We start from the raw sequence: 57,671 nt of genomic DNA, 5'->3' as shown, positions 1-57,671 counted from the left end.
CCGCCGCCAACTGCCTGTCGGCGAGCTTGCTGTTTTCTCTGAAAAAATACGGACAGGATGCCGGTGGCATTACTACCAGGGCAACGTGCACGATCGATCGGAACGCCAACAACCGCTTGCGCATCGTCGGGATGGACGTTGCAATCAAATTTGCGCAGGAGGGCGCCAATATCAAGCACCTTGATCGCGTGCTGGGGCAATTCGAGGAATTTTGCACCGTTTCACAAAGTATTCAGGCAGGAATTCCGATCAAGGTCAGCGTTGCCGATGGCGCGGGGGTTCGCTTGAAGTAAGCGGTTGTGCGGGCTAAGGGGGAGGCCGGTAAGGGTGAAATTGAACTGCGAAATTAATCCATGATAAGAATTCCATGTTGATATATATCATGTTTTTTATCGCCTCTAAAGCCGATAATGCGCGTGCAGTAATCCGCATTACAGGTAAATACCAGGTAGGCAAAGGGTTTGCCCAGCCTGAAGTTCAATCGATTTAATAGCCAGCACAAAGGAAGAAGCGCAGATGGATAACGTCAAGAAGAAGATCGTGGTTGAGGATGCACCGAAGCTCGGAAATCGGCGCAACTTTCTGGGGCGCAGCGCATTGCTGGGATTGGCTGGCGCGGGCGTGTCGCTGGGGTTGAGCGGCTGCAAGGATGAAAGCTCCGGCAAAAAAAACGCGGCAGCTCCGGCTGCTGCGGCCAAAGCGGTTGCCAGCGGCGGTCACGAAATAGCCCCTGGTCAGCTGGATGAATACTATGCCTTCACCAGCGCCGGACACGGCGGCGAGATGCGGATTTTGGGCCTTCCTTCCGGCCGTACCTTGAAACGGATTCCGGTATTCAATACCGACTGCATGGTGGGCTGGGGCATCACCAACGAATCCAAGGCAATCATCGGCACCAAGCCCGATGGCAGCCTGAAATACACCACCGGCGACACCCATCACGTCCATGGCAGTTACAAGGACGGCACTTACGATGGCCGCTGGCTGTTTGTCAATGACAAGATTCACTCACGTCTGGCGCGCATCCGCATGGACACGATGGAGTGCGACAAGATTACCCAGTTGCCTAACGTAATGGGCTTCCACGGTATGTTTCCCGATAAGCGCGACCCGGTCGATGAGAAAATCAATTACACCACCCGGGTGTTTTGTGGTCACGAATTCCATATCCCGCTGCCGAACGATGGTCGCGATCTGGAAGATCCAAGCAAATGGGGTTGCCTGTTTAGCTGCGTGGATGCCGCTACCATGGAAGTGCGCTGGCAGTGCCGCGTCGATGGCAATATGGATCTGGTTGCCACTTCCTACGACGGTAAACTGGCCGCTTCGAACCAGTACAACACGGAAAATGGCGCGCTCCTGGCCGACATGATGTCGGCTGAGCGCGATGCCTGCGTATTTTTCAATGTGGCGCGTATCGAACAGTTGGTCAAGGATGGCAAGTTTACGACGATCGGTTCCTCCAAGGTGCCGGTGGTCGATGGCCGCAAGGCCGCCAACCCAGACCCGAAGACTTCGGTAACCTGTTATGTCCCGGTCGGCAAAAATCCGCACGGCGTTAATGCCAGCCCGGATGGCAAATATTTCGTTTGCTCCGGAAAATTGTCGCCAACATGTACCGTAATCGATCTGTCACTGGTGCACAAATGGTTTGATGGCGGCCTGAAAACCGAGCGCGATGCCGTTGTGGCGGAGCCGGAAGTTGGTCTCGGCCCATTGCATACCTGTTTCGATGGCAGAGGCAATGCATATACTTCTCTGTTCCTCGATAGCCAGACTACGAAGTGGAATGTGGAAAAAGCGATTGCCCAGTTCAAAGGGGATAAAACCGCCAATCCGATCATTCAAAAGATGGACGTGCATTACCAACCGGGTCATATCTATTCTTCGATGGGCGAGACCAAGGAATGCGATGGCAAATACCTGAATTCAGGCAATAAATTCTCCAAGGATCGTTTCTTGCCTGTCGGCCCTTTACATGCGGAAACAGAGCAATTAGTCGACATCAGCGGCGACAAGATGCAGTTGATCGCGGACCATACCGCGTATTCGGAACCGCACGACGGCATCATCGTGCGTCGCGACGTGGTCAAGACGCGTCAGATCTATAACATGGATGACTTTCCGAATGCGGTCAAGCCGGAGAATGCAGGCATCGAGCGCAAGGGCAACAAGGTCCATGTGCGTCTGATGTCGCAAGCGCCGAACTACAGCATGCCTATCATCAAGGTCAAGAAGGGCGACGAAGTCACGCTGACGTTGACCAACCATGACAAGGTCGAGGATTTGACCCACGGTTGCGCGATTCCAACCTACAACATCAACTTTATCGTGAACCCGCAGGAGACCCATTCGGTCACTTTCAAGGCCGATAGAGTTGGTGCGTACTGGATTTATTGCACCCACTTCTGCCACGCATTGCATCTCGAAATGCGTAGCCGATTCCTGGTAGAAGCGTAAAATAGCAGGGCCGCGCACCGCTTGCGGTGCGCGGTATTTCTGTTCTGCGGGGTCGGATTGTTTGTGGTTTTATACGTGTTGTATGTGATTTTCGTACAAGTTTTTAGTGAGAATACGGCGGTGCCGCCTATAAGTTTTACCTCAGTTATACTTTCATTTCCTTCAACTCCCTGTCGATCAGAGCGGCTGCAGTTTGAAACAGCGCGGACTGGTCTCACATCGTGTTTTCGGCATTACTATATTGGGTATACGTCAAAATACCGATGTTTTCGCCTGTAATCATTGCGAGTATTGAAAATACCCCATTGTTTTTAATGTACACACCGAAAATTTCAAGGGTCTTGAAGTCCGCCGCCACCGCATTGTGGCGTAGCTCGCAGAATGACGTGTGCCAAAGCGTGCGCCGCTCTCAATTGATAAAAGTTCAGTAGGTTTTATGAAACACATTTTTGCTCGTGGCCGTTTGTTGCACTTCATCCTGTCAATCTGCGCCGGATTCGCCGGCTTGCTGCTTGCAGGCTTCGCCCATGCCTCGGTATACGACGCCGAGTTGTCGGCGGAACTGATGAACGGGCCGGATCTGTGTGCTTCTGCTCCATGCCGCGATGTGATGCCGGCCGCTACGGAATTTTCCCATCGCATGGGGCGGCCGAGCTATGTGGAGGCTTACGCGGAAAGCAAGGACGGCCACGAGGATAAAGGCAAGCGCGAGAGCAAAGATGGCGACAACGAGCATAAGCGCCTGGTCGGCTACGTGTTTCTGTCAACCGATGTGGTGGATATTCCGGCTTACTCCGGCAAGCCGGTCGTTACCCTGATCGGTATGGATACCAATGGCCTCATTACCGGCGTGCGCGTGTTGAAGCATTCGGAGCCGATTCTGCTGGCGGGCATTCCCGAGTCCGAACTTCTCAAGTTTATTCATCAATACATCGGTAAATCAGCCGATGCAAAACTGGTTATCGGTCAGGGCCAGAATGACAATGGCGCACTCAGCCTGGATGCCATCAGCGGCGCTACTGTTACCGCGATTGCCGAAAACCAGGTGATTTCCCGCAGCGCCTATGAAATTGGCAGGCAGGTAGGTATCATCAAGAGTACGCCGCGGCCGCCGGCTCGCTTTACCGCAATCAATCCGAAGCTGAACTGGGACGAGTTGGTTAAGGAAGGCAGCGTCCAGCATATCCTGGTGTCGGCCAAGGATGTGGGCGCCACCAATCCCGATCAACCCTATATCGATTTGTATTTCGGCTACCTGAACGTGCCGGCGATCGGCACCAGTTTGCTGGGCGAACACGCCTATCGCCGCCTGATGGACGACTTGAAGCCGGATGAGCATGCCATTTTCATCATTGCCAACGGCCAAAGTTCCTTCAAGGGATCGGGCTATGTGCGCGGCGGGATCTATGACCGGATTCAGGTGCGCCAGGATCCGGAAACTTTTACCTTCCGCGATACCGATTACCTGAATCTCTACCATTTGCAGCCAGCCGATGTACCGGGTTTCAAGGAATCCGGCATCTTCATTGTGCGTTCCGCCGACTTCAACCCAGCCTGGCCGTGGCAGTTGACATTCCTGGCTAACAGGACCGATGCCAAGAGCGGCGTCAAGACCTTCGTCCATTTCGACCAGGAGTTGTGGTTGCCGGCGCGCTATCTGGAGGGCGGCCGTCCCGCAGTGGATCGCCCGCAAGAGGCATGGAAGGCAATCTGGCAGGGCCGTAAACTGGAAATCACGCTGTTCGTGCTGATTCTGGGATTTGCTGCGTTGATGTATTCGCAACGCGACATGCTGGTGCGCATTTCCAGCCGCAAGCACAAGCCCTGGATTTCCTGGCCGCGCCATCTGATCTGGATCGCCAGTGTTGGTTTCCTGGGCTTTTATCTGAAGGCGCAACCCAGCATCACCCAAGTGCTGACCTGGTTCCATTCGATCATTCATCAGTGGAAGTGGGAGTTGTTCCTGTCCGACCCGTTTATCTTTATCTTCTGGTGGTTCATCATTATCACCGTGCTGCTGTGGGGGCGCGGAGTGTTTTGCGGCTGGTTATGTCCGTTTGGTGCGCTGCAGCAACTGGCTCATAGCGCCGGCAAGCTGCTGGGCCTGAAAAAATTCCAGCGCTTGCTGCCCAAGAACCTGCATGACAAGCTGAAATGGATCAAGTACGGCGTCTTTTTCGTGTTGTTGGGGGTGTCGTTCTATTCGATGGAAACGGCAGAGCATCTGGCTGAAATCGAGCCGTTCAAGACCACGTTTTTGGTTGGCGTCTGGAATCGCACCTGGCCATTCTGGTTGTTTATTGGCGGCATTCTCGGCTTCTCCTTCTTCAGCGAGCGGCCGTATTGCAAATACATTTGCCCGCTGGGCGCCGGCCTGGCGATCCCCAGCAAATTGCGCCTGTTCGGCTTGAAGCGCAAGACCGAATGCCAGACTTGCCACGCCTGCGCCACCGGCTGCGGTTCCAACGCGATTGACGTGCAAGGCAAGATCGATCAGACCGAATGCATGCAATGCCTCGATTGCATGGTGTTGTATTACGACGATCACGCCTGTCCGCCGCTGGCGAAGGAACGCAAAACCCGCGAGAAACTGAACTTGCCGCTGACCGCCATCGATGCCAGGGGCTACTTTATTCCGCTCGACAGCGTGCGTCGCAACCTGTCTGAAAAAACTGCGCAAATGGCTGCCAAGAACTCGTGATCCGATTACAAGCAGGTGGTTCTCCGGAACCGCTGCGCAGCGCGCGCAGAACAAAAATTCCGATATTGCACGGTTTGATCCGGATCGTAGCGCTGGCAACCTGGTTCGGCCTTGCCGGCAGCCCGGCTTGGGCTGCCGTGCTGCAGGTGCAGCCAGGTCAGTCGATCGCGGCGGTGATTGCCGCAGCTAAGCCGGGGGACACCGTGCAGGTTCCGTCCGGCACCTACAGCGAACGGCTGGTGATAGACAAGCCGCTGACCCTGCAGGGCATCGGCCGGCCGACCATCAGCGGCGGCAATAGCGGCGACGTGATCCGCGTGCGGGCCTCGGATGTGACAATCGAGGGCTTGATCGTGCGCGACAGCGGCATCGACCTGACTGCGCAGAACGCCGGTATCTACATCCAGCCCGGCTCGGACCGCGCCACGGTACAGGATTGCGACCTGGTTTATAACGCGTTCGGCATCTGGCTGGAAAAGTCGAATAATTCGCGCATTCTGCGCAACCTGATTACCGGCAGGCGCGATCTGCAGTCGGTGGAGCGGGGCAATGGCATCCAGGTGTACAACACCAACGGCGCCCAGATCATCGGCAACAATATCAGCTACACGCGGGATGGCCTGTATGTGGATGTATCCCAGAATGCGCTATTTCGCGGCAATAAAATGCATCATCTGCGCTATGGCACGCATTTTATGACGACCGATCACACCATCTGGGAAAATAACGAGTCCTATCTGAACCAGGGCGGGCTGGCGCTGATGGAAGTGCGCAGCCTGACGGTGCGCAACAATATTGCATGGGGCAATGTCGATCACGGCATCATGCTGCGCACGATTCAGGATTCAGTGATTGAAAATAACGTGGTGGCAGGGAATGGGCGCGGTTTTTTTATTTATGACGCCGAGTACAACACGCTGCAAAAAAACCTGGTGATCGGCAACCGGATCGGCGTCCACTTGTCGGCCGGTTCCGCCAACAACAAGGTCGATGGCAATGATTTCATCGATAACCAGTCGCAGATCAAATACGTTGCCGCCAGCGATGTTGTGTGGGGCCGCACCCAGGGCAATTACTGGAGCAATTACAGCGGCTGGGATCAAAATGGCGATGGCATCGGTGATATTGCCTATGAAGCCAATGACGTGGTGGACCGGCTCAACTGGCAATACCCATTGGTCAAGCTGCTGTTGTCGAGCCCGTCGATGCAGACCTTGCGCTTCGTGGCACGGCAGTTCCCGGTGCTGCGCGCGCCCAGCATCGTGGACAAGCATCCGCGTATGCGCCCCTTGAATCAGGATTGGAGACGGTGGAGTGACAAACAACCCCCTGCAGGTGACTAACGTCAGCAAATATTTTGGCGACGTGCAAGCTGTCAATGACGTCAGCCTGTCGGTTGCCAAAGGCGAAATGTTCGGACTGATCGGCCATAATGGCGCCGGCAAGAGTACGCTTTTCAAGTTGATGCTGGGATTGATTCCCGTTACCAGCGGTGAGATCAGGATTCACGATGCCGTGGTCGGCGGACGTGATTTTCGGCAGATGCGACGTCGCATCGGTTACTTGCCGGAGAGTTTCGTTACCTATGACAATCTGACCGGCCTGGAAGTGCTGCGCCTGTTCGCCGATTTGAAACAAGTGCCGCGTAATACCTGCGCGGCAATTCTGGAGCGGGTCGGACTGGCCGATGCGGCTACGCGGCGGGTGCGCGGTTACTCCAAGGGGATGCGGCAGCGGCTCGGTTTCGCCCAAGTGCTGCTGGGCAATCCGGATCTGATTTTTCTGGACGAGCCGACCAACGGACTCGACCCGGAAGGGATCCACGAGTTTTACCGCATTCTGCGCGATGTGCAGTCACAAGGAGCGACCATTATCATTACTTCGCACATACTGGCGGAGATTCAGGGCCGCGTCGACAGTCTGGTGATCCTGAGTTCCGGCAAGATCGCAGCGCAGGGAACGCTGACCCAGTTGCGCGCCAATATGGTTTTGCCATCGGTCATCGAGGTCGCGCTGCGTGCCGGACAAGAGCCGCGCATGCGCGTTGTACTGGATGATTTTGCCGGACTGGAGTGGCAGCTTGATGACGGTTGCGCCCGCATATCCTGCCCGGCCGCCAGCAAGGTGAGCGTACTGGCCCGGATCATGGCGGTGTCCGATGCCGTGCTCGATATCGTCGTGCATGAGCCGTCGCTGGAAGACCTGTTTCTCGGTTATGGAGGGCGTCATGTCCAAACGCATTGAATGGACCCAGGTACGCGTGATTGCCGCCAAGGAGTTTCGCGACCGTCTGCGCAATTTGTGGGTAGTTGCGGTTGCCGTGATTTTTTCATTGTTCGCGCTGGCGATTGCCTATTTGGGTTCGGCGCAGCAGGGGGCAGTCGGCTTTCGCAGCATCGACGTCACGATTGCCAGTCTGGTCAGTCTGGTGATTTACCTGGTGCCGCTGATTGCATTGATTCTGGGCTATGACGCCATCGTTGGCGAGAAGGAGCGCGGTTCGCTGGAGCTGCTCCTGTCGATGCCGATTACCCGGTTTGAGATCCTGATGGGGAAATACCTGGGACTGTCAGGTGCTCTGGCCAGTGCCACAGTGATTGGCTTCGGTGCCGGCTTGCTGCCGCTGGCTTCGCAATTGGGCGCCAACGATCTGTACCACTATACCGGCTTTGTACTGAGCGCGATTTTGATGGGCATGGCTTTCCTGAGCTTGTCGCTGCTGGTGTCCGTGATAGCCCAGGATCGGATACGGGCCAGCGGTGTGGCGATCATGCTGTGGTTTTTTTTTCGTATTGATTTTTGATCTGCTGCTGATGGGAGCATTGGTCGTCAGCCAGGGCAAACTCGGCAGTACGCTGTTTGCCGGGTTGCTGATGCTGAATCCTGCCGACGTTTTTCGCTTGTTGAATATTTTCAGTTCCGATCAAGTGCAGAGCATGTATGGCTTGGCGACAGTGATGCCGGAGAGTCTGACCAATCCGGCAATTCTGGTCAGCATCATGTTGGGCTGGATCGTGCTGCCGTTCGTGTTTACCCAGTGGAGATTCAAATGAAATCGACTATGATCGGCTGGCATAAATTGCTGCCGGTGAGGCATAAATTGGCCGCTAGTTTGCTGTTATGTATTTTGCTCACTGCCTGCAATCAGGCTATTCCCAAGGTGACGGCGCTGGAGCCGACCAGCGACACCGCCTGTGAACTCGACGGCATGATACTCAAGGATTATCCGGGCCCCAAGGCGCAGATCCACTACGCGGAAGGCAAGCCTGAATTTTTCTGCGATCTGATGGAGCTGTTCATGATGGTGCTGGCGCCCGAACAAAAGCGCCCGATGGCTGCCGTATTTGTGCAGGATATGGGGAAAACGTCATGGGAGCATCCGGCGGGCAACTGGATCGATGCCAAGAGCGCCGTTTACGTGGTGGGAAGCAAGAAGCTGGGTTCGATGGGACCTACCTTCGGGTCATTTTCCCGCATGCAGGATGCCGAAGCTTTTGCGCAGAAAGAGGGCGGCAAGGTGCTCCGCTTTGATCAGATTACGCAGGATATGCTGAATCGCGGCGGCAATGCCGCGCACGATACAACGATGTCGCATTAGGGATAAACGATGGAACAGGACGCATTGGTTGATTCTATGAGCACGGAGGCGCTGCAGGCGCTGTATGCAAAAACAGTGTATTTGCTGCGTGAATCACGCAAGGAAGTATTGCGGCTCTATGCGGTCGACAGCGAGGTGGCCTTGCTGGAAAAAATCAAGAATGGCGAAATCGGCGAGCATCCTGCTTACGATCATTATCTGAGCGTCTTGATCCTCGATCAGACCCGCATGCAGATGCGAGCCGAGATGATGGAGCAGTTTGGCGATGCTCCTGCTGCGCCCGACGTGTGCATGCATTTGATATTCAAGGCAAAGCTGGAGCAGTACTATGCGAACCGGATGACCGAACCGGTGCGCCTGGCGCAGGATGCCCTGACGTTGTCTTTCGATACCGGCCTGATGATGGAAGTGCGTTATGCCAGCAGCGAGGAATTTTCCATCAACTGGAGCTGGGGCGACGCCGAGCTGCGCATGGATACGGCACCCTTGCATGCGAGCTGCGCCACTTTTCCTGTGCATCTGCACGATGACAGTGGTACGGTAAAAGCCGGCCGGATGGCTAACTCCGGCCTGGATGACTGGCGCAATTTTTCCGGGATGTTGAATACTTTGCTGCTGGATCCGCTGCTGGAGCAGGTTGCATCTTTGTAGCAGGAATTGCTGCACTGCCAGAGATACATTGGTATGATTATAAGTGCGGTGCAACGCATTGCACTACGTGGAAAAATTATTAATTCAAATAGGAAATAAAGACATGAAAGCGCTTAAATTTTTGCCGCTCGCAATTGCCCTCGTTATAACGGGTTGTGGGCAAAAAACACCACCGGCAGCGGAGGCGGTACCAGCAGCCCCAGCACAGGCCGCCGCGCCTGCCGCAGCCCCGGCCGCAGCCCCGGCCGTAAGTGCGGCAGGTACTGGCGACTTGGTCAAGGGCGAGCAAGTCTACACATCCACTTGCCTGGCATGCCACGGCGCCGGAGTGCTGGGTGCGCCAAAATTTGGCGACAAGGCATTGTGGGGTCCACGCATTGCGCAGGGAATCGACACATTGCATACCAATGCGCTGAACGGCATCCGAATGATGCCGCCTAAAGGCGGCAACGCAGCTCTGAAGGATGAGGATGTCAAGGCTGCAGTTGACTATATGGTCAGCAAGGCCAGCTGATTATTCGAGGGTGTCGAACGATTGCACAATGCCTCGTTCGTGCCTTTGCGTGAATAGTCGCGTACCGCACTGATGCAGGGTATTACCTGAAATCTACTGAAGCTGAAGTTAGTGATCATGATCAAGCGTAATTCCTGCATGCGGCTGCTATTCGTATTGTTATTGGTGTTGCTGAACGGCTGCACCAATAAGACCATTTATCACACCCGGGGCCATGTATTCGGCACGGTGGTCGAGGTAAGCATTTACGGCGAGTCGGAAGCCCGCGCCCAGCAGCTTGGCGCGCAGGTTTTGCGCGAATTCGACCGGCTGCACCACAAATTCCACGCCTGGGAGCCGAGTGCGCTGACTGCTCTCAATGACAGCATTGCCCGTGGTGAACCGTATCAGGCTGATGCTGAAATGGTGGATATGCTCAAGGCAGCAACCAGCCTGGCTGAGCATTCGGATAATCTTTTCAATCCTGCGATTGGCGGCCTGATTCGGCTCTGGGGATTTCAGAGCAGCGATATAACGCCGCACGATCCATCACCGGCCGAAATCAAACGTTGGGTCGATGCCAACCCGCGCATGTCCGATCTGAGTTATGACGGCAACATTGTTTCCAGTCGCAACAAGGCCGTAATGCTGGACTTTGGTGGCTATGCGAAGGGCTATGCGCTTGACCAGGCGGCCAGAATTTTGCGCGCCGAGCATGTCAAGGCGGCGTTAATTAATGTGGGTGGCAATATCCTGGCAGTGGGACAACCCGGGCCGCATCCATGGAGAGTCGGGATCCAGAATCCGCGTGGAGAAGGTACGGTGGCAACCATCGATTTGCATGACAATGAAGCGATCGGCACCAGCGGCGATTATCAGCGGTATTTCATGCAGAGCGGCAAGCGCCGTCCCCATATCATCGATCCGAGGACCGGGGAAACCACGGACCTGGTAGCGTCGGTGACGATCATCATGTCTGGCGGCGATGATGCCGGTACCCGTTCTGACGGAAATTCCAAGCCGCTGTTTGTTGCTGGCCCGCGCCACTGGAGAGCCATGGCGGAACGATTGGGCTTGAAGGAAGTCATGCTGATCGACACCGACAAAAATGTGGAAATGACGCCGGCAATGCGCAAGCGCGTCATGCGCTAGAAGGCGGCGGCGCCAGGATTTCCATTTCGATCGAGCATGTGCGCACCGATCGCGGGGATAGTTTGAAGTTACCCACAATTTCTGTGGATAACTCTGTGGAAAGACGTCATTTTATTGATTAAGCCATTGATGTAAAATGGTTTTTTTCCAATGCCGCATCGGGTTGCATGCGAGAAAAAATACGTTGCGCACCTGCACATTGTACTTTGCAGCATTCAGAAAAATGGCAAATAAATAACGATTGCATGCAGGGCAAGGCCGATCAGGCCGCCGACCACAGTGCCGTTGATACGGATGAATTGCAGGTCGCTGCCGACGCTCAGTTCCAGTTCGCGCACCAGTTCGCTGTCTTCCCATTGCTTGACGGTGCTGGCGATATGCAGCGCGATGGTGTCGCGCAAATCGCCTGCCAGACCGCGTGCTGCATCGGCCATGTGGTCGTTGATCGAATCGCGCAACGCCGGATTGTCCGCCAGCCACTGGCCCATGTGGCGGGCGCCGTCGGCGATTTTTACGCGCAGTAAAGAATCGTCTGTTGCCAGATCGTCGCGCAACCAGGTCTTGAGCTGGCCCCACAGGCCGTCGATGTAGTGCGCGGCCTCTGGCGAGGCCAGCAATTGCTGCTTCCAGTGGTCGATTTTCTGATGGAACGCAGGATCGGTTTTCATGCGCTCCAGGAATTCCGCCACCACGTCGTCGAACTGCCGGCGGCGCGGATGGGCCGGATCGTCGCCGATGTCATGCAGCCAGCGGTTGATGCTGTTGACCAGCGAGGTGGAAATTTTCAGGCTGAACTCATCGGGGTCGGCCACCATGCCCAGCATCTGCATCAGGCTCGGATATTCGCGCCCCGCTACTTCGATGATCATCCCCGCCAGCGTTTTTTGGGTGGCAGGGTCATCCAGCGCCGCCGCCAGTTTGCGCAATGCTGCATTCAGCAGCATCTGATGCCGGTTGTCTTCGGTCAGGATGCCCAGCAAATTACCAATCGTCTTGCCCAGATCCAGTTGCTGCAAATTCTGCTGTATGGCATTGCGCAATGCGTTCTGCACGCGTACGTCGTCGATGAAATCGAGGCCGTTGGCCACCATCGCCAGCACCTTGCCTGCAAACACATCGGCGTTATTGCCCGCGCTCAGCCAGCCGGCAATCTTCTGCGCCGGATCAAAAGCGCGGATCTTGTCCACCAGCGTGTCGGTCGCCAGAAACTTGTCGCGCACAAAAATCGCCAGATTGTCGGCGATCCGCACCTTGTTGCGCGGGATGATCGCGGTATGCGGAATCGGCAAGCCCAGCGGGCGCTTGAACAAGGCCACCACCGCGAACCAATCGGCCAGCGCGCCGATCATAGCCGCCTCCGCAAACGCCGCAATCCAACTCCACAGCCCCATGCCTTGCTGCGACCGCGCCAGTATGAATAGCATGCTTACGCCAGCCAGCAGCGCCGTCGCGAAGCGCTTCATGTTGATCAATTGTTGTTGTTTTTCGAGCGGGTTGGTTGACTTCATTTGGTATGCGTGAATTATGGTGCCGGCAGGCATTTTACTGCATCGTGCAGGCGGCTGGCAGGCTTGTGTATGAGGGCTGCTTGCTGCCTCGTCCGATGAAGATCGGTAAAGCATACCGTCGCCATGCAGTGCCTGGGCATTACGCCTTGCTGCTTTGCCTGCCGATTGCGCGCCTTGACAAAACCGCCATGCGTCCCCGATGATCGCTGCCTTCAGGTGCCCGCCGCCAGGCGCTGGGAGAATCGGGAAGGCGGTGTAATTCCGCCACGTGCCCAACGCTGTAAGGAGGATGATCCAGGCACAATGCCACTGGCGGATGCCGGGAAGGCGTCTGGGTCAGATGAATCCGAGTCAGAAGACCGGCCTGAAAAATAAGCAAGCTGCACGGCCAGGCAGCCCCATTATTTTGACGCAAGGGGAATACATGAATGCAGCACAGGCGCAGTCCGTCCAGGATATCCACGCTTTTACCGAGCAAGCCCGCGAGGCGATCTATCAGGCCATTTTTTCGCGCCGCGACGTGCGCGGCCAGTTCCTGCCGACGCCGGTTCCCGATGCGGTGTTAAGCCGCATCCTGACCGCAGCCCACTACGCGCCATCGGTCGGCTTCATGCAGCCATGGAACTTTGTGGTGGTCCAGTCCGGCGCGGTCAAGCAGCGGATCCACGATGCGTTTGCAGTGGCGCACGCGGAAGCTGCGGACATGTTCGAAGGCGACAGGCGCAACACTTACCGGCAGCTGAAGCTGGAAGGCATACTGGAATCGCCGCTCGGGATTTGCATCACCTGCGATCGCGAGCGTACCGGCCCGGTAGTGGTCGGCCGCACCCACATGAAGACGATGGATTTGTACAGCAGCGTGTGCGCGGTGCAGAATCTGTGGCTGGCGGCCCGGGCCGAAGGGCTGGGAGTCGGCTGGGTCAGCATTTTCAATCAACCCGCGCTGCAGCAAGCGCTCGGGATTCCGAAGCGCATTACGCCGGTCGCTTACTTGTGCGTCGGCTACGTCAGCCACTTCTATGCCAAGCCTGAACTGGAAACGGCCGGCTGGCTGCCGCGCCTGCCGATCGAAGAACTGGTGTATTTCGACCAGTGGGGCCAGCACGACGACCAGCAAGCGCTGATCGGGCACCTGCGGCGTGACCAGGCCGAAGCACAGGAAACGGCAAATCGGGCCTTGATGCACAGCCGATAGCCGCACCTGCTGCGCGGTAGATTTTACGGCGCTGGCGCATCGCCAGCGCCGAACGCATCACGCCGACATCAGCGCGTAAGTTCTACTCTTCAAAATACCAATAGCCGTCATTCACCCATTGCGTGAGCGCATGCACAAACTCCGGCTGCTGCAACCAACGCTGCAGCAAGGCATGATCGAGGCTTTCGTGGTCGCACAGCGCCAGTACCGCGCCATGACAGTCGGGGCCGAAATCAAAGCGCTCGCCGGCGACATGGCAAATCCCTTGCGCCACCGTTTGATCCAGATAAAAGCAGCGCAGGCCGCCGGTGCGGATCAGTGCCTGTTGCCGCAAATTGGCAAGCAGCGCGCTGTCATCGAGCGGCTCATCCAGAGTTTGCAAATCCAGCTGGCATTTGGATCGGGATAAAAAGCTGCCGGCAAAATCGGCAACCAGCTTGTCATCGTCAAGAATGTCTTGCAGCTGCGCCCTGATGCGGGCGAAGTCGCTGGCGTCGATTTGCCCCTGATTCTGGTGCAGCGGCCGCCCGGGGTCGCTGATGAGTGCATTGCCCAGTTCCTTGTCGATCACATAATCCGCCAGGCCGCTCAGCATGTCGCGGCCGGACTTGCTTCTGAAACCGGCCGAGAAGCTCATCGAATGCTCCAGCGAGACGCCATCGTGCGGGAATCCGGGCGGGATGTACAGAATATCGCCGGGCAGCAATTCGACATCGATGATGGCTTCAAACGGATCGGTGTGCAGCAGCGCCGCATGCGCGGCGAATTGGCGGTGATTGCCGAGATCGCCGACGCGCCAGCGGCGCCGCCCGGAGCCCTGGCAGATGAAGACGTCGTACAAATCGATGTGCGGCCCGACGCCGCCGCCGGGCGTGGCGTAGCTGATCATCACATCGTCGAAGCGCCATTTGGGAATGAAGGAAAACGGCGCAACCAGCTGCGCCACCGCGGGCGACCAGTGATCGACCGCCTGCACGATCAAGGTCCAATCCCGCTCGCCCAGATGCTGGTACGATGCAAACGGCCCGACCTCGGCCTGCCATTGCCCGTCTTTTTTATACACCAGACGCGACTCGACCTCCGCTTCACATGCCAAGCCAGCCAGTTCATCAGGGCTGATCAAATCGACGAAATGCTCGAATCCCTGGCGGATCACGACCGGTTTTTGCTGCCAGTAATGCGCAAGAAAGTGTTCAAGGGAGAAATCAGCGAGATTCAGTGTCAACATGGCAGCCAGGCGAAAAATGGAAGCCCACGTTGTAACACTACTGGGTGCGCCTTGATATCGGCCAGATCAAGAAATGCAAAATACTTGCCATGATTTTGCCGGCAGGCGGAGGCACGCGCTGCAAGGGCATTGATTGCGATTCTGCTGCGGACTTGCGGCAATCCATATACCAGCCGCTGTATTTTTGAAATGCCAATCAAATACAGCGGCAACCGGCATGTTATTGTTAATACTCCTGTTTATTTAGATTTTTCAAGGCCCAATATCGCCGCCAGCAAAGGCGCGCTGGCGTCGGCGATGCGGTCCAGGCTGTGTTCGCGCAACTGGCCCAGATCGACGGTTTTATCGCTTTCGAGGCCGGCCCAGCGCAGCAGCGCGGCGCAGGCGGCGGGGTGGTCGAACAGGCCGTGCAGGTAGCTGCCGAGTATCTGGTCGTCGTTTGAACGTGCGCCTTCCGGCCGCGCCTGCGCGCCGTCTTCGAGGATGAAGGCCGGGCGCGCCAGCGCTGCGCCGTGCGAGACGCCCATGTGGATTTCGTAGCCGGCGACAGCAGCTGCGGCATGTGCGTCGACGAATGCGCAGCGGCCGCTGGCCTGCGCCAACCGCTTGTCCTGGGTAAGCGTGGTGTCGATGTCGAGCAGGCCGAGCGCCGGGGCGACGCCGGGCGCGCCTTCGACCCCGTGCGGGTCGGCCACGCTTTTGCCCAGCATCTGGTAGCCGCCGCAGATGCCGATCAGCTTGCCGCCGTAGCGCAGGTGCTTGCGCAATGCCTCTTCCCAGCCTTGCGCCTTGAGCCAGTCGAGATCGGCGCGGGTGTTCTTGCTGCCGGGCAGGATGATCAGATCGGCGCCCGGGATCGCCTGGCCGGGGCCGACGAAGACCAGGTCGACATCGGGATGGGCGCGCAGGGCGTCGAAATCGGTGTGGTTGGAAATGCGCGGGAATACCGGCACCGCGATGCGGAATTTTCCACTGCCGCTCTGGCCGATCTGGATCGCGTCTTCGGCGTCCAGATGCAGGCCGTGCAGGTAGGGCAGCACCGCCAGCACCGGCTTGCCGGTCTGCTGCTCCAGCCAGTCCAGGCCCGGTTCCAGCAGGCTGATGTCGCCGCGGAAACGGTTGATCACGAAGCCGATGATGCGCGCCCGTTCGCTGTCCGACAGGCAGGCCAGGGTGCCGACGAAATGCGCGAACACGCCGCCGCGGTCGATGTCGGCCACCAGGATCACCGGGCAGTCGACCGCTTCGGCAAAGCCCATGTTGGCGATGTCGCGCGCGCGCAGGTTGATCTCGGCCGGGCTGCCGGCGCCTTCGACCAGCACCACTTCGTACTGGGCCAGCAGCCGCTGGTGCGATTCCAGCACCGCCGCCATCGCGACCGTCTTGTACTGGTGGTAATCGCGCGCATTCATGTCGGCGCGCACCTGGCCGTGGATGATGACCTGGGCGCCGGTGTCGCTCGACGGCTTCAGCAGCACCGGATTCATGTCGGTATGCGGCTCCAGTCCGGCGGCGCGCGCCTGCAAGGCCTGGGCGCGGCCGATCTCGCCGCCGTCGGCGGTGACTGCGCTGTTCAGGGCCATGTTCTGCGGCTTGAACGGCGCCACCCGCACGCCTTCGCGCGCCAGCAGGCGGCATAGCGCGGCCACCACGGTGGATTTGCCGGCGTCGGAGGTGGTGCCCTGCACCATCAGGGTGCGGTACGGAAAATTCATGCTCATTTACTCTTTCGGTGTTGACGCGCCAGTTCGAGTTTGGCGCACAGGGCGGCCGCGCCTTCGACCATGCGCGGGCCGGAGCGGCTGAGCAGGTCGCCGTTGAGCGAGAACAGGTTGCCGCGGCGCACCGCGGTCATGGTGGTGTACGGCTTCCAGATGTTGATGCCGCCGCCGCTCTGGTTGCGCTGGTCGCCGCTGATGATGGCTTCCGGGTCTTGCTGCAGCACCGCTTCGATGCCGACATTCGGCGCGGTGACTGCCATGCCGGCGAAGATGTTCTCGCCGCCGCACAGGCGCATTGCGTCGCTGACGATATGCTGGCCGTTAAGCGTGTAGAGCGGCTTGTCCCAGACCTGGTAAAACAGCCGCACCGGCGGCCGGTTCTGGTAGCGCAACTTGAGATCGTTTAGTTTCTGGCGCAGCTCGGCGGCTGCGGCCTGTGCGGTCTGGTCGGCCCCCAGCAGCCGGCCGATGCGCAGCACACTGCTGGCGATGTCGTCGAGCTTGCGCGGTTCGCTGTAGAACAGCGGGATGCCGAGCTGGCGCAGTTGTTCGATCTGGCGCTGGGCATTGCCGTACTGCCAGGCGATGATCAGATCCGGCTTCAGCGCGATCATCCGCTCGATATCGATCTGGCGGTTGTCGCCGATCTGCGGAATGCTTTTGGCAGCAGGCGGGAAATCGCTATAGCTGACGGTGCCGACGATGCGCGCGCCGCCGCCGGCGGCGAATACCAGTTCGGTCGCGTGCGGCGCCAGTGTCACCACCCGCTGCGCCGGTTTTGCCAGCGTCACGGTCTTGCCGGCGTCGTCCTGCACGCTGATCGCCGCCATCGACGGACCAGCGCACAGGCAGAGCGCCGCTAATGCCAATCTCCATTTTTTTCTCATTGCTTTTCCTTGCGCCAGTCGGCCAATGCCTGCTGCAGCCGCTGCCAGCCGGCTGCGTGCGGCGGCAGGCCGAGCCGGATGCCGTGTGCCGCATGTGTGAAGAGTCGGACCCAGATGCCGCGCTGGGCCATGTGCTGCCAGAATGCCTCGGCCTGTGGCTCTGGCCACCACTGGTACAGGTCGCTGCCGCTGCTGGCAATGCCGTGGCTGGCCAGCAGTTGCCGCAGCCGCGCGCCGGCCGCCTGCAAGCCGGCCCGCATTGCGCTTTGCCAGTCGCGGTCGTCCAGCGCGGCACAGCCGATCTGCTGCGCGGGGCCGCTGACTGCCCACGGGCCGAGCAGGTCGGCCAGCGCCTTCAACAATTCCTGCTGAGCGGCGACGAAGCCCAGCCGCAGCCCGGCCAGCCCGAAGAATTTGCCGACCGAGCGCAGCACGATCAGGCCGGGCCGGTCGCTCCATTGCGCGACGCTGCTCTCCGGCGTCATGTCGCCGAACGCTTCATCGACCACCAGCCAGCCGCCGCGCGCTGCCAGTTGTCCGGCCCAGGCCAGCAGGCGCTGCGGCGCTATTGTGGCGCCGGTCGGGTTGTTCGGATTGCAGATCACTATTACGTCGGAACCATCGATTGCCGCATCCAGTTCGGCGTAAGGTACTTGCCGCATCTGATGGCCGTGCTGCGCCCAGTGGTGCGCATGCTCCGCATACGAAGGCGCGGCTACCGTCACTCTTGACGGCCGATTCGACCATGCGCGCAAGCGCGGCAGGGCCTGAATCGCGGCCTGCGTGCCGGCCACCGGCAGCATCCGCGGCGCGTTGTAATAGGCGCAGGCGGCCAGCGCCAGCGCCGGGTCGTGTTCCGGCAAGCGGTGCCAGACGTCCTGCGCCAGCGCCGGTACCGGATACGGTTGCGGGTTGATGCCGGTGGACAGGTCGAGCCAGTCCGGCAACGGCCGGCCGAAGCGCAGCGCCGCGTCGCGCAGATTGCCTCCGTGTTCAAGCATCGATCCTCATTTCGGTTGTAAATCTAGGAGTATATGAATAAATCATGGTATTTACACATGTTTTGTTGCGATAATTAGAAATACATTAGGCAGTATATTTTAAGGTCGTGGCAGTCCGGCCAGACCCAGAACGGTGATCCAGAGCACTGCGGTCGCCGCCACCAGCCGCCATGCGCGGCCGATATCTGCCGCCGCCGCAACGCGCCCCAGACCCAGCGGTGGGCGCTGCTCAAGCGCGCCGTCGTAGATTGCAGCGCCGCCCAGCGCCAGGCCCAGCGCGCCGGCGCCGCTGGCCATCACCGGCCCGGCGTTCGGGCTGGGCCAGTCTGGCGCCTGGGTGCGCCAGCAATGCCAGGCGCGGCGCTTGTCGGCGACAGTGCCAGCCAGCAGCACGTAGGAGAGGGCGGTCAGACGCGCCGGAATCCAGTTCAGCACGTCATCCACGCGCGCCGCACAGCGGCCGAACTCCAGAAAGCGCGCGCTGCGGTAGCCCCACATTGCATCCAGCGTATTCGCCAGCCGGAACAGCAGCGCGCCCGGCCCGCCGGCGAGCACGAACCAGAACAGCGTGCCGAATACCGCGTCGTTGCCGTTTTCCAGCAGCGATTCGGCAGCAGCCTTGGACAGATCGGCTTCCTGCGCGGCTTGCGTGTCGCGGCTGACGATGTACGAAGTCAGGTGCCGCGCCTGCGCCAGATCGCCGCGCAGCAGCGCCTGCGCGATCGGCAGCGTGTGTTCGCGCAGGCTGCGCAGGCCGACGCAGAAGTACAGCAGCAGCGCATGCAGCGCCAGCCCCGTATTGCCGATACCGGTCAGCCAGAGCGTCAGCAGCGTAAGTGGCAGCACCGCCAGCAGCCACGCCAGCAGCCCACGCCGGAAACGGCAATCGCCAAGATTCAGACGGCGTTCGAGCAGATTCGCCCAGCGGCCGAAACCGACCAGCGGATGCCAGCGCCGCGCCTCGCCCAGCAGCGCATCGAGCGCCATGCCGGCCAGCGCCAGCAGCGCGACCATTGGCAGGCTCAAGCCGGTCAGCATGGGCCGCCTTTCAGCGCCAGCGGCAGACCGGCGGCGACCAGGGTCACCCGTTCGCAGCGCGCGGCGACCGCCTGGTTCAGCCGTCCGGCCTCGTCGGCGAACCAGCGCGTGACGGCACCGAACGGCACCACGCCCATCCCGACCTCGTTCGACACCAGCAGCACGTCGCCAGCCACCGTCTGCAGCGCCTGCAGGAACGATGCGCGTTGCACTTCAAAACAGGGCGGCGGCGTGATGCTGCCGACCTCGGGAAAATCCTGTCCTGCAGCAAACAGCAGGTTCGACAGCCACAGCGTCAGGCAATCGACCAGCAGCAGGCGCTCGGGCGTGCTCCAGCGCAACAGCGCGTCGCCCAGCGCCAGCGGCTCTTCCACCGTGGTCCAGCTTTTGGGTCGCTGCTGGCGGTGATGCGCGATGCGCAGCGCCATTTCGCCGTCGCCGGCCTGCCCGGTGGCGATATATACCACCTCGCGCCCGGAGGCGAGCGCGAGGTCCTCCGCATAGGCGCTCTTGCCAGAGCGCGCGCCGCCCAGGATCAGGGTGCGCGTCATGCGCCGATCCAGTCTTGGCCCAGAAACAGCGCCGCGACCGCTGCCGGGCAGGACGGGAAGTAGGCATGAAAATACGATGCGGTGAGCGCGCCGACGCGGTAGACCGCTTCGCCGGCATCCCCCGATGGATGCTTGAGCGCATGTGCTGTCGGCGCAACTGTGCTTTCCAGCTTTGAGTAATGGAAGGTATGGCCGCGCAACTGGCCGTGTACCGTTGCCACGCCTTGCGAGCCGAGCCCCGCCAGCCGCGTCTGCATCTGCACGTTCCCGGGCAACAATCCGGGCATCTGCCAGGTTTCGCCTTGCTGGTCGGTCAGCGCATCGGCCAGCGCCATCATGCCGCCGCATTCGGCCAATATCGGCATGCCGGCCGCATGGGCGGCGCGCAACGATGCTTGCCAGACATTGGCCTTGGACAGGATTTCTGCATGCAACTCCGGGTAGCCGCCAGGGAAATACAGCGCGTCGGCATTGCCCGGCACCGGCGCATTTTCCAATGGAGAAAAAAAGCTGAGCGTGGCGCCGAGCGCGCGCAGGCAATCGAGATTGGCCGGATACAGGAAGGCGAATGCAGCGTCGCGGGCGACGGCAATGGTTTTGCCTGCCAGTGCGGTAGCCGACGGCGCCGATACGGTCGGTGCTGCCGGCAGCTCCAGCCGGGCCGGCCGCAGCCTGCTCCAGACATCGTCATCTAGCATCAGTTGTTCGGCCAGTAAGTCGAGCAGCGTGTCGAGCGCCGTCACTTCGTCCGGCGGCACCAGCCCCAGATGCCGCTCCGGCAGCGATTGCGGCTGGCGCGGCAGCGTCCCTAGCAGCGGCACATCGCGCAGCGAAGCCGCCACCATCTGGGCGTGGCCGGGACTGCCGACCCGGTTGGCGATCACGCCGGCCAGATCGACCGGGCCGTAATCGCGCAGGCCCAGCACCAAGGCGCCGGACGTTTGCGCCATCGCGCCGGCGTCGATGACTGCCAGCACCGGCACCCCGAACGCACGCGCCAGATCGGCCGAAGAGGGTGCGCCATCGTACAAGCCCATCACGCCTTCGATCAGGATCACGTCGGCGTGTTCGGCTGCCTGCGCCAGCTGCCAGCGGCAGGCATCAAGACCGACGATCCATAAATCGAGCGTATGCACCGGTGCACCGCTGGCGCGCTCCAGCAGCATCGGATCGAGGAAGTCGGGGCCGGTCTTGAAGACCCGCACCCGCAAGCCCTGCCGTACCAGTTTGCGCGCCAGGGCGGCGGTGACCGTGGTTTTCCCCTGGCCGGACGCGACCGCCGATACCAGCAGAATCCGGGTCTCTTGCTGCTGCGGCATCACCATTCGACACCAGCCTGCGCTACGATGCCGTTCTTGTATGCATGCTTGACGACCTGCATGTCGGTGACGGTATCGGCAATCCCGATCAGTTCCGGCGGCGCGCCGCGGCCGGTGATCACCACATGCTGCATCTGCGGCCGTGACAGCAGATCGTCGATGACCTGCTGCAGGTCCAGATAGTGGTATTTCAACGCGATATTGAGTTCATCGAACAGCACTAGCCCGATGCTCGGATCGTTCAGGAAGCGCTTGCCCTGTTCCCAAGCAGCCTGGGCCTTTTCGATGTCGCGCGCGCGGTCCTGGGTTTCCCAGGTATAGCCTTCACCCATCGCATGGAAGCTGACTTCGTCGGGGAAGCGGCGCAGGAACTGCTCTTCGCCGGTCGACATCGCGCCTTTGATGAACTGCACCACGCCGACTTTCATCCCGTGCCCCATCGCGCGCATCACCATGCCGAAACCGCTGGAACTCTTGCCCTTGCCATTGCCGGTGTTGACGACGATCACGCCGGCGGTGCGCTGCGCCTGTTCGATATGTTCATCGATATGGGCTTTCTTGCGTGCCATGCGGGCGCGGTGGCGTTCATTGATGCCGTCATCGCTGGCAGTGTTTTCTGTTGTGCTCATGTGGTTTCTTCAAAAGGAATGAAAATGGTGCGCTTGCCGTGTTGCAGCGCTTCGATCGGATGCCCCAGGCAGCGGCTCAGGATCGGCGCTTGCATCACTTCGGCCACCGGTCCGGCCTGCCAGCCGCCGTCGCCCATCAGCAGCAGCGCATGGCTGGCCACCCCATGCGCCAGATTCAGGTCGTGGCCGACCATCACCGCGCTCTTGCCTTGTTCGCTGCACAGCCGTGCCAGCAAGCCCGTCACGCTGACCTGATGGGCCAGGTCGAGCGCATTGGCCGGCTCGTCCAGCAGCAGCAAGGGCGTGTCCTGCGCCAGCAGCGCGGCGATCGCGACCCGCTGCCGTTCGCCGCCGGACAGCGTGCGCACGTCGCGCTCGGCCAGTTGATCGACTTCCATCGCCTGCAGCGCCTGATGCGCGGCCTGATGGTCGTCGCTGCCTTCCCAGTAGCGCTCGGCGTGATAAGGATGGCGCGCGGTCAGCACGGTTTCGAGCGCGGTATAACCGAACGCATCGCTGCGCGACTGCGGCAGGAACGCGCGCTCACGCGCCAGTGCGGCCAAAGGCCAGTCCGATAGCGGCTTGCCGCCCAGTTCGACGCGGCCGCCGTCAGGCTGGCGCAAACCGGCCAGCGTGCGCAGCAAGGTGCTCTTGCCGACGCCGTTGCGGCCGATCACGCACCAGCATTCGCCGGGCTGGATCTGCCAGTCCAGGTCGGCAAGCAGCAGCCGTGGGCCGATGCTGAGTTTCAGGTTGGAGGTACGCATTATTTCCGCCGGATGTGGTGCAGTTGCAACAGGAATACCGGGACCCCGATCATCGCAGTCACCACGCCGACCGGCAATTGCTGCGGCGCCAGCACGGTGCGCGCCAGCGTATCGGCCAGCACCAGGAAAGCACCGCCGACCAGCACCGACGCCGGCATCAGCAGCCGGTGATCCGGCCCCAGCGCAAAGCGGCAGGCATGCGGCACGATCAGTCCGACGAAGCCGATGCTGCCGGCGCTGGTGACCGCGCTGGCGGTGAGCAGGGCGGAGCACAGGAACAGCCCCTGGCGCAGCGCGCCGACCCGCACCCCGAGCGTGGCGGCCGCTTCCGCGTGCAGCGCCATCACGTTGATCGAACGCGCGACCCGCTGTGCGAACAGCAGGGCCGCGATCAGGGCCAGCCACGGCATCCAGCGCAGCTGGGTGCCGGACAGATCGCCGATCATCCAGAAGATCATGCCGCGCAAGCGCCCCTCCGGCGCAATCGACAGCATCAGGGTTACCAGTGCGCCGCAGCCCGAGGCCAGAATCACGCCGGTCAGCAGCAACAGCGAGGCGCCGCCTTCGGCCGCCACGCCGCCGCGCAAATCGCGCCGCGCCAGTGCATACAGCAGCAGGGCGACGGTCACCGCGCCGGCAAACGCGGCCGCATCGATCATCCAGGCGGTCGCCATGAACAGCATCGCCGCCAGCGCGCCGACCGCCGCGCCGCCCGACACGCCCAGCACATACGGGTCGGCCAGCGGATTGCGCAGCAAGGCCTGCATCATCACCCCAGCCAGCGCCAGCGCGCCGCCGGTCACGAAGGCCGACAAGGCCCGGCCCAGCCGCAATTCGAGCAGCGTCGCCGTCAGGGTGGACGGCGCGCCCTGCAGCACTTGCGCCAGTGCAGCCGGCAGTTCGGACAGCGGCAGCGCGACCGAGCCGATCATGCAGGCCAGCAGAATGATTGTTGCCGCCACAAGCGTCAAAGCGCTGAGAATAAATAGGCTGCGATAGCGCCCATCGATTATGCCTGATGCAGGAAAACCACTAAGTGCAGAATGCACGAATAACCTCTTGGAGTGGAATGCAGAACGCTGCAACAATACAGCGCCCTGAAAAATAGGGTGATGTCGCCGGGCCGGCTTGCACCGGGCCCAGCTAAAATATCCGCTTATTTCATTGCGTAACGCACACCTACAAACAGGCTGGAGCCGGCAGTTGCATAGTTTTTGGCTAGCTCGTAATCCTTGTCCAGTACATTATTCCAGCGGCCGAAGAGCGACCAGTTGGGTGCCAATTCATAGCTGGCATACAGATTGAGCAAACCATAACCGCCCAATCGGTTCTTGTTTCGTGCGTCATCAAAGCGCTCTCCTGACACCAGCAGTTCGGCGCCGGTAGTGAACATGCCTGAATGATGTTCCAGAGCCATGCTGCCATGCCGTTTTGCGCGGCGCGCCAGGGTCTTGTCGTTGCTGTCATCGTGCGGATCAAGGAAATCCAGCGAACCCCTGATGGTGAACTGATTTATGCGGGTGCTGCCGCTTAGGGATAAGCCACGGATTGTGGCCTGATTGACGTTGTAAGTGCAGCCATAAGGATGCGTGCTCTGCTCGGTCGGGCAAGGGTCGGAAAATGCCAGCAGGTCCGTGATGCGATTGCGGTAATACACGGCGCTCAGTTGCGCTGTCCCATCATCGTAATGCAAGGCCATCTCGGCATTTTTCCCCTGTTCCGGTTTATTCGACATTATGCCGTAGCCGGGGTAAAACAAGTCATTGAAGGTCGGGGCGCGAAAGCTGGTGCCGTAACTGGCATTGGCGCGCAGCGCGCTGCTCAGGCGGTAACCGTAGCCGACGCTGCCGGTGACCTTGCTGCCGAATTGCGAGTTGTCGTCATTGCGAACTCCGATGCTGGCGAGGTGATTGCCGCGATTCAGCTGGTAAGAGGCGGCAATGGCATTGTTGGTGCGATCGCGATTGAGTCCTGCTTCGCTTGAATCCACTTCATCCTTGCGATGCTCGGCCAGCAGTTGCAACATATCCGGACCAAAGGCCAGGTCGTTTTGCCAGCTGACCCCGGTTTGCGTGCTGTCGAAATGACTCTTGCCATAGGAGGCATCGGTATATGACTTATCGGTCGATTGCGACAATTGCAATTGACTGTTCCACCAGGGCAGGATGCGATTATTCGAGTACAGCACTGCGCTGCCTATTTCCTGTTTGCTGCGGTCGTCATACCCAGGTCCGGCATCAAATTGCGCGTTCAGGCGGCTATGCAAAAAGCGCAAGCCAAGTTCATGCCCTTTGGCAAGATCAATGGAAAACTGGCCGCTGGCGCTGTCTTTCGTGTAGCCATCCTTGTCGGCATTGAAACTGTAAGGGCCGGCGGCCGGCTTGGTTGCGGAAAAACCATCCGATTCTTCGTGGGCCGCATTGATGGCATAGCGGAAAGTATGGTCGCCGTCGCTGGAGCCGGATACGCCAGCATCAAGCGTACGCGTACCATGGCTGCCGGCACCAGCGGAAGCATTCAGGCGCGGTGTGCCGTCGCCTTTCTTGGTGAAAATCTGGATTACGCCACCAACTGCATCGGCACCGTAAAGGCTGCTCAATGGGCCATAGACGATTTCTATACGGTCTATTTGCGACAGAGGCAGTGCTGACCAGGTGGCCCCGCCGGCAGTTAAGGAGCTGGTGCGCACGCCATCAATCAGCACGATGCTCTGTTTGTTGTCCGTGCCGCGGACGAAGACAGAAGTGCTGGAGCCGGGGCCGCCATTGGTGACGATCTGTATGTTTTTTTTCTGTTGCAGCAGGCCTGCCAACGAGGTTTGTCCTGAGCGTTGAATTTCTTCTGTCGTGATGACGATGTTGTCGCTCAGTACATCTTTGGCGTTCTGGGCAAAGCGCGAGGCGGTCACCACGACCGGTGCCAAGGTTTTGTCGTCAGTATTCTGGGCGAGCGCCGGGTCGAGGTAGCACAGGGTGATTGCAGAGGCCAGCGCGAGCGGCTTCCAGGCCGGAGTGCGGGCGCGGAGGGTAAAAAAAGTCATGATGTCGTTTCAAATGAGAGTCTCCCGACCTGCGTCCCCGCAAGCCGGAATCAACGGAAATGCGGATTTACGCATTTCCACCTATTCTGGCCGGTATCCGGGCTGACAAGTCGAACCGCTTCACCTTCCCGTGCGATTTGCACAGTGGTCCTGAGAAGCGATTTGTCACCGAAACTTTCCGATGACGCTTGATTTACCGTTGCGGGGGCAGCACACGTTGGCTGATGAGGGTGTCATCTGCGCCGTGTTTCCCGTTTAACTGCAGACATGAGGATGTCCGCGGGCACCAAAACGTGCATATTGTATGCTCACAGCACAGCTTGCGGCAACCGTGCTTTGGAAAACTTGCGCAGGGATTTTGTCGCTTCGCATGGTTTGGCACGCTGAATCGGGTATTTTATAGTTTGCTTTTGCCGGTGTCTGACGTTACGCCCTTGTCCACGAAAACACGAAAAACACGGGTCGGGACCGGAGTCCGATGATTTTCATGAAAATAAGGAGTATCGTAGTTTAATGGCATTTATTGCATATATCTACTGCGAAAATTAAATATACTGCCAGTCTTGCTTGTTCGTGCCTTTGGTGTATTTCGCAGACATGGTTTTCAACCCTAATGCACAGGCATAACATCAAGCTTATATATTAATTGTAAGGATGCAATGAAACAGCCGAAAATACGCTGGTTCGGTTGTTTCTGTTGTGATCGGGCGTCAAAAATCGCTAATTGAATGCCCGTAATGGGCGAGAAAGGTAAGCAATGAAAATCGCAAACGATGTCACCGCGCTGGTCGGCAATACGCCGTTGGTTCGCATCAATCGCATGGCGCAGGGGGCCGTTGCTACCGTGCTGGCCAAGCTTGAATTCTACAGCCCGGCGCATAGTGTCAAGGATCGGATCGGCGTGGCCATGATCGACGCGGCAGAGCAGGCCGGCCTGATCAAGCCGGATACGATTATTGTCGAACCAACCAGTGGCAATACCGGCATCGCGCTGGCAATGGTGTGCGCGGCGCGCGGTTATCGTTGCACGCTGATCATGCCCGACACCATGAGCCGCGAGCGGCGCATGCTGCTGCGCGCCTACGGTGCGGAGCTGGTGCTGACGCCGGGCAGCGAGGGCATGTCCGGCGCCATCAAGAAGGCCGAGGAACTGGTGGCGTCCGATTCCCGCTATTTTCTGCCGCAACAATTCAAGAATGCAGCCAATCCGGAAGTGCATCGCCGCACCACGGCCGAAGAAATCTGGAACGATACCGACGGCCAGGCCGATATCCTGGTGGCTGGGGTCGGCACCGGCGGCACCATCACCGGCGTGGGCGAAGTATTGAAGGCGCGCAAGCCCGGATTTCAGGTGGTTGCAGTGGAGCCGGATGGTTCGCCGATGTTGTCCTGCGGCACCAAAGGCCCGCACCTGATTCAGGGGCTTGGCGCCGGTTTTGTGCCGGACATTCTGAATACCCAGGTGTACGACGAAGTGATTCGGGTCAAGAACGAGGATGCATTTGCTTTCGCCCGCCGTGCCGCGCGCGAAGAAGGCTTGCTGGTCGGGATTTCATCCGGGGCCGCGCTCTGGGCTGCGCTGGAAGTGGCGCGTCGCCCGGAGAACGCCGGCAAATTGATCGTCACCATCATTCCATCCTTTGGCGAGCGCTATCTGAGTACCGCGCTGTATGCCGATCTGGTGGATTGACGATGACGATGGGCTCGATAATCAATCGAGCCGCAATTTACAGCAACAAGCGTCCGATTGCTGACGTGCGTCATTAACAAGGCAATTCAAGGCAATCGTGGGCGCCATGCGCAGCCGCTCAAGAGGCTTGACGGCTGGGCGCGGCGGCTATCCGGGGCTTGCCTCAGATTTCGAGGTTGTCGATCAAGCGGGTGACGCCCAGCTTGGCCGCGCATAGCGCCACCAGCGGCACGCCTTCGGCCAGATCGCCGGCGGATGGCGGTTGCAGGTCGATGCGCTTGCGTACGGCAACGTAATCCGGTTTCCAGCCGCGCTTGTCCAGTTGCGCCATCGCATCCCGCTCCAGTTCGAACATGTTGAGATGGCCGCTGCGGACTTCCTGTGCCACCGCATTCAGGGTTTGGAATAGTTGCGGCGCCTCGGCGCGTTCGTCGCTGGATAAATAACGGTTGCGCGACGACAGCGCCAGACCGTCGTCGGCCCGATAGGTTTCGGCGGCGATGATTTCAGTTGGCAGAGCGAACTGCCGTGACATGTTGCGCACTATCATCAGTTGCTGGTAATCCTTCTTGCCGAATACCGCCACCTTGGGCTGCACGCAGGAGAACAGCTTCAATACTACCGTGGTGACACCAGTGAAAAAGCCGGGACGGAACTCGCCTTCCAGGATATTGCCCAGATCGTTTGGCGGCTGCACGCGGTATTCCTGCGGCTCGGGGTAAAGGTCTTTTTCGGTCGGTGCGAACAGTACGTAGACGCCTTCCTTTTCCAGTTTTTCGACGTCGGCCTGGAAGGTGCGCGGATACTTGTCGAAATCTTCATTAGGACCGAATTGCAGGCGGTTGACGAAGATCGATGCCACCACAGGGTCGCCGTGCCGGCGCGCCAGGCGCATCAGCGACAGATGCCCCTCGTGCAGGTTGCCCATGGTGGGAACGAATGCGGTACGCAACTGGCCGCGCAACTGATCGCGCAATTCTTCAATCGTGGTGACTATTTTCATCGGATTCTTTCAGTGCGCCGGCGTAACGGCAGGCGAATGGATTTGGATTTGTCAGGTTGGTGCGTAAGCCAGTCGCACGTAAATTGGAGCAAATGGTTCTGCCTGGGTAATTTCGATCAGGGTTTCCTTGGCCAGTTCGAGCAAGGCGACAAAGTTCACCACCAGGACCGGTATGCCGCGCGTGCTGTCGAACAAATCCGAAAACTCGACAAATTTGCTGCCTTGCAATGCGCGCAGGATGCCCGACATGTGCTCGCGCACCGAGAGTTCTTCGCGGCTGATCTGGTGATGCTGGATCAGCGTCGCCCGTCGCAGCAGGTCGGCCCAGGCCGATTCCAGCTCGATTACGCTGACATCGGCCCAGCGCACTACCACGCTTTGATCGATATGCACCTGCGGCAGCAGGAAATCGCGCCCCAGTTGCGGCAGTGCGTTGATCTGCAGCGCGGCCAGCTTCATCTGTTCGTATTCCAGCAGGCGACGCACCAGTTCAGCGCGCGGATCCGCGACTTCCTCGCCGCTATCGGCTTTCCTGACCGGCAGCAGCATGCGCGACTTGATCTCGATTAGCATCGCCGCCATCAGCAGGTATTCTGCCGCCAGTTCGAGATTATGGATGCGCACCTGCTCGACGTATTGCAGGTATTGTCGGGTTACCTGAGCCATCGGGATGTCGAGGATATTGAAATTTTGCCGGCGAATCAGGTACAGCAAGAGATCCAGCGGCCCCTCGAACGCTTCCAGGAAGATTTCCAGTGCATCCGGCGGGATGTACAGGTCGGTCGGCATCCGCAACAGCGGCTCGCCGTATAGTCTGGCCAGCGCCGTGTTTTCAATCGGAATGTCGCCGGCGCTTGCCGCCGACTCGACAGTCGCGGCGGCGTGTGCCTGCTGCTGCATGGGCTGCGACGGTTGTGCTTAAACTTTGCTTTGGTACACGTAAGCCTGTTGCTTCACACGCGAAGCCTTGTTGCGTTCCTGCGTATCGAGGTCAAGCGGCTCCTTGTCCCACAACAGGGCGCGGCCTTCGCGCTGGCTTTGCTCGAGGTTCGGATTCTGTTCCTTAAGGCTCTTGAGGAACAGGGTTGCTTCGGATTCGTAGCGCTGGAATTGTTTGCTGAATTTCATGGTGTGTTTGATCGCCTTGTAAGTTCAGGCATTATTCTACCTTGTCTTACGACGGTTTTAGCCAAAGGAGCAAGTATGAACCGATGGATACGCGCCATTCTTGCGCTGGGCAGTGCGGTTTTGGCTGTCGCCTGCGATCAGCAGGGCAATTTTGTCGAGGAAAGCGGATTGTCCAGGCTGGCCAAGGGGATCTCGGGTGAGTCCGACGTCAGGATGGCAATGGGGCAGCCCGATACCGTGTGGGAAGAGGAGGATGGCGCGCGCACGCTGGAATATCCGAAAGGCCCGATGGGGCATCGCACCTGGATGTTTGCCATAGACAAAAATGGCAAGCTGCAGGATTACCGGCAGGTGCTGACCGAGGCTAATTTTGCCAATGTCAGGGTCGGCATGAGCAAGGAAGAAGTACGCCGGTTGCTTGGCAGGCCGAGGACTATCGTTCAGTTCAAGCTGAAAAATGAAGAAGTCTGGGACTGGCGGTATCTGAAATTACACTCAGAATCCCGGTTTTTCAATGTGCATTTCGATATTGATAGCCGCCAAGTCATCGGAACTTCAACTTCGGACGACCAGCCGCAAGGTCGTTAGCGTATTTTCTAAACGCGGGTAGAGATCGCGGTCAATATGCCACGGAGAATGTCGATCGGTTTTGGCGGGCATCCCGGTACGGTCACATCGACCGGGATCACATTCGAGACGCGGCCACAACTGGCATAACTCTCGCCGAACATGCCGCCAGTGCAAGCGCATTCTCCAATGGCGACCACCAGCTTCGGATCAGGCGTGGCGTCATACGCATGCTTCAATGCGGCTGCCATGTTTTTGGTCACCGGGCCGGTGACCAGCAGCATGTCGGCATGGCGCGGACTGGCAACGAACTTGATGCCCAGTCCCTCAATATTGTAGTAGGGGTTGCTCAGCGCCTGTATCTCCAGCTCGCAGGCATTGCATGAGCCGGCATCCACTTCGCGAATACAGAGTGCGCGCCCAAGAATATGCAGGATATCCGTTTGAATTTGCGCACGCTCGGTGTGCCAGGCATCGTGTGGTTCTGGCGCCGCTTCGGTTGGAATCCCAGCATGGACGATTTGTTTGAGGAGGTGCCACATCAGAGGTCATGTCCCGAATAGCTGAGGTTGAAGGATTTGTTGATCAGCGGGAAGTCCGGGACAATATTGCCCATGATTGCGTGTTGCAGGATGGGCCAGTTCTGCCAGGATGGCTCATGGCAATGACAGCGCAGAATTTTTCCCTGCGCATCACTTTCCATCGCCACCAGCACCGGGCCGCGCCAGCCTTCTACCCAGCCTAGCCCCAGGCCCTCGGCATGGTGTTCGGATAAGGGCGCCGTTGTGGGCCCTGGCGGTAATTGATGCGCGATTTCCCGCAACAGACGCATTGATTCGAAAATTTCTTCGAACCGCACAAACACCCGTGCCGCGACATCACCATTGCTGTGCGTCGCCATGCGCACATTGAGCTGCGCATAGGGATTAATGGGCTGATCGGCCCGCGCATCCCATGCCTGCGCGCTGGCCCGCCCGGCCAATCCGCACAAGCCGAGTTCTGCCGCCAGTTTCGGCAATACGCGGCCGGCGGAGATAAAGCGATCCTGCAAGCCTGCATGTTCTTCATAGATGACACGAAGAGCCCGGACTTCCGTCTCAATCTGTGCACACTGCGCCACAAGCAAGCTTATGCCCGATGCGTCAAGATCGATAACGGTGCCGCCCGGGACAATGCGATCCATCATGAAACGGTGGCCGAACAATTGATCATTGAGCCGTACCCATTGTTCTTTCAGTAACGAAAACTGGGCCAGGCCCATAGCAAGGCCCGCATCGTTTCCGAGCGCGCCCAGATCGCCCAAGTGATTGGCGATACGTTCACGCTCCAGCAGCAGCGCACGCAACCATTGCGCGCGCGGCGGGATCTGCGATGCGGTTGCAGCCTCGACTGCCATGCAATAGGCCCAGGCAAAGGCGACCGTCGAATCGCCGGAAACACGGCCTGCAATCCGATACCCGTCCGCCATGTGATGCCGCGTAAAAAGTTTATCCGTGCCTTTGTGGGTATAGCCAAACCTTTGTTCCAGGCGCAGTACTTTCTCGCCCACTACCGAGAAACGGAAGTGCCCGGGCTCGATGGTGCCAGCATGAATCGGTCCGACGGCAATTTCGTGTACGCCGTCTCCCGCCACCGACACGAACGGATAGCTTTCCAGTGCGCTGTCGAATTGCTCCAGCCCTGAATGCTGTTGCCGCAACGGAAAATAGTCTTGGGGCCACTTGCCGTGATTGAGCCAGGGACGAACATCCTCCGCGCCGCTCGCGCGTATGCCCAACAAATCGAAAATGGCACGCTGCATCCGCACCGCTGCGGGGAATACCTCGGACAGGTCCGGATATCCTTCCTGTTCTGTTACCGGCAGTTGTAGCCAAAGCAGGCCCTCCGCCACGCAGTACGCTGCCGAGATGATGAATTGATCGGCCTCCGGTGTTCTGTCCGTACCCCAAACGGAAATCAGGCGACCTCCTTCGGTGCGGATTATGCGCGCAATGCGCCTCCAGTCCTGTGCCCCGGCCTCGGCCAGCCATGCCGGCGCGCCCCCTGGCAGAGGTCTGAGGGGGAGTGCATATCGTTCGAACAAGGCATCAGTTTTCATAGTTTATTCACGATGATATTGACCGCTTGCCGGAACCAGGTATTCAGGTAGGGCGGGATATACAAGCCGAGCATCAGCGCCAGTCCGAGATGGATGAATACCGGCAGCAGTGCAGGAGAGTGCGCGAGCGGCTTGGCCGTCGTTTCGCCGAATGCCATCGATTGCACGCGGCTGAAAATCGAGGCGAATGCCACACCCAGCGCCAGCAGCAGTATTGGTGTGGCCCACGGCAATTCGCGCATGGCTGTTGTCACGATCAGGAATTCGCTGGCGAAAACGCCAAACGGCGGCATGCCAAGGATCGCCAGCGATCCCAGCAGCATGCCCCAGCCAACCGTCGGGCTGACTTTTACCAAGCCTCGGATGTCCGCGATGACCTGGCTGCCAGCCTTCTGACAGGCATGGCCAACAGTGAAAAAAATTGCGGATTTCACCAGCGAGTGCACGGTCATGTGCAGCAAGCCTGCATACGTTGCGATCGGTCCGCCGATGCCGAACGCAAAAGTCATCAGTCCTACATGTTCGATCGACGAGTAGGAGAACATCCGCTTGACATCTTTCTGCCGCGACAGGGAGAAGGTCGCCACCAACACCGAGATCAAACCGAAGCCGACCAGCAACTTGCCGGGAATGCCATTGTGTAAAGCACCATCCGCCAGCACCTTGAAGCGCAGCACCGCATACAGCGCAACATTAAGCAACAGTCCCGACAGCACGGCAGAGATTGGCGTCGGTCCTTCGGCATGGGCATCGGGCAGCCAGTTATGCAGCGGCACCAGGCCCATCTTGGTGCCGTAGCCAACCAGCAGGAACACAAAGGCGAGCGACATGATGGCCGGCTCAAGATGGGTCTTGATGGCATTCAGATTAGTCCATAACAGCGCATCGCTGTCTCCGCCAAGCTGGCGGTCGGCGGCAAGATACAGCAGTATCGTCCCGAACAGCGCCAAGGCGATGCCGACCCCGCACAAGATGAAATATTTCCAGGCCGCCTCCAGGCTGGTCGCGGTGCGATACACGCTGACCAGCAGCACGGTGGCCAGCGTTGCACCTTCCATCGCCACCCACAGGATGCCCATATTGTTGGTCAACAGAGCCAGCAACATGGTGAACATGAACAGTTGAAACATGCTGTGATACAGCCGCATGCGGGCCGGAGTCATCTTGCCGTGATCGCGCTCGATGCGCATGTAGGGCCGCGAGAATAATGCGGTGGTGAGGCCGACAAAAGCGGTCAATGTGACGAGGAATACATTCAGGGGGTCGACGAAAAATAATTTCCCGAAAGCGAAGATGGGGCCGCTGGCGATGATCTTTGCGGTCAATAATGCCGCAGCGATGAAAGTGACCAGGCTGAAGCCGACGTTGATTTCAGGCGCCGCTTCATGTTGCCCGACCAGGCCCAGCACGATGCCGCCGAGTAGCGGCGTGATGAGAACCAGCAATAATGGATCCATGTCAGTCCTCTTTCAGGTTTTCCAGATTGTGGATATCCAGGTTATCGAACTGTTCGCGGATCTGGAACATGAACACGCCGAGTATCAAAATGCCGACCAGAACGTCAAGGGCAATGCCGAGTTCGATGATCATCGGCATGCCGTTGGTTGCCGCAGTCGCAGCGAAAAACAAGCCATTCTCCATCGCAAGGAATCCGATCACCTGCGGCACCGCCTTGGAACGCGTGATCATCATCAGGAAAGCAAGAAGGATGCAGGCCAGCGCAATGCCAAGGGTGCCGCGCGCGATCGAAGAGGATAGTTTTGCGACCGGCATCGCGAGATTGAAGGCGATGATCACCAGTACGATCCCGATCAGCATGGTGGCAGGGACATTGATCAAAGGTTCGACATCCCATTTGACATTCAGACGCAGGATCAGCTTGTGGAGTATCCAGGGAATCAACACCACTTTGAGCGCAAAGGTCAGACCGGCAGAAAAATACAGATGGTGGTCATTGGTGACATACGCGACCACCAGAGCGGAGGCAACCAGCGTCGCGCCATGCAAGGTGAACAAGTGAATCAGCGACAGAATCCGGCGTTGGCTGAGCATCGCAAACGTCAGCAGCAGCAGCGTGGCAGCCAGCAGATTCAGTATTTGTAGCGTGAAGTTTGGCATTGTTCTATGCCCCCAAAAGGAAGTGCACCAGCATGCCGATGACGGCCAGCAGAAACGCTGCGGTCAGAAATTCCGGGACCCGGAAGATGCGCATCTTGGCGCTGCTCATTTCGATCAGGGCCAGCAACGCGCCGCCGAGCGCCAGTTTGAGCAGCAGGATCGGAAGCGCAGAGAGCAGCGCCAGCGGACGGCTGGCTTCGGCAATTCCCCAAGGTATGAAGAGTGCGATTCCTATGCAGGAATAGGCAAAAAGTTTCAGGCTGGCGGCCCATTCCATCAGCGCCAGATGGCGTCCCGAGTATTCCAGCAAAAGCGCCTCGTGAATCATCGTCAGTTCCAGATGCGTGGCGGGATTGTCGACCGGCACGCGGGCATTTTCTGCCAGCGACACCATCGTAAATGCGACCCCGGCAAAGGCCAGGCTGGGGTAGATCGCCAGTTCGCGATGCACCAGGCTATCGACGATGCTGGTCAGCAAGGTCGATTGCGTGATCAGGGAAGCCGAAAACAACACCATCAGCAGCGCCGGTTCAGCCAGGAAGCCGACCAGCATCTCGCGCCGCGCACCCATGCTGCCAAACGCGGTGCCGATATCCATCGCGGCCAGCGATATGAAAACGCGGGCCAGCGCAAGCAGGCCAACCAGTGCAATCGCATCGGCGGCAGGCGACAGCGGCAGATCGGTCGACAGGGTAGGGATGATGCCGCACGCCAGCGTCATGCAGCCAAACACGATGTAGGGCGCCATGCGAAACAGCGGGCTGGCATGTTCGGCCAGTACGGACTCTTTATGGAACAGCTTGTGCAGCATCCGATACGGCTGGAACAGGCTGGGCGCGCTTTTATTCTGCAGCCAGGCGCGACACTGATTGATCCACCCGGTCAATAGCGGCGCAACCGCAAGCGCAAGCAGTATTTCCAGCAGTTGTGAAAAAAACCCAAAGAACGTGATCATTGATTCACCACCAGCAACAATATCAGGAGAGTCAGGAAACTGTAGAGCAGATATGCGGCAATGCGGCCCTGCTGCAGCAGGCTGATGATGCGTGCGATGCGCTCGGTAATGGCGGCAATCGGACGATACAGCAGACCCCAGAATGGGTCTTCAATCGTCACCTGATAGCGCGGCGCTTTATCGAACGATGAAGGCAGTTGCCGCGTCATCCGGAAGAAGGAACCAAAAATTTCCCGGATCGGCTGACCGAATCCTTCCGCGGTGTCTTGCATCCTGGCAGTCTGGAAAGGGAATCCACAGCCCCACGGTATCGAGCGCCGGAAGCGGCCATGGTACAAACGCCGCACCAGCAAATAAGCCACAACGCAACATGCCGCCAATATCATCACGAATGCTACCGGCATGTAGCTGGCGCGGTCGGGATCCACCGGCGCAAGCAGCAGCCAGCCATTCTGAAGAACAGCGGTGCCAATGCCGCCTCCCACCAGCAGGTGCGTGACACGATCGATCGCCAGCACCATCTGCACCGGAAACAAACCGAAGAATATGCACGCTGCAACCAGCCATACGAAACCAAGGCGCTCCCAATTATCCGCATCATGCGCATCGAGAAGTTTTTGCTCGCGTGGCTGGCCGAGAAAGATGATCGCGAAGAATTTGACCATCACATAACCGGCCAGTGCGCCCACCAGTGCGATCACCGCGGCGACGATGGGGATCAGCATGTTGAGGAAGGAATTCGGCAATCCGGGTGTAAACAGGAAACTTTGCAACAACAGCCATTCGGACACGAAACCGCCGAACGGCGGCAGGCCGGCAGCCGCCAGTGCGCCCACCAGCGCCGCCCATCCTGTCCATGGCATGAAGCGCATCAGCCCGCCCAGATGCCCGAGATTGCGCTCGCCGGTCGCATGCAGCACGGTGCCGGTGCCGAGGAAAAGCAGACTCTTGAAAGCGCCATGACTCGCCACATGATAGAGCGTTGCGGTCAGCGACAGCGCGGCCATGCCCGCCATGTCGTAGGCGCGAAACAGGATCGTCAAGCCGATGCCGACAAACATCAGGCCGATATTTTCTATCGACGAGTAGGCCAGCAGACGCTTCATGTCGGTCTGGGCCGCGCTCAGTACCACGCCGAACAAGGCTGTCGCCAGTCCGAGCGCCAGCGTAATGCCGCCCCACCACCAAACCTGGGTATGCAGCAGATCGAAGGTGACGCGCAGCACGCCATAGATGCCGGTCTTCAGGACGAAGGCGCTCATCAGGGCCGAGATCGGCGATGGCGCCGCCGGGTGCGCTTCCGGCAACCATATATGCAAGGGCAAAATGCCGGCCTTGGCGCCGAAACCGAACAGCGCGAGAAAGAAAGTGACCGTTGCCCAGAACACATTCAAATGCTGCTGGCGCATGTTGGCAAAGGTGTAGTCGCCGGTATTGGCCTGCAGCAGCCCGAAGCACAGCAATAGCGCCAGCGCGCCGACATGCGATATCAGCAGGTACAGGAAGCCCGCGCGGCGCACTTCGGGTAGCCGGTGATTCGCGGTCACCAGCAAGGTCGCCGACAGGGACATCGTTTCCCACGCCACCATGAACACATAGGCATCGTCGGCGATCAACAGCAAGGCCATGCTGGCCAGGCAGACGTGATACTCAAGGCACAACAGCCCCGGCGGGGTTCCTTCGCCCTTGCGGAAATAGCCGGCGGAAAAAATCGAGACCCCGGTGCTGACGATGCCGAACACGAACAGGAAATAGGAAGACAGGCTGTCGAGCCGCAGATGGAACGGCAAGTCGGGTAAACCGATCGGCAGCACCGCGGTTTGCGGCCCCCCGAAGGCGCTGACCAGGCCGGTGGCGCCCAGGATGATGCCCAGCACTGCGCCCAGCGGGAACAGCGCACGCGCCACAAAAGCGGTCTTCTTCAGGGCCAGCAGCCCGCATGCGCCGATCAGCAGCCAGCCTGCGATGACCAGCAATATGTAATCAATGGAAATCAAGTCTGGCACCGTCGTTCCTTATGTTTGTTCGCGAGGGAAGGGGCGAATCAAGCCAAGACGAGATATCCAGCGGCCTCCCCGGCATCGATCGTGCCGAATATTTGTTGTTTGTTTTTTCTATTGTGCACCTTGCCGCAAGGATACTTCAAGATATTCATCAAGCCTGCGCGGATGAGCTGCGCCCAGGAACGTGCCGGACGCGCTGCTGATCGACGGCAGAAACACCCGGTCAACTGGCAAATCGCGGCTTGATGGCATGCGCCGCACGCAGCGCCTGTGGTGGAGCGGCTAGCAGCAGCGGAGCGCCGCATGTCAGCCTGATTTATTGTGAAAACATGGGAGTATGATGTAAAAAATATTATTTCATCATATATTAATTGCGGAAAATAAAATACAGCATTGAGTATGTTTTATCGCCGGAGAACCCTGCGCATCACGGTCAGGGCCGGTTCTTGCGGGCTGGCGTGGCTGTATTCGAGTTCGGGGGCGATCTCGAAGCCGAGTGCGGCGTAAAAGTCGATGAGGCGCGGCTGGTCGGTGCGTACCGCCAGCCGGAGTTCGGTGACATCGCAGCCGAGCGCGTGGTGGATCACCGCTTCCAGCAGGTGCTGCGACAGGCTCTGGCCGCGGAAGGCGTGGGTCACGCCCATGCGGATGATTTCCCAGATGTCGTGCTCGGTGTCCGTCGGCAGCCAGCGCACCGAGCCGGCGGCGACATCGTCGACCAGCAGAATGAAGCCGCCGCCCAGCCGCAAATCATCCAGAACCCTGGCGCTGGTTTCGTGGTGGCCGCTGGAGTTGGCCGCGACTGTTTGATTCCAGGCGTTGCAGGTCAGGTCGGCAATCAGGTCCGCATCGTCCGGGCTTGCTTCGCGTATCAAGAAATCCATGGGCTAGAGAGAGCGCGTAAACAGGGACTTGTTAAAAGGCACACATCGCTCCGTCTGATCTGCACATTAGTGGATCCGCATCCCGGGCTCCGCGCCCGGCCACGGGTTGAGGATGTAGATCCCCGGATTGGCCTTCTCGTCGGCGGCGGAGGCCGCCATCACCATGCCTTCGGACACGCCGAATTTCATCTTGCGCGGCGCCAGGTTGGCTACCAGCACCGTCAGTTTGCCGATCAGCTGTTCCGGCTGGTAAGCGGATTTGATGCCGGAGAACACATTGCGCAAGCGGCCTTCGCCTGCGTCCAGCGTCAGGCGCAGCAGCTTGTCGGAACCGTCGACATGTTCGCAATTGACGATCCTGGCGATGCGCAGGTCGATCTTGGCGAAATCGTCGATCTTGATCTCAGGGGCGAGCGCTTCAATCGCCCCGCTGTTCTCACCCTCTCCCTCCGGGAGAGGGCCGGGGTGAGGGAGGTTTTTTTTCGCGCTGGCCGTGCCGGCATCGGCAGCCGGTGCTGCCGCTGGTGCTTCAGTCTCCGGCGCCTCGAACAGCGCATCGAGCATTTTCGGCTCGACCCTTTGCATCAGATGTGCATACGGATTTATTTGATGGTTATCCGGCATCGCCACGGCGGCGTCAGACCACTGCAGCGGCGCCAGGTTGAGCAGGGCTTCGACTTGTTGCGCCAGTTGCGGCAATACCGGCTTCAGGTACACGGTCAGAATCCGGAATGCTTCCATCAGGCGGCTGCAGACTTCATGCAGCGCGGCCGCCTTGGCCGGGTCTTTCGCCAGTTCCCACGGCTTGTTGGCATCGACGTAGGCGTTGACGATGTCGGCCTGGTCCATCACTGCGCGCAGCGCCTTGCCGTATTCGCGGCCGTTATACAGCGCCAGGATTTCGGAGCCGGCGCTGCGCAGCGTGGCCAGGAAGGCGTCGCTGTCGGTGGCCCAGTCCATGCTGAGTTTGCCGTCGAATTTCTTGGCAATGAAGCCGGCGGCGCGGCTGGCGATATTTACGTACTTGCCGATCAGGTCGGCGTTGACGCGCGCGACGAAATCGTCCGGGTTGAAATCGACATCCTCCACCTTGGCGTTGAGCTTGGCGGCGATGTAATAGCGTAGCCATTCCGGGTTCATGCCAATGTCGAGGTAGCGCAGCGGCGAGATGCCGGTGCCGCGCGATTTCGACATTTTTTCGCCGGAAACGGTGATGAAGCCGTGCACGAAGATATTGTTCGGCACTTTCTGGCCGGAGAACTTCAGCATCGCCGGCCAGAACAGCGTGTGGAAGTAGATGATGTCCTTGCCGATGAAGTGGTATTGCTCGGTGGTCGGGTCGGCCATGAAGGCGCCGAAGTCGCGTCCGGTCTTGCCGAAGTAGTTCTTCAGCGAAGCCAGGTAGCCGACCGGCGCATCCAGCCAGACGTAGAAGTATTTGCCCGGCTCGTCGGGAATTTCGATGCCGAAGTAGGGTGCATCGCGGCTGATGTCCCAGTCGCCCAGGCCGCTGCTTTCGCCTTCTCCGCCTTCCAGCCATTCGCGCGCCTTGTTCGCCACTTCCGGCTGCAGCCGCTGCGGGTCCAGCGCCCATTCGCGCAGGAATTCCACGCATTGCGGGTCCGACAGCTTGAAGAAGAAGTGTTCGGACGACTTCATCACCGGCGTGGCGCCGGTCAGCGTCGAGTACGGATTTTTCAGCTCGGTCGGCGCATATACTCCGCTGCAGACTTCGCAGGAGTCGCCATATTGGTCCTTGGCACCGCATTTCGGGCATTCGCCCTTGATGTAGCGGTCCGGCAGGAACATGTTCTTGACCGGGTCATAAAATTGTTCGATGGTCTTGGTGGCGATGAAGCCTGAGGCTTTCAGCTTGCGGTAGATGTCGCGCGACAGTTCGTGGTTTTCCGGACCGTCGGTCGAATGCCAGTTGTCGAACGCGATATGGAAGCCGTCCAGATATTGCTTGCGCCCGGCGGCGATGTTGGCGACGAATTCCTGCGGCGTGACGCCGGCCTTTTCGGCTGCGATCATGATCGGCGCGCCATGGGCGTCGTCGGCGCCGACAAAGTGCACTTCGTGGCCCTGCATTCGCTGCAACCGGACCCAGATGTCGGCCTGGATGTATTCCATGATGTGGCCGATATGAAATGCGCCATTGGCGTAAGGGAGGGCGGTGGTAACGAACAGCTTGCGGGTCATGGTTGGTGCGCTTTTGACATGAAGAAAACGTCATTTTAACAGTGCAATAGACATGTGGTGCATAAGGGATATGCTGTTGCGCGCGCGGTTTTGCGCTAGACTTGCCTATCAACTATGGAGACAAGCATGAGCATCACGGTAGAAACGGTTAAGGAAATCCTGGCTACAGTAATCGACCCGAACACAAACAAGGACTTCGTATCCACCAAATCGGTCAAAAACATTGTGCTCGACGGTGCCGATATTGCACTTGATATCGAGCTTGGCTATCCGGCTAAAAGCCAGATCGATGCGATCCGCAAAAGCGCGATCGCTGCGCTGCGCGGCATTCCCGGCGTCGGGAATGTCAGCGTCAATGTGTATGTCAAGATTATTTCGCACGCGGTGCAGCGCGGCGTCAAGCTGATGCAGAATGTGAAGAACATCATCGCTGTCGCTTCCGGCAAGGGCGGCGTCGGCAAATCGACCACTGCGGCCAATCTGGCGCTGGCGCTGGCCGCCGAAGGGGCGTCGGTCGGGATTCTGGACGCCGATATCTACGGCCCCTCGCAGCCGATGATGATGGGCATCGCCGGCCGGCCGGAGTCGCTCGACGGCAAGACCATGGAGCCGCTGGAAAATTACGGCCTGCAGGTATCCTCGATCGGTTTCATGATCGACCCCGACGAGCCGATGGTGTGGCGCGGCCCGATGGTCACGCAGGCGCTGCAGCAATTGCTGGAGCAGACCAACTGGCGCGACCTCGATTACCTGATCGTCGATATGCCGCCGGGTACCGGCGACATCCAGCTGACGCTGTCGCAAAAAGTGCCGGTGACCGGTGCGGTGATCGTCACCACGCCGCAGGACATCGCCTTGCTGGATGCGCGCAAGGGCTTGAAGATGTTCGAGAAGGTCGGGATTCCGATCCTCGGCATCGTCGAAAACATGAGCACCCATATCTGCTCCAACTGCGGCCATGCGGAATCGATTTTCGGCGCCGGCGGCGGCGAGAAGATGTGTGCGGAATACGGTGTTCCCTTCCTCGGCGGGCTGCCGCTGACGATGTCGATTCGCGAGCAGGCCGACTCCGGCCGCCCGACCGTGGTGGCCGACCCGGATGGCCCGGTGACTGCGATTTACAAGGAAATCGCCCGCAAAATCGCGATCGGCGTGGCGGAAAAAGCGCGCGACATGAGCGGCAAGTTTCCGAGTATCGTGGTCAAGAACGATTGAGTTTTTGCATGAACGGGCCGGCTGTAGCCCAATCCGTGCACCTTCTTCCCGCTTGTGGCGTTATCTTTAATATTGGGAGTATGATTTAAGGCACTGGGATTCCCACAGGGTTGTCCTGGTGTTTTTGAAATACATTGCAGAGTATATTGACATCAAGCAAGCTTTTTGCCGCTTGCGGCGGGAAGCAGTCTGACCCAGTGCACAGAAATGAGGCCCGAAGGTGGAGACGCAGGCAATCGATGTGAGTGTCATCATGCAGCGCAAGGCGCTCGACAACCGCTGGCAGTCGCATCAGTGGCTCCCGCTGGAGGTGCTCGATACAGCCGCCTTGCCACCCGGCGGCGCGCGCTGCCTGCTGGACGATGTCGACGATACGCGCTGGATATTTCCCGGCTTCGCCATCAAGCTGTTCAGCGACGAGGGCGAGGGCTATTATCTCAACCTCAGTTCCGCCGTCCCATGCTGGTTCATCATGTGGCGCATCGAGCAGATCGGCGCGCAAGAAGTGGCGGTGCCGAAGGCTGTCACGTTGTCATACAACGAGGCGGCGCGCCTGATGGATGGCGGCGAACAGGTCGAAACGCTGCCGGCGTCGGCGGCGATCATCGAACGCTTGAGCATGTTCACCCAGCAGCATTATCAGTCCGAGGTCAAACGCAAACGCAAAAAGCCTTCGTTTGAAGGCGGTGCTGGCGTTGATCGGATGGCGCAGGCGGAGGGCAAGGATAATGGCAGCCGATGATTTTTTCGCGCGCTGGAGCAAGCGCAAGGTCGATGCTGTACCGCCACCTGCCGCTCTTGATCCTGCCGCCGTCGTTGCGGATGCGCAGCTCGGCAGCGGCTCGGCAACGGCAGGCAAGCCGCTGCCGACGCTAGCCGATGTCGAAGGCCTGACGGCGGACTCCGACTACGCCGCATTTGTCGCCAAGGGCGTCGATGAGACCGTCAAGCGCTCCGCGATGAAAAAGTTGTTTGCGCTGCCGCAGTTCAACATCATGGATGGGCTCGATATTTACGTCGGGGACTACAGCCAGCCCGACCCGCTGCCGCCCGGCATGCTGGAAGCGTTGCAACATGCCAGGGGCGCGCTCGATCCGGCGCAATTCTTTGCCAGGCCGGTGTCGCCATTGCCGGAGCCGATGCCGATGCCGATGCCGGAACAGGCAGAGCAAGCTCCTGCCGTCAATCCGCCCGAGCCGGTTCCGCTGCTCCCGACCGTCACAACAGCACCACACGATCCTGCCCCCGCCCTGCCGCAGCAAGAGGTTCAACCGGACACCCCGCCGGTCCTGGTGCCGAATCCGCTGCCGCTGCCGCTGCCGGCTGCCGTCGCAACGCACAAGAATGAGGCTGTATGACGACCCAATTCAGAATCTGCAACTGCAACCGCAGCATGCCGCTCGATGCTGCGGCCGGCACTCAGCTAGGCGCCGCGCTCGGCAGCGGTGCGCTGCCGGTGGCCAGCCAGCTCTGCCGGCGCGAGATCGGCGCCTATCTGGAGGTGCTGGACGGCGTCGATGAGGTGGTCGTCGCCTGCACCCAGGAGCGCGCGCTGTTTGCCGAACTGGCGCAGCAAAAAAACACGATGGTGCCGATTCGCTTCGTGAATATCCGCGAAACCGCCGGCTGGAGCGCGGAATCGAAGACCGCGTTGCCGAAGATGGCGGCATTGCTGGCCGCCGCCGCCTTGCCCGACCCGGAGCCGGTACCGATCGTCGATTTCGATTCGGCCGGGCATGCGCTGATTATCGGGCCGGCCGATCAGGTGTTGCCGTGGGTCCGGCGCTTGGGCGATCAAGTCGATGTCAGCGTGCTGCTGACATCCGGCAGCCAGAATCAGATGCTGGGCGAGCGCAGTTTTCCCAGCTTTTCGGGCAAGCAGATTGCGATTTCCGGCTGGCTGGGCGCGTTCCAGGTGCGCTGGCAGCAAGACAACCCGATCGACCTGGAAGCCTGCGTCCGCTGCAACGCCTGCATCGAAGCCTGCCCGGAAGGGGCGATCGACCTGAGCTACCAGATCGATCCTAACCTGTGCCGCTCGCACGGCGATTGCGTCAAGGCCTGCGGCAGCATCGGCGCGATCGATTTTGCGCGCGGCGACATCAAGGCGGCCAACGACCGCAGCGGCGAATTCGATCTGATCTTCGACTTGTCCCGTACGCCGCTGCTGTGCGTCCATCAGTTGCCGCAGGGATATTTCGCGCCCGGGCCGGATGTCGCGCGCCAGTTTGAGGATGCGTTGAAGCTCACGCAGATGATCGGCCAGTTCGAAAAGCCGAAATTCGTCACCTACAAGGAAAAGCTGTGCGCCCACAGCCGCAATGAAAAAATCGGCTGCAACGCCTGCATCGATATCTGCTCGGCCGAAGCGATCAGCCACCACGGCAATCGCGTCAGGGTCGATCCCAATCTGTGCGCCGGCTGCGGCGCCTGCAGCACGGTCTGTCCGTCCGGCGCACTCGCGTATGCGTACCCGCGTACCCCCGACATGGGGTTGCGCATCAAGACGCTGCTGACCACCTATGCCAAGGCAGGCGGCCGCCAAGCCGGGCTGCTGTTCCACAGCCAGGGGCAGGGCACCACCTTGGTGGAGCAGACGGGCAGGCTGGCCAAGGCCGGCTGGCGCGGCATGCCGGCGCGCATCATCCCGCTCGAGCTGCACCACACGGCTGCGGCCGGCATCGACGTCTGGCTCGCCGCCTTTGCCTACGGCGCGGCCGATGTCAGCGTGCTGGTGACGGGCGAGGAAGCGCCGCAATACCTGGAGGCGCTGCAGCAGCAGATGGAACTGGCGCAAACCATCCTGTCCGGGCTGGGCTATGCAGGCATCCACGTGCAGCTGATACGTGCCAGGACCGCCGCCGAACTCGACGCCGCAGTCAATGCGCTGACGCCAGCCCAGGCGCCGCAAAGCTGCGCGACTTTCAATCTGGCGGCTGACAAACGCACCGCACTCGAGTTCGCGCTCGCGCATTTGCACCGGCATGCGCCGGCCAGAGTAGAGCAGATTGCCTTGCCAGCCGGCGCCTTGTACGGCGCGGTGGCAGTCGACAAGGATGCCTGCACGCTGTGCATGTCCTGCGTCGGCGCCTGCCCCGAATCCGCGCTGACCGATAACCCGAGCCTGCCGCAGTTGCGTTTTATCGAGAAAAACTGCGTGCAGTGCGGCTTGTGCGAAAAAACCTGCCCCGAGTCGGCGATCACGCTGTCGCCGCGCCTGTTGTTTACCGACGCCGCCAGGCAAGCGGTGGTGTTGAACGAAGCGCAGCCCTACCATTGCATCCGCTGCAATACGCCGTTCGGCACGCTGCAGATGATCGACAACATGCTGGCAAAACTGTCGGCGCACGGCGCTTTCGCCGGCAATCTGGACCGCATCAGGATGTGTTCCGACTGCCGCGTGATCGACATGATGGAAAATAAAAACGAGGCTTCGATAACCGCCCTGAAACAACCGCAGTGAGCCGGAGAATGCATGAACGCCACCAGCCAGCCAATGAAGTTTGAAACCCCGGACCAGGGCGAGGAAGCCGCCCGCGCGGATTTGTACGGCTTGCTGGCCACGCTGTTTTACGCCCCGCCGCCGCAGGCGCTGATCGATGCTGTGGCTGCCGCGCAGTCCGGCGGCGACGGCGTGCTGGAACGCGCCTGGATCGAGCTGGCGCTGGCCTGCAAGAATACGCAAGCCGAAGCAGCGCGGGAAGAATACGAGCAGTTGTTCATCAGCACCGGCAAGCCGGAAGTGATGCTGTACGGTTCGTATTACCTGTCCGGCTTCTTGATGGAAAAGCCGCTGGCGGCGTTGCGCGCCGACCTGGACCGACTCGGCCTGGAGCGGACGGCCGCGGTGACCGAGAGCGAGGATCATATCGCAACCTTGTGCGAGGTGATGCGCCACCTGATCGCGTCGGATGACGTACTGCAAGCCAATATCGCAGTGCAAAAAACCTTTTTTACCGCCCACATGCAAGCCTGGGTGTTCGATGCCTGCACCGCAATCAATGCCAACAGCCATGCCAGGCTGTACGCGGCAGTGGCCAACCTGGCGCGGACGTTTTTCGAAGTGGAGATGCAGGCCTTTGATATGGCTTAAATTGCCGCCGGAAATTGCCGCTACGCTGAGATAGGTACGACCGCAATCAGAGTGCGGCAGGGTTTCCGGCGTTGTGTATATACTGGGGTTGTGTATTTTAATTTCGGCATATAAATATTGTTATAATTACCTATTTTTATTGATACCCCATAATTTGTATTATTTGCATGGCGCTGCAGACGAGACTGGCGAAGCCTGATCCGGCATGGTTTCAAGCTGACGTTCTGAAATCTTTAATTGCAATTGTTTATTGAACAATTGTAATGGTTTGCATAAGATGCAAGATGATAGGCAGTCAAATCACGATTCACGAGCGCCTGCAAGAAGATCAGGATTCCCAACCTGCATTCAGGAGACCGTCATGGCCGATACAAACAAAATCGCACGCCGGACATTCCTTTCCGGGCTCGGCTTGGCTGCTGCGGCTGGTGTTGCGGCCAGGATTTCCAGCAGAGCACCTGCCGGCAAGGCGCTGGGCGCCGTCGCTACCGAGCCTGCCGGCGGCGGCTATCGACTGACGGAGCATGTCAAAAAATACTACCGCACCACCACCATCTGATAGCGAGGTGACAACATGCTGTTGACCCGCAAAAGCGACGCAGGCCGGCATCCGCCCAGCCGTTTTACATCCGGCCTTGCCGCCAGCCTGTCGCGCGCGTTACCGACGATGGATCGCCGGCTGTTCCTGAAACGCTCCGGCATTGGTGTCGGGGCCGGGATCGCCGCTGCGCAATTGGGCCTGATACAAAAAGCCAAGGCGGCGGTCGAAGGCAAGACGGCCGGCGCCAAGATCGAGGTCAGGCGCACCGTATGCACCCATTGCTCGGTCGGTTGTGCGGTGGACGCAGTGGTCCAAAACGGCATTTGGGTGCGGCAGGAGCCGGTCTTCGATTCGCCGATCAATCTCGGCGCGCATTGCGCCAAGGGCGCTGCGCTGCGCGAGCACGGCCATGGCGAGTACCGGCTGAAATATCCGATGAAGCTGGTCAACGGCAAGTATCAGCGCATCAGTTGGGATCAGGCGCTAAACGAGATTTCCGCCAAGATGCTCGATATCCGCAAGGTCAGCGGCCCGGATTCGGTGTTCTGGGTCGGCTCCTCCAAGCACAACAACGAACAGTCCGCCTTGCTGCGAAAATTCGTCTCATTTTTCGGCAGCAATAACTGCGATCACCAGGCACGGATCTGCCATTCCACCACGGTTGCGGGTGTTGCCAACACCTGGGGCTATGGCGCAATGACAAATAGCTACAACGACATGCAGAACGCGAAGGCGGCAATGTATATCGGTTCCAATGCCGCCGAGGCGCATCCGGTGTCGATGCTGCATCTGCTGCACGCGAAAGAAACCGGCTGCAAGGTGGTTGTGGTCGACCCGCGTTACACGCGCACCGCAGCCAAGGCGCAACAATACGTGCGGATCCGCTCCGGATCCGACATCCCATTCCTGTACGGTTTGCTGTACCACATCTTCAAGAACGGCTGGGAAGATCAGGAATACATCAACAACCGCGTCTACGGCATGGACAAGGCCAAGGAGGAAGCGCTGACCTGGACGCCCGAAAAAGTGGAGGAGGCGTGCGGCGTAACCGAGGCCGAGGTTTTCAAGGTCGCCGAAACCCTTGCCAAAAACCGCCCTTCGACCGTGGTCTGGTGCATGGGGCAAACCCAGCACACGATCGGCAACGCGATAGTGCGCCTGTCTTGCATCCTGCAGCTGGCGCTGGGCAATGTCGGCAAATCGGGTGGCGGCACCAATATTTTCCGCGGCCACGATAATGTGCAGGGAGCAACCGATGTCGGGCCGAACCCTGATTCCCTGCCGGGCTACTACGGCTTGGCGACCGGCTCCTGGAAACATTGGTGCGCGGTGTGGGGCGTCGATTACGAATGGGTCAAGAAACAGTTTGCATCGCAGGAAATGATGGAAAAGTCCGGCACTACCGTGTCGCGCTGGATCGACGCTGTGCTGGAAAAGAATGAGTTCATCGACCAGGACAACAATGTCAAGGCGATGGTGTTCTGGGGCCATGCACCGAACTCCCAAACCCGCGGCCTGGAAATGAAAAAGGCATTCGACAAACTCGATTTGCTGGTGGTGATCGACCCTTACCCGTCGGCGACCGCAGCCATGGCCGCCATGAAAGTCGATGGCCAGGAACTGAATCCCAACCGCGCCGTATATCTGTTGCCGGCTGCGACCCAGTTCGAAACTTCGGGTTCCGTCACGGCGTCCAATAGGTCGCTGCAATGGCGCGAAAAAGTCATTGAACCGCTGTTCGAGTCGCGTACCGATCAGATGATCATGTACCAGTTGGCGCAAAAACTCGGTTTCGGCAAGGAACTGGTCGCAAAGATCAAGCTGGTCCCGGGCAAGGGCGGCATGATGGAGCCGGAGCCGGAATCGATGCTGCAGGAGATCAATCGCGGCACCTGGACCATCGGCTATACCGGCCAGTCGCCGGAGCGGCTCAAGGCGCACATGCGCAACATGCACCTGTTCGATGTCAAGACATTGAAATGCAAAGGCGGCAAGGATGCAGCCACCGGCTACGACCTGACCGGGGATTATTTCGGCTTACCGTGGCCCTGCTATGGAACGCCGGAAATGAAGCACCCGGGCACCTCCAACCTGTACGACACTTCGAAGCACGTGATGGATGGCGGTGGCAATTTCCGCGCCAATTTCGGGGTCGAAAAAGACGGCGTTAATTTGCTGGCGGAGGACGGCTCGCACTCGCTGGGTGCGGATATCACCACCGGCTACCCGGAATTCGACCATGTGCTGATGAAAAAATTGGGCTGGTGGAATGAATTGAGCGATACCGAGAAAGCGGCGGCGGAAGGCAAGAACTGGAAGACCGATCTGTCCGGCGGGATTCAGCGCGTGGTGATGAAGAATCACGGCTGCCATCCGTTCGGCAATGCCAAGGCGCGCGCTGTAGTGTGGAATTTCCCCGATCCGGTGCCGATGCACCGCGAACCGCTGTATGGAACACGGCCCGATCTGGTGGCGAAATACCCAACCCATGACGATAAAAAGTCGTTCTGGCGCCTGCCGACCCTGTACAAGTCGATCCAGGACAAGAATGTCGCGGAGAAGCTGTACGAGAAATTCCCGATCATCCTTACCTCGGGCCGCCTGGTCGAGTACGAGGGCGGCGGCGAGGAAACCCGCTCCAATCCGTGGCTGGCGGAATTGCAGCAAGATGCCTTTGTCGAGCTGAACCCGAAGGCTGCTGCCGACCGGGGCATCCGCAATGGCGAATACGTGATCGTTTCAACCCCAACCGGGGCGCGCATCAAGGTCAAGGCGCTGGTCACGCCGCGCGTCAATGCCGAAACCGCGTTTATCCCGTTCCATTTCTCGGGCTGGTGGCAGGGCAGGGATCTGAAAGAGTATTACCCCGAGGGTGCAATGCCGATTGTGCGCGGCGAAGCGGTCAATACGGCGACCACGTACGGTTACGACTCCGTCACGATGATGCAGGAAACCAAGACGACCATCTGCAACATCGAAAAATTTGTTGCGTGAAGCGTGCAAGCACGCTGGGGAGGAACGTTAAATGGCACGGATGAAATTCATTTGCGACGCCGAACGCTGCATCGAGTGCAATAGCTGCGTGACCGCCTGCAAAAACGAGCACGAGGTGCCTTGGGGCGTGAACCGGCGCCGGGTCGTCACCATCAATGATGGCGTTATCGGCCAGGAAAAATCGATTTCGGTTGCTTGCATGCATTGTTCGGACGCTCCCTGCATGGCGGTTTGCCCGGTCGACTGCTTTTACCGCACCGACGAAGGCGTGGTGCTGCACGACAAGGATGTGTGCATCGGTTGCGGTTATTGCTCTTACGCTTGCCCGTTCGGCGCGCCGCAATTTCCTTCCAACGGGACTTTCGGTTTGCGCGGCAAGATGGACAAATGCACGTTCTGCTCCGGCGGCCCCGAAAAAGACGGCTCGCAGGCAGAGTTTGAAAAATACGGACGCAATCGTCTGGCCGAAGGCAAATTGCCGGCTTGCGCGGAAATGTGCTCGACCAAAGCGTTGCTGGGCGGCGATGGCGACGTGATTGCCGATATTTTCCGCAACCGCGTGGTTCAGCGCGGTGCCGGCAGTGAAGTGTGGGGCTGGGGCACAGCTTATGGCCGCACCCGGCAACCTGAGGCAAAACAGTCCGGGGAGAATAAATCATGATGCGCCTGCTATTGGTGTTTCTGAGCGCGCTGGCATTGATCGCATGCAGCGAACGAGACCAGTCGCTGACTGGATCGCCCGTCAAGTCGGATGGCAAACCCTGGCAGGGTGCGAAGAATGATTTTGTTGCCGGTGGCTGGACCCCCGGCGATAAAGATAACTGGGAAAAGCAAATCCATACACGCAATCAAAATCAAAACGAATACATTCGAATAAATTGATTGCGCTGGCAAGCCGCTCAGCGGAGGCAACATGAAGACGCAATTTCGTGGTTTGGTATTCGGTGTCTGCCTATTTGTCGGTTGGATCGGCGCTGCGGCAGCACAGGCAGCACAGGGCGAGCCGTCTGAAAATGTCAGTCAGGCATCGCCGATGGTGCCCATTGTTGAATCGATTGATATTCTGAAACAGAATCAGGCCGAGCGCAGCCAGAGCCAGCCCGGCAATCTGGCACCGACCTATCGGATCGTAAATGCCGGCACGCCAAATTATTCCAGCCTGCCCGCGCTGGAGGCCAGCGTACTGATACAACCGAAGGCGCAGTTTCCGGGCCAGGTTCGCGCCACTACCGCTGGCGAGGCATGGCGGCAATATCGCAATGGCCCGCTTACGCATATGGGCGGCTGGATATTGCTAGTCGTGCTGCTGTTGATTGCTGCGATGTATTTGTTAAGAGGAAAGATCAAGTTGGAAGGCAGCCTCACCGGACGTTTGATAGAGCGCTTCACCTCGCTCGAGCGTATGGCGCACTGGACCATGGCAATCAGTTTTGTTTTGCTGGCGCTCACCGGCGGCATCGTGTTATTTGGCAAGTACGTGCTGCTCCCGGTCTTCGGATTGACGCTATTCGGCTGGCTGGCTTTTGCCTGTAAAAATATCCATAATTTCGTCGGTCCGATATTTACCGGCTCAATAGTCGTGTTTTTTGTGCTTTTCGTAAAAGACAATTTGCCGGGCAAGGGCGATCTGAACTGGTTTGCCAAGTTCGGCGGCTTGCTGAGCGGCAAGCACGTCAGTTCGGGCAGATTCAATGCGGGCGAGAAGCTCATGTTTTGGGGGGCTGTCGTGCTGTTTGGCCTGATTATCAGCGCCTCGGGTTTTGTGCTTGACATGCTGGTCCCGGGTTTGGTTTACACGCGCGGCAACATGCAGATCGCCAACATTATCCATATTGCCGCTGCGGTACTGGTTGCCAGCATGATTCTTGGCCATATCTACATTGGCACGCTGGGAATGGAGGGCGCCTACCAGGCGATGCGTACCGGCTATGTGGACGATGCGTGGGCCAAGCAGCATCATGATCTGTGGTATGACGATATCCAGTCTGGGAAGGTGGCGCGCAATCGTGCGCCAGAACAGCAAATCGAAACCGTCAAACAGGCTAACGTATAACTTGCATGGTGGAGCAGGCATGAATAAATTTATCTGCATGGCGCTGGGTTTGATGGCGACAGGCTTGGCTGTTGCCAAGCTGCCGCCATTAAGCGAAGAGGCTGCCGCCAAGGCTGCGGAAGCCAAGGCCAAGACTGCCTGGGCCTCCAAACTGGATGCATATAAGCTGTGCCTGTCGCAGGATAAGGTTGTCGCGCGCTACCGGCAGGAAAAAAGCACCAGCGCGCAGCCTGCCGATGCGACGCCAGCTTGCTCCGATCCCGGGCCTTATGTTGCCGCAAGTGCAGTTGCTGCCGGTCCGGCAGCTGCACCTGATGCAGCTGCCACGGCAAAAAAATAACCACGGCAGCCTGTGATCGGATCAGAATGTTTCCCATGACGACAGGGCCAATACTTTCCAATGCATGCGCAGCACTGACTTATCCGGTGGAAGTGCTGGATGAACAGGGCCGTGCATCGACCATAGACATTCCGGCCGAGCGTCCTTTGACGGTGTATCTGGATAAACGCGAACTGGTGACCTTGATGACCCTGGGCGGCGCGCCGGAAGCGCTGGTGTTGGGTTATCTGCGCAATCAGCGCCTGGTGAAAGCAATTGCAGAAATCGCGGCAGTGCAAGTGGACTGGGAAGTCGAGGCTGCGGCAGTCACAACGTATCACGGCGTCGATTACATCGAGGAGCGCACCGCCAGGCGGGTCGTTACCACCGGCTGCGGCCAGGGCTCGATGTTTGGCGGACTGATGGACGAGGTCGATACCATCACTCTGCCAATTGATGCCAAGTTGACGCAGTCCACGCTTTACAAAATTGTTGATCTGATCCGCACCCAGGCGTCGATCTACAAACAGGCGGGTTCGGTGCACGGCTGTGCGCTGTTCGATGCTACAGGGGAGTTACTGTATTTCATCGAGGATGTCGGCCGCCACAATGCGGTGGATGCGATCGCCGGGAGGATGTGGCTAGACGGCATCAGCGGGCATGACAAGGTTTTTTATACCACCGGCCGCCTGACTTCGGAAATGGTAATCAAGGGCGCACAGATGGGTATTCCTTTCTTGCTGTCGCGCTCCGGCACTACCCAAATGGGCCATGCGGTAGCGCAACGGGTCGACATGACATTGCTGGCCCGTTGTACCGGCAAGCACTTCCTTTTACTGACCGGCAAGCACAGATTCATTGCGGAGCCGCATTTGCGTGAAGGCGGCGTTTCGAAATCGCTCAAAGTCGCATAAGCAAGGCGATAGACGCAAGTAACGCAGCGCCTATGCAACGCGGTAAAATACTCTTTTAATGCCATCTCGGCTTTGGTCAACCAAGGCCGTTTTTATTGCCATGATCGTTCGCACCCGCTTTGCCCCTAGCCCGACCGGCTATCTACACCTTGGCGGCGCTCGCACCGCGCTTTTTTCCTGGGCTTACGCCCGTCATTTTGGCGGCACTTTCATCCTGCGCATCGAAGATACCGATCTGGAGCGTTCCACGCCGGAGGCGGTTGAGGCAATCCTGCAAGGCATGAGCTGGCTTGGGCTGTCTCACGACGAGGGCCCTTTTTATCAGATGCAGCGGATGGATCGTTATCGTGAAGTCGTGGCGCAAATGCTGGCCGCTGGCACTGCCTATCATTGCTATTCGTCGCCGGAAGAAGTTGAAGCGATGCGTGAACGCCAGCGCGCTGCCGGAGAAAAACCGCGTTACGACGGCACCTGGCGCCCCGAGGCTGGCAAGATACTGCCCGCGATTCCGGCCGACCGCAAGCCGGTGGTGCGCTTCAGGAATCCTGCAGATGGCGATGTCAGCTGGGACGATGTGGTGAAAGGCACGATCACCATCGCCAACCGCGAGATGGACGATCTGGTGATTGCCCGCCCGGACGGTACGCCGACCTATAACTTCTGCGTGGTGATCGACGATTGGGATATGCAGATTACCCATGTCATCCGCGGCGATGACCATGTCAACAACACGCCGCGCCAGATCAATATCCTCAAGGCGCTGGGAGCGACCTTGCCGCTGTACGGCCATGTGCCGATGATTCTCGGCGCCGATGGCGAAAAACTGTCGAAGCGTCACGGCGCGGTCAGCGTGATGGATTATCCGGCGCAAGGCTATTTGCCGGAAGCGATGCTGAATTACCTGGCACGCCTGGGCTGGAGTCATGGCGACGACGAAGTGTTCTCGATGGAACAGTTTTGCGCCTGGTTCGATCTGGATCATCTGTCCAAGTCGCCGGCGCAGTTCAATCCGGAAAAACTGGCCTGGCTGAATAATCACTACATCAAGCAGGCCGACAATGACCGGCTGGCAGGCTTGGTCAAGCCTTTGATGGAAAAGGACGGCGCCAATTTCACGAATGCTCCCGACCTGCAGGCAGTGATCGGATTGATGAAGGAGCGCGTCAATACCACCAATGAGCTGGCCGATGCGGCAATGCTGTTCTATCGCACGCCGAATCCTGCCGCAGATTTGCTGGCGCAGCACCTGAATGAATTATCCAGGCCGGCGCTGCAGGATTATGCCGCGCGTTGCCAAGCCGTCGAATGGAAAAAGGATGCGTTGTCGGCGCTGCTGAAAGAAATGCTGGCTGCGCACAAGCTGAAGATGCCGCAAATGGCCATGCCACTCCGCCTGTTGTTGACCGGGCAGTTGCAGACGCCATCGATCGATGCAGTCATTGAGTTGTTTGGCCGCGATACGGTTTTGGCGCGCCTGACAAAATATCTCTAATTTTTTCAAAAAGAGGATTTACATACGGTAACGAAGCTTGCTATAATTTTGTTCTTCGCAAGGGGGTATAGCTCAGCTGGGAGAGCGCTTGCATGGCATGCAAGAGGTCAGCGGTTCGATCCCGCTTACCTCCACCAGCGAAAAAACAGTAGTGCAGCTTAGTCCCCATCGTCTAGAGGCCTAGGACATCACCCTTTCACGGTGAGTACAGGGGTTCGAATCCCCTTGGGGACGCCAGTAAAAAGCAAATCCGACCCAGCATGGATTTGCGGCATTTAATGCCAGGCGTCAAGCAAGTCAGGTAGTACGGACAGATCACTGTCCCCATCGTCTAGAGGCCTAGGACATCACCCTTTCACGGTGAGTACAGGGGTTCGAATCCCCTTGGGGACGCCAATATCCACCCGGTTGATGTGCCAAGCAAACATGCTTGAGATCATATCATCTGGGAGTCGGATGCACTTGTCAAAAATCTCCAAAATCTCACGTAAGCTTCCGAAATTCCCGCTTGATGCGAGCGCGAAATTGCGTTCGTGCGCTCTGCGTTCTGGCATGGTTCCCTGTCGAATTGCGTGCCGCCCATCCGGGCTGAAATTTTCTGCCGATCCCGTCTTGGTATGACAGCAGTAGTGTTATTTTGTGCGTGCCTTGCCTATGTTGGAAAAAACGCGCTCAGTGAAAATGGCGCAAGAACTCAAGTAAAAGATATAATATATAAGAGTTGATTTGAGTCCGGTTGTGATTGTTCGCCAAATTGACTTGAATTCATGAATTTTCATCATTTAGTTTTCATTATTTCCGGCGCTTCAAGCACTTTGCGCCACCACTAACCAAACTGTGAGGATCTGCCATGCTAGAAGCCTATCGCCAACATGTCGCCGAACGCGCTGCGCTCGGTATTCCACCCTTGCCGCTGTCGGCACAGCAGACCGAGGCGTTGATCGGCCTGCTGAAAAATCCGCCGCAGGGCGAAGAGAAAACACTGGTTGATCTCATCACTTACCGTGTTCCTGCCGGTGTCGACGATGCTGCCAAGGTCAAGGCCGCGTTCCTGGGCAAGGTCGCCAAAGGCGAGGAAGCCTGTGCGTTGATCTCGCGCGAGACAGCGACGCAATTGCTGGGCACCATGTTGGGCGGCTTTAACATCACGCCGATGATCAATCTGCTGGCTGACCCCGTGGTCGGCGGCATCGCAGCCGAGGGCCTGAAAAAAACCCTGCTGATGTTCGATTACTTCCACGATGTCAAGGCGCTGGCCGATCAGGGCAATGCCAACGCCAAGGCAGTATTGCAGTCATGGGCCGATGCCGAGTGGTTCACGTCCCGTCCGGAAGTACCGCAAAGCCTGACGTTGACCGTGTTCAAGGTCACCGGCGAAACCAATACCGATGACCTGTCGCCGGCGCCGGATGCAACCACCCGCCCCGATATTCCGCTGCACGCGCTGGCGATGCTGAAAAACCCGCGTCCGGGCATCGTCGCCGACGAGCCGGGCAAGATCGGTTCGGTCAAGCAGATCGAAGCGCTCAAGGCCAAGGGCAACCTGGTGGCCTACGTCGGTGACGTGGTCGGCACCGGTTCCTCGCGCAAATCCGCAACCAACTCGGTGCTCTGGTTCACCGGCGAAGACATCCCGTTCATCCCGAACAAGCGTTTCGGCGGCGTCTGCCTCGGCAACAAGATCGCGCCGATTTTCTACAATACGATGGAAGATGCCGGCGCATTGCCGATCGAACTCGACGTTTCCAAGATGGACATGGGCGACGTCATCGAACTGCGTCCGTTCGATGGCAAGGCGCTGAAAAACGGCGAAGTCATCTCCGAATTCACCGTCAAATCCCCGGTGATTTTCGATGAAGTGCGTGCCGGCGGCCGCATTCCGCTGATTATCGGCCGCGGCCTGACAGCACGCGCGCGCGAAGCTCTGGGCCTGGCGCCAAGCACCTTGTTCTGCCTGCCGAGCGACCCTGCTTCTTCCAGCAAGGGTTTCACGCTGGCGCAAAAAATGGTCGGCCGCGCCTGCGGCCTGCCTGCAGGCAAGGGCGTGCGCCCTGGCACCTACTGCGAACCGAAAATGACCACCGTCGGCTCCCAAGACACCACCGGCCCGATGACCCGCGACGAATTGAAAGACCTGGCTTGCCTCGGTTTCTCGGCCGATCTGGTCATGCAATCGTTCTGCCACACCGCCGCTTATCCAAAACTGGTCGACGTCAAGACCCACCACGAGTTGCCGGCGTTCATTTCGAACCGCGGCGGCGTCGCGCTGCGTCCGGGCGATGGCGTGATCCACTCCTGGCTCAACCGCCTGCTGTTGCCTGATACCGTCGGCACCGGCGGCGATTCGCACACCCGTTTCCCGATCGGTATTTCGTTCCCGGCCGGTTCCGGTCTGGTCGCATTTGCTGCCGCCACCGGCGTGATGCCGCTCGACATGCCGGAATCGGTATTGATCCGCTTCAAAGGTGAAATGCAGCCTGGCGTGACGCTGCGCGACCTGGTTAATGCGATACCGCTGTATGCGATCCGCCAGGGCACGCTGACAGTCGAGAAGCAGGGCAAGAAAAATATCTTCTCCGGCCGCATCCTCGAAATCGAAGGCTTGCCGAAGCTGAAGGTCGAACAAGCATTCGAATTGTCCGATGCATCGGCCGAGCGTTCAGCTGCCGGTTGCGCCGTGCATCTGGATAAAGAGCCGATCATCGAGTACATGACATCCAACATCACCTTGATGAAGTGGATGATCGCGACCGGCTACCTGGATCGCCGCACGCTGGAGCGTCGTATCCAGGCGATGGAAGCCTGGCTGGCCAAACCGGAGCTGCTGGCTCCGGACGCCGATGCCGAATACGCAGCGGTGATCGAGATCGATCTGGCCGACATCCACGAGCCTATCGTGGCCTGCCCGAACGATCCGGATGATGTCAAGATGCTGTCCGAAGTTGCCGGTGCGAAGATCGACGAAGTATTCGTCGGTTCCTGCATGACCAACATCGGTCACTTCCGCGCTGCTTCCAAGTTGCTCGAAGGTAAATCCGACATCCCGGTGCGGCTGTGGATCGCACCGCCGACCAAGATGGATCAGCAGGTGCTGACCGCCGAAGGCCATTACGGCGTGCTCGGCCGCACCGGCGCCCGGATGGAAATGCCGGGCTGCTCGCTGTGCATGGGTAACCAGGCACAAGTGCGCAAGGGTTCGACTGCAATGTCGACTTCGACCCGCAACTTCCCGAACCGGCTCGGTATCGATACTCAGGTCTATCTCGGTTCGGCTGAACTGGCCGCGGTCTGCGCGATGCTGGGCAAGATTCCGACCAAGGAAGAGTACATGGCGAATATCGGCGTGCTCGACAAGAACGCAACCGATATCTACCGCTACATGAACTTCGACAAGATCCCGGAATTCAGCGATGTCGCCGATACCGTGACTGTGCAGTAAGTCGTCTGATGCATAAAAAAANAC

Annotated in this window: 50 protein-coding genes, 3 tRNA genes, 1 pseudogene and 2 riboswitches (1 of these 56 running past the window's edge); of the genes and pseudogenes, 31 read left to right on the top strand and 23 right to left on the bottom strand. The window is 59.0% G+C overall.

Features of this window, described 5'->3' with window-relative positions; all coding sequences use genetic code 11:
• The 11 genes and pseudogenes from HMCN_RS0104680 to HMCN_RS0104625 all read left to right on the top strand — a co-directional run.
• Positions 1-293: the 3' portion of an OsmC family protein gene (locus HMCN_RS0104680; RefSeq protein WP_025916288.1), read on the top strand. 151 nt of this gene lie to the left of the window's left edge; only the last 293 of its 444 coding nucleotides appear in the window; its start codon lies off the left edge, out of view; it ends in the stop codon at positions 291-293.
• 74 nt (positions 294-367) lie between these two features.
• Positions 368-490, top strand: coding sequence for a hypothetical protein (locus HMCN_RS19975; RefSeq protein WP_255342421.1), 123 nt, complete (start codon positions 368-370; stop codon positions 488-490).
• Between the two features lie 26 nt (positions 491-516).
• Positions 517-2,460 carry a TAT-dependent nitrous-oxide reductase gene (gene nosZ, locus HMCN_RS0104670; protein ID WP_025916287.1) on the top strand — a complete coding sequence of 648 codons (1,944 nt, stop codon included), beginning with the start codon at positions 517-519 and terminating at the stop codon, positions 2,458-2,460.
• 436 nt (positions 2,461-2,896) lie between these two features.
• The gene (locus HMCN_RS0104660; RefSeq protein WP_025916286.1) at positions 2,897-5,161 is read left to right on the top strand and encodes a 4Fe-4S binding protein; all 2,265 of its coding nucleotides are present in this window, start codon (positions 2,897-2,899) and stop codon (positions 5,159-5,161) included.
• Positions 5,162-5,217: 56 nt separating this feature from the next.
• On the top strand, positions 5,218-6,504 hold the full coding sequence (locus tag HMCN_RS0104655; protein WP_369792136.1) for a nitrous oxide reductase family maturation protein NosD: 1,287 nt from the start codon (positions 5,218-5,220) through the stop codon (positions 6,502-6,504).
• Positions 6,476-7,405, top strand: coding sequence for an ABC transporter ATP-binding protein (locus HMCN_RS0104650; RefSeq protein ID WP_025916284.1), 930 nt, complete (start codon positions 6,476-6,478; stop codon positions 7,403-7,405). Before HMCN_RS0104655 ends, HMCN_RS0104650 begins: the two co-directional genes overlap by 29 nt.
• Positions 7,389-8,214: pseudogene (locus HMCN_RS17285) on the top strand (ABC transporter permease). Before HMCN_RS0104650 ends, HMCN_RS17285 begins: the two are co-directional and overlap by 17 nt.
• Positions 8,211-8,759: a nitrous oxide reductase accessory protein NosL gene (locus HMCN_RS0104640; protein WP_238551954.1), complete on the top strand. Its 549-nt coding sequence runs from the start codon at positions 8,211-8,213 to the stop codon at positions 8,757-8,759. Before HMCN_RS17285 ends, HMCN_RS0104640 begins: the two are co-directional and overlap by 4 nt.
• A gap of 9 nt (positions 8,760-8,768) precedes the next feature.
• Positions 8,769-9,410, top strand: coding sequence for a hypothetical protein (locus HMCN_RS19630; protein ID WP_193366392.1), 642 nt, complete (start codon positions 8,769-8,771; stop codon positions 9,408-9,410).
• Positions 9,411-9,513: 103 nt separating this feature from the next.
• On the top strand, positions 9,514-9,924 hold the full coding sequence (locus HMCN_RS17275) for a cytochrome c5 family protein (RefSeq protein ID WP_035625797.1): 411 nt from the start codon (positions 9,514-9,516) through the stop codon (positions 9,922-9,924).
• A 117-nt stretch (positions 9,925-10,041) separates the two neighbouring features.
• Entirely contained in the window at positions 10,042-11,055 is a 1,014-nt protein-coding gene (locus tag HMCN_RS0104625) for an FAD:protein FMN transferase (RefSeq protein WP_202962644.1), read from the top strand.
• A 215-nt stretch (positions 11,056-11,270) separates the two neighbouring features.
• Here the strand turns inward: HMCN_RS0104625 and HMCN_RS0104620 are convergent, their stop codons facing one another.
• Entirely contained in the window at positions 11,271-12,563 is a 1,293-nt protein-coding gene (locus tag HMCN_RS0104620; RefSeq protein ID WP_035625813.1) for a DUF445 domain-containing protein, read from the bottom strand.
• Between the two features lie 197 nt (positions 12,564-12,760).
• A riboswitch (cobalamin riboswitch) is annotated at positions 12,761-12,946 on the top strand.
• Between the two features lie 41 nt (positions 12,947-12,987).
• Here HMCN_RS0104620 and bluB point away from each other — a divergent pair.
• A complete protein-coding gene (gene bluB, locus HMCN_RS0104615; RefSeq protein WP_025916278.1) occupies positions 12,988-13,758 on the top strand; it encodes a 5,6-dimethylbenzimidazole synthase in 771 nt (256 codons plus the stop codon).
• Positions 13,759-13,840: 82 nt separating this feature from the next.
• Here the strand turns inward: bluB and HMCN_RS0104610 are convergent, their stop codons facing one another.
• The 11 genes from HMCN_RS0104610 to HMCN_RS0104555 all read right to left on the bottom strand — a co-directional run bounded on the left by HMCN_RS0104610 (position 13,841) and on the right by HMCN_RS0104555 (position 25,939).
• The gene (locus HMCN_RS0104610) at positions 13,841-14,986 is read right to left on the bottom strand and encodes a cupin domain-containing protein (protein ID WP_155837399.1); all 1,146 of its coding nucleotides are present in this window, start codon (positions 14,984-14,986) and stop codon (positions 13,841-13,843) included.
• 239 nt (positions 14,987-15,225) lie between these two features.
• Positions 15,226-16,701, bottom strand: coding sequence for a cobyric acid synthase (locus HMCN_RS0104600; RefSeq protein WP_025916276.1), 1,476 nt, complete (start codon positions 16,699-16,701; stop codon positions 15,226-15,228).
• Positions 16,702-16,703: 2 nt separating this feature from the next.
• Positions 16,704-17,594 (bottom strand): cobalamin-binding protein, encoded by an 891-nt coding sequence (locus HMCN_RS0104595; protein ID WP_025916275.1) that lies wholly within the window; start codon positions 17,592-17,594, stop codon positions 16,704-16,706.
• Positions 17,591-18,595 carry a threonine-phosphate decarboxylase CobD gene (gene cobD, locus HMCN_RS0104590; RefSeq protein WP_025916274.1) on the bottom strand — a complete coding sequence of 335 codons (1,005 nt, stop codon included), beginning with the start codon at positions 18,593-18,595 and terminating at the stop codon, positions 17,591-17,593. The genes HMCN_RS0104595 and cobD overlap by 4 nt, the downstream gene beginning before the upstream one ends.
• 99 nt (positions 18,596-18,694) lie before the next feature.
• Complete coding sequence (cbiB, locus tag HMCN_RS0104585) at positions 18,695-19,633, bottom strand: adenosylcobinamide-phosphate synthase CbiB (protein WP_025916273.1); 939 nt, start codon at positions 19,631-19,633, stop codon at positions 18,695-18,697.
• Positions 19,627-20,184 (bottom strand): bifunctional adenosylcobinamide kinase/adenosylcobinamide-phosphate guanylyltransferase, encoded by a 558-nt coding sequence (gene cobU / locus HMCN_RS0104580; RefSeq protein ID WP_025916272.1) that lies wholly within the window; start codon positions 20,182-20,184, stop codon positions 19,627-19,629. Before cobU ends, cbiB begins: the two co-directional genes overlap by 7 nt.
• Complete coding sequence (locus HMCN_RS0104575; protein ID WP_025916271.1) at positions 20,181-21,509, bottom strand: cobyrinate a,c-diamide synthase; 1,329 nt, start codon at positions 21,507-21,509, stop codon at positions 20,181-20,183. The genes cobU and HMCN_RS0104575 overlap by 4 nt, the downstream gene beginning before the upstream one ends.
• On the bottom strand, positions 21,503-22,132 hold the full coding sequence (gene cobO, locus HMCN_RS0104570; protein ID WP_025916270.1) for a cob(I)yrinic acid a,c-diamide adenosyltransferase: 630 nt from the start codon (positions 22,130-22,132) through the stop codon (positions 21,503-21,505). Before cobO ends, HMCN_RS0104575 begins: the two co-directional genes overlap by 7 nt.
• On the bottom strand, positions 22,129-22,899 hold the full coding sequence (locus tag HMCN_RS0104565; RefSeq protein WP_035625792.1) for an ABC transporter ATP-binding protein: 771 nt from the start codon (positions 22,897-22,899) through the stop codon (positions 22,129-22,131). Before HMCN_RS0104565 ends, cobO begins: the two co-directional genes overlap by 4 nt.
• Positions 22,899-23,861 carry an iron ABC transporter permease gene (locus tag HMCN_RS0104560; protein WP_304412702.1) on the bottom strand — a complete coding sequence of 321 codons (963 nt, stop codon included), beginning with the start codon at positions 23,859-23,861 and terminating at the stop codon, positions 22,899-22,901. Before HMCN_RS0104560 ends, HMCN_RS0104565 begins: the two co-directional genes overlap by 1 nt.
• A 194-nt stretch (positions 23,862-24,055) precedes the next feature.
• A complete protein-coding gene (locus tag HMCN_RS0104555; RefSeq protein WP_025916267.1) occupies positions 24,056-25,939 on the bottom strand; it encodes a TonB-dependent receptor domain-containing protein in 1,884 nt (627 codons plus the stop codon).
• A gap of 70 nt (positions 25,940-26,009) precedes the next feature.
• A riboswitch (cobalamin riboswitch) is annotated at positions 26,010-26,245 on the bottom strand.
• A 451-nt stretch (positions 26,246-26,696) separates the two neighbouring features.
• On the opposite strand from HMCN_RS0104555, the gene cysK reads away from it, so the two are divergent.
• Positions 26,697-27,629 (top strand): cysteine synthase A, encoded by a 933-nt coding sequence (gene cysK / locus HMCN_RS0104550; protein ID WP_025916266.1) that lies wholly within the window; start codon positions 26,697-26,699, stop codon positions 27,627-27,629.
• Between the two features lie 163 nt (positions 27,630-27,792).
• Here the strand turns inward: cysK and panC are convergent, their stop codons facing one another.
• The 3 genes from panC to HMCN_RS0104535 are packed head-to-tail and all read right to left on the bottom strand — an operon-like array spanning position 27,793 to position 29,760.
• Positions 27,793-28,632: a pantoate--beta-alanine ligase gene (gene panC, locus HMCN_RS0104545; RefSeq protein ID WP_025916265.1), complete on the bottom strand. Its 840-nt coding sequence runs from the start codon at positions 28,630-28,632 to the stop codon at positions 27,793-27,795.
• 51 nt (positions 28,633-28,683) lie between these two features.
• A complete protein-coding gene (locus HMCN_RS0104540; RefSeq protein WP_025916264.1) occupies positions 28,684-29,532 on the bottom strand; it encodes a ScpA family protein in 849 nt (282 codons plus the stop codon).
• A gap of 18 nt (positions 29,533-29,550) precedes the next feature.
• On the bottom strand, positions 29,551-29,760 hold the full coding sequence (locus HMCN_RS0104535; protein ID WP_025916263.1) for a DUF3460 family protein: 210 nt from the start codon (positions 29,758-29,760) through the stop codon (positions 29,551-29,553).
• 75 nt (positions 29,761-29,835) lie between these two features.
• Between HMCN_RS0104535 and bamE the strand changes: the two genes are divergently transcribed.
• A complete protein-coding gene (bamE, locus tag HMCN_RS0104530) occupies positions 29,836-30,348 on the top strand; it encodes an outer membrane protein assembly factor BamE (RefSeq protein ID WP_025916262.1) in 513 nt (170 codons plus the stop codon).
• 8 nt (positions 30,349-30,356) lie between these two features.
• Here the strand turns inward: bamE and HMCN_RS0104525 are convergent, their stop codons facing one another.
• From HMCN_RS0104525 to metG, 8 genes are all read right to left on the bottom strand, one after another.
• Entirely contained in the window at positions 30,357-30,869 is a 513-nt protein-coding gene (locus HMCN_RS0104525; protein WP_025916261.1) for an NADH-quinone oxidoreductase subunit B family protein, read from the bottom strand.
• The gene (locus HMCN_RS0104520) at positions 30,869-32,425 is read right to left on the bottom strand and encodes an NADH-quinone oxidoreductase subunit C (protein WP_025916260.1); all 1,557 of its coding nucleotides are present in this window, start codon (positions 32,423-32,425) and stop codon (positions 30,869-30,871) included. The genes HMCN_RS0104525 and HMCN_RS0104520 overlap by 1 nt, the downstream gene beginning before the upstream one ends.
• On the bottom strand, positions 32,422-33,882 hold the full coding sequence (locus HMCN_RS0104515; RefSeq protein WP_025916259.1) for a hydrogenase 4 subunit F: 1,461 nt from the start codon (positions 33,880-33,882) through the stop codon (positions 32,422-32,424). Before HMCN_RS0104515 ends, HMCN_RS0104520 begins: the two co-directional genes overlap by 4 nt.
• Before the next feature lies 1 nt (position 33,883).
• Complete coding sequence (locus HMCN_RS0104510) at positions 33,884-34,543, bottom strand: formate hydrogenlyase (RefSeq protein WP_025916258.1); 660 nt, start codon at positions 34,541-34,543, stop codon at positions 33,884-33,886.
• Between the two features lie 4 nt (positions 34,544-34,547).
• Positions 34,548-35,498: a respiratory chain complex I subunit 1 family protein gene (locus tag HMCN_RS0104505; protein WP_025916257.1), complete on the bottom strand. Its 951-nt coding sequence runs from the start codon at positions 35,496-35,498 to the stop codon at positions 34,548-34,550.
• On the bottom strand, positions 35,495-37,504 hold the full coding sequence (hyfB, locus tag HMCN_RS0104500) for a hydrogenase 4 subunit B (RefSeq protein ID WP_035625787.1): 2,010 nt from the start codon (positions 37,502-37,504) through the stop codon (positions 35,495-35,497). Before hyfB ends, HMCN_RS0104505 begins: the two co-directional genes overlap by 4 nt.
• A gap of 401 nt (positions 37,505-37,905) precedes the next feature.
• Positions 37,906-38,385: a GNAT family N-acetyltransferase gene (locus tag HMCN_RS0104495; RefSeq protein ID WP_025916255.1), complete on the bottom strand. Its 480-nt coding sequence runs from the start codon at positions 38,383-38,385 to the stop codon at positions 37,906-37,908.
• Between the two features lie 66 nt (positions 38,386-38,451).
• The gene (gene metG, locus HMCN_RS0104490) at positions 38,452-40,587 is read right to left on the bottom strand and encodes a methionine--tRNA ligase (protein ID WP_081801409.1); all 2,136 of its coding nucleotides are present in this window, start codon (positions 40,585-40,587) and stop codon (positions 38,452-38,454) included.
• A 126-nt stretch (positions 40,588-40,713) separates the two neighbouring features.
• Here metG and apbC point away from each other — a divergent pair, with 126 nt between their 5' ends.
• The 17 genes from apbC to HMCN_RS0104405 all read left to right on the top strand — a co-directional run bounded on the left by apbC (position 40,714) and on the right by HMCN_RS0104405 (position 57,647).
• Positions 40,714-41,802: an iron-sulfur cluster carrier protein ApbC gene (gene apbC, locus HMCN_RS0104485; RefSeq protein WP_025916253.1), complete on the top strand. Its 1,089-nt coding sequence runs from the start codon at positions 40,714-40,716 to the stop codon at positions 41,800-41,802.
• A 220-nt stretch (positions 41,803-42,022) separates the two neighbouring features.
• On the top strand, positions 42,023-42,544 hold the full coding sequence (locus HMCN_RS0104480; RefSeq protein ID WP_025916252.1) for a DUF3305 domain-containing protein: 522 nt from the start codon (positions 42,023-42,025) through the stop codon (positions 42,542-42,544).
• A complete protein-coding gene (locus HMCN_RS19120; protein ID WP_025916251.1) occupies positions 42,531-43,160 on the top strand; it encodes a DUF3306 domain-containing protein in 630 nt (209 codons plus the stop codon). Before HMCN_RS0104480 ends, HMCN_RS19120 begins: the two co-directional genes overlap by 14 nt.
• A complete protein-coding gene (locus HMCN_RS0104470; RefSeq protein WP_025916250.1) occupies positions 43,157-45,265 on the top strand; it encodes a 4Fe-4S binding protein in 2,109 nt (702 codons plus the stop codon). The genes HMCN_RS19120 and HMCN_RS0104470 overlap by 4 nt, the downstream gene beginning before the upstream one ends.
• 12 nt (positions 45,266-45,277) lie before the next feature.
• Positions 45,278-45,895, top strand: a complete 618-nt coding sequence (locus HMCN_RS0104465; protein WP_025916249.1) for a molecular chaperone — start codon at positions 45,278-45,280, stop codon at positions 45,893-45,895.
• Between the two features lie 361 nt (positions 45,896-46,256).
• Positions 46,257-46,454, top strand: a complete 198-nt coding sequence (locus HMCN_RS0104460; RefSeq protein ID WP_025916248.1) for a hypothetical protein — start codon at positions 46,257-46,259, stop codon at positions 46,452-46,454.
• A 15-nt stretch (positions 46,455-46,469) separates the two neighbouring features.
• Positions 46,470-49,430 (top strand): formate dehydrogenase subunit alpha, encoded by a 2,961-nt coding sequence (locus tag HMCN_RS0104455; RefSeq protein WP_025916247.1) that lies wholly within the window; start codon positions 46,470-46,472, stop codon positions 49,428-49,430.
• A gap of 31 nt (positions 49,431-49,461) precedes the next feature.
• A complete protein-coding gene (gene fdh3B, locus HMCN_RS0104450; protein ID WP_025916246.1) occupies positions 49,462-50,091 on the top strand; it encodes a formate dehydrogenase FDH3 subunit beta in 630 nt (209 codons plus the stop codon).
• Positions 50,088-50,312 carry a hypothetical protein gene (locus tag HMCN_RS0104445; RefSeq protein ID WP_025916245.1) on the top strand — a complete coding sequence of 75 codons (225 nt, stop codon included), beginning with the start codon at positions 50,088-50,090 and terminating at the stop codon, positions 50,310-50,312. The genes fdh3B and HMCN_RS0104445 overlap by 4 nt, the downstream gene beginning before the upstream one ends.
• 31 nt (positions 50,313-50,343) lie before the next feature.
• Positions 50,344-51,483 carry a formate dehydrogenase subunit gamma gene (locus HMCN_RS0104440; protein WP_025916244.1) on the top strand — a complete coding sequence of 380 codons (1,140 nt, stop codon included), beginning with the start codon at positions 50,344-50,346 and terminating at the stop codon, positions 51,481-51,483.
• A 19-nt stretch (positions 51,484-51,502) separates the two neighbouring features.
• Positions 51,503-51,823 (top strand): hypothetical protein, encoded by a 321-nt coding sequence (locus HMCN_RS0104435; RefSeq protein WP_025916243.1) that lies wholly within the window; start codon positions 51,503-51,505, stop codon positions 51,821-51,823.
• Between the two features lie 35 nt (positions 51,824-51,858).
• Positions 51,859-52,716: a formate dehydrogenase accessory sulfurtransferase FdhD gene (locus HMCN_RS0104430; RefSeq protein WP_025916242.1), complete on the top strand. Its 858-nt coding sequence runs from the start codon at positions 51,859-51,861 to the stop codon at positions 52,714-52,716.
• A 100-nt stretch (positions 52,717-52,816) separates the two neighbouring features.
• On the top strand, positions 52,817-54,208 hold the full coding sequence (gene gltX, locus HMCN_RS0104425; RefSeq protein ID WP_035625801.1) for a glutamate--tRNA ligase: 1,392 nt from the start codon (positions 52,817-52,819) through the stop codon (positions 54,206-54,208).
• A gap of 61 nt (positions 54,209-54,269) precedes the next feature.
• A tRNA-Ala gene (locus tag HMCN_RS0104420) sits at positions 54,270-54,345 on the top strand.
• A gap of 24 nt (positions 54,346-54,369) precedes the next feature.
• Positions 54,370-54,445, top strand: a tRNA-Glu gene (locus HMCN_RS0104415).
• 83 nt (positions 54,446-54,528) lie between these two features.
• Positions 54,529-54,604: transfer RNA gene (locus HMCN_RS0104410), tRNA-Glu, on the top strand.
• Between the two features lie 454 nt (positions 54,605-55,058).
• The gene (locus HMCN_RS0104405) at positions 55,059-57,647 is read left to right on the top strand and encodes a bifunctional aconitate hydratase 2/2-methylisocitrate dehydratase (RefSeq protein ID WP_025916240.1); all 2,589 of its coding nucleotides are present in this window, start codon (positions 55,059-55,061) and stop codon (positions 57,645-57,647) included.
• The last annotated feature ends 24 nt before the right edge of the window (positions 57,648-57,671 follow it).

Source organism: Herminiimonas sp. CN (assembly GCF_000622895.1).
GTDB lineage: Bacteria > Pseudomonadota > Gammaproteobacteria > Burkholderiales > Burkholderiaceae_D > AVCC01.
The sequence above is the reverse complement of the archived record's forward strand: the minus strand, read 5'-3'. Positions and strand labels throughout refer to the sequence as shown.

Excerpts from the sequence above, each read along its gene's own strand:
- HMCN_RS0104565 (WP_035625792.1), bottom strand. The coding sequence starts at position 22,899 with ATGCGTACCTCCAACCTGAAACTCAGCATCGGCCCACGGCTGCTGCTT.
- HMCN_RS0104620 (WP_035625813.1), bottom strand. The coding sequence starts at position 12,563 with ATGAAGTCAACCAACCCGCTCGAAAAACAACAACAATTGATCAACATG.
- HMCN_RS0104495 (WP_025916255.1), bottom strand. The coding sequence starts at position 38,385 with ATGGATTTCTTGATACGCGAAGCAAGCCCGGACGATGCGGACCTGATT.
- HMCN_RS19975 (WP_255342421.1), top strand. The coding sequence starts at position 368 with ATGTTGATATATATCATGTTTTTTATCGCCTCTAAAGCCGATAATGCG.
- HMCN_RS0104555 (WP_025916267.1), bottom strand. The coding sequence starts at position 25,939 with ATGACTTTTTTTACCCTCCGCGCCCGCACTCCGGCCTGGAAGCCGCTC.
- HMCN_RS0104600 (WP_025916276.1), bottom strand. The coding sequence starts at position 16,701 with ATGAATTTTCCGTACCGCACCCTGATGGTGCAGGGCACCACCTCCGAC.
- HMCN_RS0104520 (WP_025916260.1), bottom strand. The coding sequence starts at position 32,425 with ATGAAAACTGATGCCTTGTTCGAACGATATGCACTCCCCCTCAGACCT.
- HMCN_RS0104525 (WP_025916261.1), bottom strand. The coding sequence starts at position 30,869 with ATGTGGCACCTCCTCAAACAAATCGTCCATGCTGGGATTCCAACCGAA.
- HMCN_RS0104455 (WP_025916247.1), top strand. The coding sequence starts at position 46,470 with ATGCTGTTGACCCGCAAAAGCGACGCAGGCCGGCATCCGCCCAGCCGT.
- HMCN_RS0104640 (WP_238551954.1), top strand. The coding sequence starts at position 8,211 with ATGAAATCGACTATGATCGGCTGGCATAAATTGCTGCCGGTGAGGCAT.
- HMCN_RS0104625 (WP_202962644.1), top strand. The coding sequence starts at position 10,042 with ATGATCAAGCGTAATTCCTGCATGCGGCTGCTATTCGTATTGTTATTG.
- HMCN_RS0104575 (WP_025916271.1), bottom strand. The coding sequence starts at position 21,509 with ATGGTGATGCCGCAGCAGCAAGAGACCCGGATTCTGCTGGTATCGGCG.
- cobU (WP_025916272.1), bottom strand. The coding sequence starts at position 20,184 with ATGACGCGCACCCTGATCCTGGGCGGCGCGCGCTCTGGCAAGAGCGCC.
- apbC (WP_025916253.1), top strand. The coding sequence starts at position 40,714 with ATGAGCATCACGGTAGAAACGGTTAAGGAAATCCTGGCTACAGTAATC.
- HMCN_RS0104510 (WP_025916258.1), bottom strand. The coding sequence starts at position 34,543 with ATGCCAAACTTCACGCTACAAATACTGAATCTGCTGGCTGCCACGCTG.
- HMCN_RS0104540 (WP_025916264.1), bottom strand. The coding sequence starts at position 29,532 with ATGCAGCAGCAGGCACACGCCGCCGCGACTGTCGAGTCGGCGGCAAGC.
- HMCN_RS0104405 (WP_025916240.1), top strand. The coding sequence starts at position 55,059 with ATGCTAGAAGCCTATCGCCAACATGTCGCCGAACGCGCTGCGCTCGGT.
- nosZ (WP_025916287.1), top strand. The coding sequence starts at position 517 with ATGGATAACGTCAAGAAGAAGATCGTGGTTGAGGATGCACCGAAGCTC.
- HMCN_RS0104430 (WP_025916242.1), top strand. The coding sequence starts at position 51,859 with ATGACGACAGGGCCAATACTTTCCAATGCATGCGCAGCACTGACTTAT.
- HMCN_RS0104610 (WP_155837399.1), bottom strand. The coding sequence starts at position 14,986 with ATGTTGACACTGAATCTCGCTGATTTCTCCCTTGAACACTTTCTTGCG.
- bamE (WP_025916262.1), top strand. The coding sequence starts at position 29,836 with ATGAACCGATGGATACGCGCCATTCTTGCGCTGGGCAGTGCGGTTTTG.
- HMCN_RS0104660 (WP_025916286.1), top strand. The coding sequence starts at position 2,897 with ATGAAACACATTTTTGCTCGTGGCCGTTTGTTGCACTTCATCCTGTCA.
- HMCN_RS17275 (WP_035625797.1), top strand. The coding sequence starts at position 9,514 with ATGAAAGCGCTTAAATTTTTGCCGCTCGCAATTGCCCTCGTTATAACG.
- HMCN_RS0104465 (WP_025916249.1), top strand. The coding sequence starts at position 45,278 with ATGAACGCCACCAGCCAGCCAATGAAGTTTGAAACCCCGGACCAGGGC.
- HMCN_RS0104435 (WP_025916243.1), top strand. The coding sequence starts at position 51,503 with ATGAATAAATTTATCTGCATGGCGCTGGGTTTGATGGCGACAGGCTTG.
- cobD (WP_025916274.1), bottom strand. The coding sequence starts at position 18,595 with ATGCTTGAACACGGAGGCAATCTGCGCGACGCGGCGCTGCGCTTCGGC.
- HMCN_RS0104440 (WP_025916244.1), top strand. The coding sequence starts at position 50,344 with ATGAAGACGCAATTTCGTGGTTTGGTATTCGGTGTCTGCCTATTTGTC.
- fdh3B (WP_025916246.1), top strand. The coding sequence starts at position 49,462 with ATGGCACGGATGAAATTCATTTGCGACGCCGAACGCTGCATCGAGTGC.
- HMCN_RS0104595 (WP_025916275.1), bottom strand. The coding sequence starts at position 17,594 with ATGAGAAAAAAATGGAGATTGGCATTAGCGGCGCTCTGCCTGTGCGCT.
- HMCN_RS19120 (WP_025916251.1), top strand. The coding sequence starts at position 42,531 with ATGGCAGCCGATGATTTTTTCGCGCGCTGGAGCAAGCGCAAGGTCGAT.
- HMCN_RS19630 (WP_193366392.1), top strand. The coding sequence starts at position 8,769 with ATGGAACAGGACGCATTGGTTGATTCTATGAGCACGGAGGCGCTGCAG.
- HMCN_RS0104470 (WP_025916250.1), top strand. The coding sequence starts at position 43,157 with ATGACGACCCAATTCAGAATCTGCAACTGCAACCGCAGCATGCCGCTC.
- metG (WP_081801409.1), bottom strand. The coding sequence starts at position 40,587 with ATGACCCGCAAGCTGTTCGTTACCACCGCCCTCCCTTACGCCAATGGC.
- HMCN_RS0104515 (WP_025916259.1), bottom strand. The coding sequence starts at position 33,882 with ATGGATCCATTATTGCTGGTTCTCATCACGCCGCTACTCGGCGGCATC.
- cbiB (WP_025916273.1), bottom strand. The coding sequence starts at position 19,633 with ATGCTGACCGGCTTGAGCCTGCCAATGGTCGCGCTGCTGGCGCTGGCC.
- gltX (WP_035625801.1), top strand. The coding sequence starts at position 52,817 with ATGATCGTTCGCACCCGCTTTGCCCCTAGCCCGACCGGCTATCTACAC.
- HMCN_RS0104445 (WP_025916245.1), top strand. The coding sequence starts at position 50,088 with ATGATGCGCCTGCTATTGGTGTTTCTGAGCGCGCTGGCATTGATCGCA.
- panC (WP_025916265.1), bottom strand. The coding sequence starts at position 28,632 with ATGAAAATAGTCACCACGATTGAAGAATTGCGCGATCAGTTGCGCGGC.
- HMCN_RS0104535 (WP_025916263.1), bottom strand. The coding sequence starts at position 29,760 with ATGAAATTCAGCAAACAATTCCAGCGCTACGAATCCGAAGCAACCCTG.
- bluB (WP_025916278.1), top strand. The coding sequence starts at position 12,988 with ATGAATGCAGCACAGGCGCAGTCCGTCCAGGATATCCACGCTTTTACC.
- HMCN_RS0104460 (WP_025916248.1), top strand. The coding sequence starts at position 46,257 with ATGGCCGATACAAACAAAATCGCACGCCGGACATTCCTTTCCGGGCTC.
- HMCN_RS0104505 (WP_025916257.1), bottom strand. The coding sequence starts at position 35,498 with ATGATCACGTTCTTTGGGTTTTTTTCACAACTGCTGGAAATACTGCTT.
- cobO (WP_025916270.1), bottom strand. The coding sequence starts at position 22,132 with ATGAGCACAACAGAAAACACTGCCAGCGATGACGGCATCAATGAACGC.
- cysK (WP_025916266.1), top strand. The coding sequence starts at position 26,697 with ATGAAAATCGCAAACGATGTCACCGCGCTGGTCGGCAATACGCCGTTG.